The following is a 51821-nucleotide window of genomic DNA, read 5'->3' as shown; positions in this document are numbered from 1 at the left end:
TCCTGTCGCTCCATCCATGCCGACCTCCAAACAGCCAGCAGCTTGAATCACAATCCTACGCCAATGGGAATCCTGAATGTAAACGAAACCTAGGGGAATCGGCCCGACCGCGTGCCGTTCGGCTATTTCGCGGAGCGCCCGATCATCCAGGTGGCCAGCACATCCTCGCTCGTCGGATTCTCCAGCCGGACGGTGTCGATCCGGGTGCCGATGACGCAGATCGGCCGCTGCTCGGCGCCCGCGGGCTGGACGCAGCGGATCGGCCCGCCGTCCGCGACCGCCTCGATCCGGCCGGAAATGCGGAGGCGAAAGCCGCGCGAACCGTCGAATTTATCGGCAGCGACCCGCTGCACGGTTTCGAACGGCCGCCCGTTGCGGCGGCCGTCGCGATCGGCCTCGCTGCGAAAGAATTGCGCGATGGCAAGCGTCTGGCCGGGCAGGGTGAGCGGCTCGACGCCGCGGGGAAAGGCCTGTCCCGCGCGCAGCGGGCAGGCGCCGCTGCTCGACCAGGGCCGCGTGATCCAGAAACCTTCGGCCGCGTCGATGTCCGCCCGGTCGCCAAGGTTCCAGTCGGTCTTGCTCCACATCATCGGCTTGACCGAGACGCGCAGCGTTCCCCCTGCCTCGTCATAGCGCCACTGCATCGGCAGGCTGCTTTCGGCCTCGCTCGGCCCTCCGCATCCGAACGGCAGCAGCAGTTCGAAACGCCGTCCGGTTGCCTCGGCGACCGCCTTGGGCACCGCCTCGCCCGATGCGAAGGCATCCGCGGCCCGCTGCGCCAGCGCGATGAGGTCGCCGCGTTCCAGGTCCTTGGGCGTTTCGGGAACCGGCGCCGGAGCGGGGGCGGGGACCACGACGGGTGGCGGCGCCGGACGCGCCGGCGCCGTCGCGCGGCCCAGAAAGAAGCCGCCGCCGCCGACCACGAGGATTGCGGCGAATCCGCCGGCGATCGCAAGCCGGCTGGTTCTGACGCTGGGTTCCTGCATCTCCCCTCGATAGCAAATCCCGACGCATCCTCCAGACCCCCGATGAATTTTTTTGACCCGGGACATTGACCCGAAACGGATTCCGGATGACGCAAGGGCGATGTCGGTCGATCAGATCCTGACCTTGCTCGTCCTCGCCGCCGTGGTCGCGGCACTTATCTGGGACAAGATGCGGGCAGATGTCGTCGCGCTGACCGGCGCGGCGGTGTTGCTGATGACCGGCGTCGTGCGGCCGGTCGAGGTACAGGGCGCCTTCGCCAGTCCGGCGATCATCGCGCTCGCCTCGCTGTTCGTCATCGCCTATGCGCTCGAACTCGCGGGCCTGCTCGACCGCGCCATCGCGTCGGCGGTCGCGATGTGCCGGCGGTTGGGTTCGGGCGGCATCTGGCTGCTGCTGTCGATGATCGGATCGGTTTCCTGTTTCCTCAACTCGACCCCGATCGTCGTGCTCGGCGCGCCGGTGATCCGCGACGTCGCGACCTCGCTGGGCCTGTCGCCCAAGCGCTTCCTGATCCCGCTGTCCTATGTCACCATCCTCACCGGCTGCTGCACCCTGATCGGGACGTCGACCAATCTGCTCGTCGACGACATGGCGAGCGTCGCGGGGCAGCCGCGCTTCGGCATCTTCGAAATCACCCCCGTCGGGCTGCCGATGGCGCTGGCCGGCGGGCTCTATCTGTTCCTGGTGAGCGGCCGGCTGCTCGGCGGACGCCACGAAGCCGAGGAACGCGAGGGGGGCCCGGTGGAGATCGACCCGGCGCATATCGGCAATGCGCAGGTCGGCGACGCCCGGCTGTTCGAGGTGCAGCGGCCGCTCCAGCCATTGAAGGCCGCGATCGCGCTTGCAGTGTTCGTCGCCGCGGTGGCGCTCGCGACCGCCGGCGTCGCGCCGATCGCGGCGACCGCCTTCGCGGGTGCGGTGCTGCTGATCCTGCTGCGCGTCATCAGCGCGGACGAGGCCTATAGCGGCCTCAGGCCCGAAATCCTGATCCTGATCGCCGGCATGGTGGTGATCGGCATCGCGATGGAGCAGAGCGGGCTCGCCGCCGAAGCGTCCGAACTGCTCATCGCCAGCGTCCACGGCCTCAGCCCGCTGATCGCGCTCATCATTCTCTATCTGCTGACGATGGTGCTCACCGAACTTCTGTCCAACGCGACGGTCGCGGTGCTGGTCACCCCGGTTGCGGTCGCGCTCGCCGACAGTCTCGGCGTCAGCCCGCGCCCCTTCCTCGTCGCGGTGATGATGGCGGCCAGCGCGGCCTTTTCCACACCCTTCGGGTACCAGACCAACGTCATCGTCTATCAGATGGGCGGCTATCGCTATCTCGACTTCGTCCGCATCGGTCTGCCGCTCAATTTCATCACCTTCGTCGTCGCCATCATCGCGATAAGGATCTTCTTTCCTTTCTAGGGTCCTGACCCTAGACGCGCGACCGGATGCTCTTTCGAAATCGGGCCGCAATCCCCATATAAAGCCGACAAGGGCCATTTCGGGCCCCGCGATATCGAGGCGATCCGTGCGCGTTGCCGCCCCACCGAATGACAGGAACTGGCCCCGGGGCACGATCTTCACCGTCGGCCATTCGACCTTGCCGATCGAGCGTTTCACGGCGCTGCTCGCGGCCTATGCGATCGAGCGGCTCGTCGATGTGCGGACCGTACCGCGGTCGCGGCATAATCCGCAGTTCAACGCCGATGCCCTCGCGGCCAGCCTGGCCGATGCCGCTATCGTCTATGCCGCGATGCCAGCGCTCGGCGGCCTCCGCCACGCGCGCGCCGATTCGCCCAACGGTGGTTGGCGGAACAAGAGTTTCCGGGGCTATGCCGACCATATGCAGAGCGCGGCATTCCGCGATGCAATTGCGGCGCTCGTCCGCACCGGGATGGAGGCGCGGACCGCGATCATGTGCGCAGAGGCGGTTCCGTGGCGCTGCCATCGGTCGCTGATCGCCGACGCGCTGGTGGTCCGGGGGATAGAGGTCGTCGAAATTCTCTCGGAAACGAGCTGGCGGATGCACGCCCTCACGCCCTTCGCCCGGATCGACGGCACGTCGATCATCTATCCGCCCGATCAGGCCACCTTGTTCTGATGGCGGAAGGGCCTCCGACCACGCCGGACCCGTTGGCGCGGATGCTGGGCGATATCCGCGCGTGCCGCCGCTGCGCCGACGATCTGCCCTGCGGTCCGCGCCCGGTCGTGCAGGCGGCGGCGTCGGCGCGGCTGTGCATCGTCGGCCAGGCTCCGGGACGAAAAGTGCATGAAACCGGCATTCCCTGGGACGATGCCTCGGGCCGGCGGCTGCGCGACTGGCTCGGCCTGACGCCGGCGGCCTTCTATGATCCGGCGAAGGTCGCGATCATCCCGATGGGCTTCTGCTATCCCGGCAAGGCGGGGTCGGGCGACAATCCGCCGCGGCCCGAATGCGCGCCCTTGTGGCATGGCGGGCTGATGGCGCTTCTTCCCGATATCGGGCTGACCGTCCTGGTCGGCCATTATGCGCAGGCCTGGTATCTCGGCCGCGGCCGCAAGGCGACGCTGGCCGAAACCGTCCGGGCCTGGCGCGACTATCTGCCGTCCGGCTTCCTCCCCATGCCGCACCCGTCGCCGCGCAATCAACCTTGGCTGGTGAAGAATCCCTGGTTCGAAGCGAACCTGGTTCCGCACGTCCAGGCGGCCGTGCGGGCTCTCTACCTGTAACGGCTATTCGGCCCGGGCAAAATTCCCCTGCGATGTGGCAGCGTGCGGGCTCGCCCCGCCGCCGCGGGGAGCTAACGCCGCCCCGTGCCGTAATCGATCCTGATCCGCACCCAAGCGCCGACCAATTGCCGTCCCCCGCGCCGCGGAGGCCGCACCCTGAATTGCCACGCCGCCGCCAGCACCGCGCGATTGATCTGCGATCCATAGGGATATTCGTCGAGCCCGACGCAATCCTCGACGCGGTAATCCGGCGCGGTGCGGCAGGCGATCAGACCCCAGCCGGGGCCGCTGGCGGTGGACAGATAGCCACGCAGCTCGTCGTCGCTCGGTTCGCGGTACCAGGCGGCTGCATAGAGCGGCTCGCCGTTGGGGGCCGTCCCCACTTGCTCCGTATCGCGGGAAGCGGGACGGCCGCTGTCGGAGGGGCCATAAACCTGGCCGTTGGATGGGCGAAGGACGGCTCGGGGCGTTGGCGGTGAGGGTGGCTGCTCGCTCGGGGTCGGCTGTGTCGGCGCAGCTTTCGGTTCGATGGCCGGCGGCGGTTCCGGGGTCTCCGGCGGCGGCTCTTCGACCGCCGGCTTCGGCGGGGCAGGCTCTTCCTTGGCCCGCTCGCGTTTCGGGCGGCTTGGCTCGGGCGATGTCTCCGAATCTCCGGCCGGCTCCAGGCTCACGACCGTGATGCGTTCATCCCGATTGTCCGCCGGTTTTCCCAAGCCAAAGGTGAGGAGCAGGAGCAGCAGGCCGCCGGTGATGAGCAGGGCCAGGCTTATGGCAAGCGTGCGTCGCCCGGCGCCGATGCCGAGGAGTTCGGCATAAGGAGTGGCTGGAACGGGGATCAGTTGAAACCATCGGTGGCGGCGACCGCTGATCGAGGGGCCCGGCGGCGTCATCCGCGCGGGATAGGGGGCTGCCGGACCGATGACAAGGGCGAGGATAGGTCGAAGCGCGAGTTGGCGGGCCCGGCACCATTGGTCCGCTTCAGACCGCCGCGCCCGCTGTCGGCATCATGAATTTCTTCACCTGAACGCCGTCTGCCCGCGGTCGGTCAATAAGGAGCGCCGCCATATGAATATGGGGTGGGATCAGCACCGGAAAGAAGCCGGATCGACTTTTGCGGAAGAATATGGCTCCCCGGGCAGGATTCGAACCTGCGACCAATCGATTAACAGTCGATTGCTCTACCGCTGAGCTACCGAGGAACAGTCCGCTTGGGCAGACAAGGCGGCCCCTTTGCCGCCGCTCGCACAATTTTGCAAGGGGGATTTGCATATTTCGCCCAAGCGGGCCAGTGCCGCTTTTCCGCAGGTCAAACCACGAACTGTTCCATCGCGATGCGTTCGTCGAGGCCCTGGTCGGGATCGAACAGCAAAGTCAGCGGGCGGCTGCGGTCGGTGGTGACGAGGACCGTCTTCACGTCGCGGATTTCGCGCTGGTCGGCGACCGCGCTGACCGGGCGTTTCGCGGCCTCGCGGACGTTGAAGCGGATGCTGGTCGATTCGGGGACGAGCGCGCCGCGCCAGCGCCGCGGGCGAAAGGGGCTGATCGGCGTCAGTGCGAGCATTTCCGATTCGAGCGGCAGGATCGGCCCGTTGGCGGACAGATTATAGGCGGTCGATCCCGCGGGCGTCGCGACGAGCACCCCGTCGCAGGCCAGTTCCTCCAGCATCGTCTTTTCGTTGATCATCACCTCGAGCTTCGCCGCCTGGCGTGTTTCGCGCAGCAGCGAGATTTCATTGATCGCGGGCAGGATGTGGCGTTCGCCGCTGATCGTCGTGATGTCGCCCGACAGCGGATGGATCAGGAAGGGGCGCGCGGAGGCGATGCGGTCGAGCAGCCCCTCGACCCGAAACTCGTTCATCAGAAAGCCGATGGTGCCGCGGTTCATGCCAAAGACCGGCAGGCTCCGCCGCTGGTCGAGCAACTGGTGCAGCATGTGGAGCAGGAAACCGTCGCCGCCGAGCGCGATCAGCAGGTCGGCCTCGGCCAGGTCGACGAAGTCGTAAAGCGGGCGCAGTTCGGCTTCCGCCTCCTCGCCCGCGGGGGTGTTCGATGCGACGAGCGCGATCTTGCGTTGCATGTGGTCCGGTCCCCTGAAGACGGCGTTTCAGCCGCCCGTTGCACTCATGTGACGCGCGACCGCCGGTCTGGACTTTCGTTCGATGTGAAAGTCGTGCGCGCGGGGTTTGCCAGCCAAAGCGATATCGATCAAGCCGTCGACCGCTTCCGGCCCGCTTTCGCGCAGCGCGGCGCGCAGGTCGATATGGTCGTCCTGGCCCAGGCACATATAGATGCGCCCCTCGACGGTCAGGCGGATGCGGTTGCACGTGGCGCAGAAATTGTCGGACAGCGGCGTGATCAGGCCGAGCGTCACCGGGCTGCCCTCGACCGCGAAATAGCGCGCAGGGCCGCCGGTGCGCTTGTCGATCGGCCAGATCGCCCGCTCGCCGCGCAGCGGCGCGATGAAATGGTGGAGCGGGATATAATGGTCGCTGCGGTCGTCGGCGACCTCGCCCAGCGGCATCGTCTCGATCAGGGTCAGGTCGCAGCCCCGCGCCGCGCACCAGTCGAGCATCGGCAGAAGCTGGTCTTCGTTGAGGCCGGCGAGCGCGACCATGTTGATCTTGACCGCCAGCCCCGCGGCGCGCGCGGCGTCGATACCGCGCAGCGCGACGGAGAGGTCGCCGACGCGGGTGATGTGGCGAAAGGCGTCGCCGTCGAGCGTGTCGAGGCTGACATTGATCCGCCGCACCCCGGCGGCCGCGAGCATCGGCGCCTGCTCGGCGAGCCGCATCGCGTTGGTGGTCAGCGTCAGTTCGTCGAGGCCATGGCCGATCAGCGCCCCCAGTCGCATCGCCAGCGTGTCGATGCCGCGCCGCACCAGCGGCTCGCCGCCGGTCAGGCGGACGCGGCGGATGCCGCGCGCGACGAAGCGTTCGGCCAACTCGGCCATTTCCTCGATGCTCAGCACCGCCGATTTGGGCAGGAACGTCATATCCTCGGCCATGCAATAGCGGCAGCGCAGGTCGCAGCGGTCGGTCACCGACAGGCGCAGATAGCTGATCCGGCGGCCGTGGCCGTCGATCAGCGTCGCAGGATCGGAAGAATTTTCGCGCATCGCGCCAATTGTGATGCAAAAGGCAAGCGCTTGGCAAGCAAAGCCTGTTATGGCGCGCCGATGAATCGCATTGTCGACACCAACGCCGCGAGCGTCCGCCACCTTGCCGACCTGCATGCCGCGCATGACGCCGACGTCGGGGTGATCCTCGTCCAGGTCGACCAGCTTGCGCGGATCAACCACAGCGCGGGGACCGAGGCGGGCGATGCGCTGCTCGAGGAGGTCGCACGGCGGCTCGAGAATTTCGCCGGCGACGAATTCGGCCATGGCGCTCTCGTCGAGCGGCTCGGCGGGCCGCGTTTCCTGATCGTGCCGGCGCGGCCGCTGTCGCTGGCGACGCTGCAGGCGCAGGAACGCGCGCTGCACGTCGCGCTCGCCGAACCGATGGTCGGCGACCCCAGCGGCCGGCTCGCGATCCGCATCGCGACCGCGCTCATCACCCGCGACGAGCCGGTCGCCGAACAGCTTCACATCGCGAGCGAGCAGCTCGCGCGTCCCGCCTCGGCGCGCGACGGCGCGATGGTCAAATCGGCGCTGTCGCACGGCGAGGTCGCGATCTTCTATCAGCCGCAATATGACGTTGCGTCGGGCGCGATGACGGGGGTCGAGGCGCTGCTGCGCTGGCGGCATCCCGAGCTTGGCCTGCTCGGTGCCGGGCCGCTGGTCACCGCGGCGCGGGCGGCGCGGATGGAGCGCGAGCTGACCGAACATGCGCACCGCATCGCGCTGGCCGAGATGGCCGGCTGGGCGAAGCCGCTTGCGGGGCTGCGCGTGTCGCTCAACATCACCGCCGCCGACCTCGGCGACCCCGGTTTCGCCGACCGGCTCGCCGCGATGGTCCGGGCGGCGGGGGTCGACCCCGACCGGCTGACGCTCGAACTCACCGAACAGGCGATGCTCAGCGACCCGGCGAGCGCGGCGGCGCAACTGGCGCAGATCCGCTCGCTCGGCTGCGCGATCGCGATCGACGATTTCGGCACCGGTTATTCCAGCCTGTCGCTGCTCGCGCGGCTGCCGATCGATTATCTGAAGATCGACAGCGGCTTCACCCGCACCATCGACGGCAGCGACCGCGACCGCATCGTCGTGCGCGCGATCGTCGACCTCGCCCGCGCGCTCGGGCTGCTCGTTGTGGCCGAGGGCATCGAGCATGAAACGCAGCTCGCGCGACTGAAGGAACTGGGCGTCGCGACGTGGCAGGGCTTTCTGAAATCGGGACCGGTGCCGGGGGACGAACTGCCGGCGTTGCTGGGCTAGAGCGACGAGCTATAAATCTGCATCACCCATCCCGTTCGCCCTGAGCCTGTCGAAGGGCGCTTCTCGGCGATAGGCGCCCTTCGACAGGCTCCGGGCTTCGGTTCAATCCCAGAAGGTGCCTGTGGCCCCGGCCGCCCGTGCCTCGGGAATCCCGCTATCGCCCATTAACCCGCCTTTCAAACTCGCTCGCTTATACCAAGGTTCGGTGATCCTGACCGATGAGGACGATTTCTGGCGGTTCTCGGCAAGGAGGCTGCGACGTGGCGATGTGGTTCATCGTCACGAGCAGGCGACGCTGTCCGAGAGCCGCCAGAAATCGCCCTTCGGGTTGCCAATCCCGCCCGCTGGACAGCGTCGGCGCGTCGCAGCGATGAACCACATCGCCGCTTCCGCTCCTCCTCGCCAGCAAGCGGGACTGGCAATTCTCATCGGTCAGGATCACCGAACCTTGGTATAAGGGCTGGGCCGGGGGTTGAAATGTGCGTTGGCAAGCCCGGCAGGGCGTTTTTCGAGGCATCGGAACTGGACAGGTTGTCCGGCGCCTATCCGCTCGCGCCCGCGGTGCTGCGGCACGGGCTCGTCGATCATCCGCTGCTGACCCTGTCGGCGCTGGCCGAGGCGGCGGACGAACTGCCCGCCGAGCATGTCGAAAGGCGGATCGCCGATGCCGTCAACGGCGGTGAATTCGCGATGGACGCAGCGGCCGGGACGCCGATCGCCGACACGATCCGCGCGATCGGCACCAGCGGCAACTGGGTCATGCTGCGCTTCGTCCAGCAACTGCCTCGCTATCGCGCGTTGCTGCACGCGTTGATGGCCGAGATCGAGGGCGTGACCGGGGCCAAGACCGGCCCGTGGCGGACGCTCAAGGCCTTCGTCTTCATCTCCGCGCCGGGAACGCTGACGCCCTTTCATTTCGACGCCGAATATAACATCCTGTTCCAGATTGCGGGCGACAAGGATTTCGCGACCTATCCGCCCGAGCCGCCCTTCCTGCCATTCGACCGGCGCGAGGCTCATCATCGCGACGGCGACAATATGCTGCCGTGGCACCCCGAATATCAGGCGCTGGCGACGGTTCATCCGCTGATGCCCGGCGATGCGCTCTATGTCCCCCACGCCGCGCCGCATTGGGTGCGCGCGGGGTCGCGGCCCTCGGTGTCGCTGTCGCTGACCTGGCAGAGCGACTGGAGCCTGGCGACCGGCGAGGCGCTGGCGGTCAATCCGCTGCTGCGCGCCGTCGGCCTCGGTCTGTCGCGCCCGCCGGTGTGGCCGCGGCGGCCCGCGTTGCAGGCGCTTGCCGGCCGCGCGGCGCGGCGCGTGGGGCTGCTATGAAGCATCAGGCGTTTGGTATCGACAGCGGCGATGGCGTTCGTCCCGGCGGCTCTTTCGGCCTGAAGGGCGATCACGCCGTTCGCCTGCAACGGCCGGCTGACCTCGGCGCCGCTGATCGCGCGCGCTGGGCGGACCTGTCCGACCGCGCCGGCACGGCGAACGTCTTTGCGCAGCATTGGTTCATGGACCCGGCGCTGCGCCACGCCGGCGCCGACCAGCCGATCTGGCTGGCGATCGCCGAGCGGGACGGGGGCGAATGGATCGGCGTCCTGCCTCTGGTGCAGAGCGCGCGTTTCGGGCGGTGGCCGGTGCCGCATTGGCAAAGCTGGCTGGCGACGAACCAGTTCCTGGGTTCGCCGCTGGTGCGGCCGGGCACCGAAGATCGCTTCTGGGCGCTGCTGCTGCCGTTCCTCGATGCCTTTGCAGGCCGCGAAATCGGCCTCCAATGCCGCCAACTCGCGTGGGACGACCCTGCCTGCGCCGCGCTGATCGCGCATTGCGAGCGCGAGGGGCGCGGCTTTCGCATCGTCGACCGCTTCGACCGGCCGGCCAGCGCGCCGGACAGCGATGCGGACGGTGGCCGGTCGGGCGCCAAGGCGCGCGCGCGCCTGCGCAGCCTCGAACGGCGCCTCGCGCGCGACCACGGCCCCGTCGCGGTCGACCGGCACGCGGGGGAGGGCGATTGCAACCGCTGGGTCGAGACCTTCCTGGCGATGGAACGCGCGGGCTGGAAAGGCCGGGCGGGCAGCGCGCTCGCCTGCCATGCCGAGACCGAGAACCTGTTCCGCGACGTCATGCGCGCGGGGTGGGAGCGGGGCAGGCTCGGCCGCGCGACGCTGACGGCCGCGGGACGGCCGCTCGCCATGTCCTCCTGGTTCGTGACCGGCGACCGGGGCTTCGGGTTCAAGATGGCCTTCGACGAAGCCTTCCGAAGCTATGCGCCGGGGCAGTTGCTGATGCGCCATGTCGCGGATCATGTGGCCGGGCTGCACCCGCCGATCCATTTCGACACCTGCACCGCGGCGGGCGCCGGAGGATGCCGGTCGCTGTGGGGCGACAGCCGGACGATCGTCGATTGCGTCGTCGCCATCGGATCGCCCGCTCGCCGGCTCGCCTTTGCCGGGCTGATGCTTGCCCGTGACGCCTATCGCCGTGCGGTCAACCCTTCTGCCGCGCCAGCTTTCCCAGCCCCTTCGACAATTGCAGCGCGCCGTTGAGCCGCGCCCCCGCGCTCGCCCAGTCGCCGCTTACCGACAGCCGGTTGTCGGGACGGATGCGCGCGCGGCCCTTCAGCCGCTCGACATAGGCGATCAGGCCGGGGACGTTGGCGAATTCGTCGCCGTGGAAGCTGACCAGCGCGCCCTTGGTGCCGACGTCCAGCTTGGCGATGCCCGCCGCCTTGGCATTGGCCTTGATCTCCATGAGCTGGATCAGGTTTGCCGTTTCGGGCGGCAGCGGGCCGAAGCGGTCGATCATCTCGGCCGCGAAGCCGTCGAGCCCGGCGCGGTCCTCGGCCTCGTTGAGCCGGCGATAGAGCGCCATGCGCAGCGGCAGGTCGGGCACATAATCCTCGGGGATCAGGATCGGCGCGTCGACGGTGATGACCGGTGACAGCGCCTCGCGCGGCGGCGCCACGCCGGCGCCCTCCGCCTTGGCGACGAGGATCGCTTCCTCCAGCATCGACTGATACAGTTCGAATCCGACCTCGCGGATATGTCCCGACTGCTCGTCGCCGACCAGATTGCCGGCGCCGCGAATGTCGAGGTCGTGGCTCGCGAGCTGGAATCCCGCGCCCAGCGTGTCGAGATCGCCGAGCAGCTTCAACCGTTTTTCGGCGGTGTCGGTGATGCCGCCATGATCGGGCGTCGTGAGATAGGCATAGGCGCGCGTCTTCGACCGCCCGACGCGGCCGCGAAGCTGGTAGAGCTGCGCGAGGCCGAAACGGTCGGCGCGGTGGACGACCAGCGTGTTGGCGCTCGGAATGTCGAGCCCGCTTTCGACGATCGTCGTCGAAACCAGCACGTCATATTTGCGGTCGTAGAAGGCGCTCATCCGTTCCTCGACCTCGCCCGGCGCCATCTGGCCGTGCGCGACGACATATTTGACCTCGGGCACGCGAGTGCGGAGAAATTCCTCGATATCGGGCAGATCCTTGATCCGCGGCGTGACGAAGAAGCTCTGCCCGCCGCGATCATGCTCGCGCAGCAGCGCCTCGCGGATGACCACCGGGTCCCACGGCGCCACATAGGTCCGCACCGCCAGCCGGTCGACCGGCGGCGTCTGAATGACCGACAATTCGCGCAGCCCCGACATCGCCATCTGCAGCGTGCGCGGGATCGGCGTCGCGGTCAGCGTCAGCACATGGACGTCGGCCTTCAATTGCTTCAGCCGCTCCTTGTGGACGACCCCGAAGCGCTGTTCCTCGTCGACGACGACGAGGCCGAGGCGCTGGAATTCGACCGCTTTCGCAAAGACCGCGTGCGTGCCGACCACGATATCGATCTGCCCGCTCGCCAGCCCGTCGCGCGTCCGGGTGGCTTCCGCCGTCGGGACCAGCCGCGACAGCCGCCCGATGTTGATCGGAAAGCCTTTGAAGCGCTCGACGAAATTCGTGTAGTGCTGGCGCGCGAGCAGGGTGGTCGGACAGACGACCGCGACCTGCACCCCCGCCATCGCCGCGACGAAGGCGGCGCGCAGCGCGACCTCGGTCTTGCCGAAACCGACGTCGCCGCACACCAGCCGGTCCATCGGCCGCCCCGACGCCATGTCGGCGAGTACGTCGCCGATCGCGCGGTCCTGGTCGTCGGTTTCCTGATAGGGGAAGCGGTCGGCGAAGGCGGGATAGGCGGCGTCCTGCGCCAGCATTTCGCCGGGCCGTAGCGCGCGCTGCGCCGCGGTGGACAGCAGTTCGCCCGCGATCTCGCGGATGCGCTCCTTCATCCGCGCCTTGCGCCGCTGCCACGCCTCGCCGCCCAGCCTGTCGAGCGCGACCCCCTCGCTCTCGCCGCCATAGCGTGAGAGAACGTCGAGATTTTCGACCGGGACGTAGAGCTTGTCGCCGCCGGCATAAGTGAGCGCGACGCAGTCGTGCGGGCTGCTGCCGACCGGGATCGAGGTCAGCCCCTCATAACGGCCGATGCCGTGGTCGAGATGGACGACGAGATCGCCGACGCTGAGCGTCGCCAGCTCGGCGAGGAAGGCATCGGCGCTCTTACGCCGCTTCTGCCGCCGCACGAGCCGTTCGCCGAGAATGTCCTGCTCGGTGAGCAGGCTGATCGCGTCGGACGCGAAGCCATGATCGAGCGGCAGGACGATCAGGGCGACGCCGGTTCCCCTCCCGCTTGCGGGAGGGGCTAGGGGAGGGCGTGTTTCGGTGGTGGGCTTGTCAACAGGCCCTCCCCCGACCCCTCCCGCAAGCGGGAGGGGAGAAGATGAGCCCAGCGCCTCCTGCCACGTCTCGACCTGCGCCAGCCCGTCGACGCCATGCTCTTTCAGCAACCCCGCCAGCCGCTCGCGCGCGCCCGCCGAGTAGCTGGCGATGATCGTCCGCCGCCCCTTGCGCCGCTCGTCCGAGAGATGGTCGGCGACCTTGTCGTAGACGTTGAGATCGGCGGTGCGCTCGGGCGTGAAGTCGCGCGCCGCGAACGTCTCGAGGTCGAGCACCGCCGCCGCCTCGGGAACATCGAACGGGGTCACGACATGCATCGGCCGCGCCGCCTCGGCCTCGGTCCATTCCGCCTCGGTCAGATACAGCGCTTCGGGCGCCAGCGGGCGGTAACTGCCCGCCTGCTCCTGCTCGGCCGCGACCCGGTTTGCATGATAGTCGCGGATCGCGTCGAAGCGCGTTTCGGCGGTCGCGTCGGTGCGGTGGCCGCGCAGCACCGGGGTCGCCGCGTCGATATGGTCGAACAGCGTCGCCAGCCGTTCCTCGAACAAAGGCAGCCAATGGTCCATGCCCGCCTGCCGGCGCCCCTCGCTCACCGCCTGATACAGCGGGTCGCCGGTCGCCTGCGCCCCGAACATCTCGCGATAGCGGGTACGAAAGCGCTTGATCGTCGCCTCGTCGAGCAGGGTTTCGGCCGCGGGGAGCAGGGACAGCGCCTTGGCGGGCCCCAGGCTGCGCTGGTCGGCGGGGTCGAAACGGCGGATGCTTTCGATCTCGTCGCCGAAGAAATCGACGCGCAGGCCCGTCTCCTCGCCGGCGGGGAACAGGTCGACGATGCCGCCGCGCACCGCGAACTCGCCCTGATCGGCGACGGTGTCGACGCGGTTGAAGCCGCTGGCGACCAGCAGCTCGGCCAGCGCGTCGCGGTCGATCCGCTGCCCCGCCGCCAGCGTCGTCGCGAGTTGGCGGATACGGAACGGCGTCAGCGTGCGCTGGGTGATCGCGGCGACGGTGGTCAGGATCAGCTCGCCGCGCTTCGCGGGCGCCTGCAAGGCCGACAGCGTCGCCAGCCGGTCGGCGCTGATCCGCATCGACGGCCCGGCGCGGTCATAGGGCAGGCAATCCCACGCCGGAAAGCGATGGACGATCAGGTCGGGCGCGAAAAAGGGCGCCGCGTCGGCGACCGCCTGCATCGCGGCATCGTCGGTCGCGACGTAAACCAGCCTCCTGTCGCTCGTCCGCGCCAGATCGGCGAGCAGCAGCGGCAGGAACCCGTCCGCCGCGCGCGCCAGCGTCAGCGGCGCTGCCGCCGATCCGATCGCGGCGAAAATGTCGGCGGCGGTCCGGGTCATGGCAGCGGAATATAGTCCAGCCGGCGCATCGCGGCGATCAGTTCGGGCTTGTCGAGGTGTGCGGGCGGATGCCCGGTGCCGAGCGCCCACGCCATGATATCGACGTCATCTTCCTCGCACACGGCTTCGAACCACGCGACCTCCTCCGCGCCCCATCCGGGCGCATAGCGGTCGAAAAAGCCGCCGATCATATAGTCGGCCTCGCGCGTGCCGCGATGCCAGGCGCGGAATTTCAGGCGTTTCAGGCGGTCTTGCATGGCGGGCCTTTTAATCGCGGGAGCGATGAAGCGGAAACGGGTATCGCGTCCACTCACCGTTCGCCCTGAGCTTGTCGAAGGGCTGTTCTGTCTTTGCGCCGCCGGAAAATAAGGACGGTGCTTCGACAAGCTCAGCACAAACGGAAGAGGGGCCGGGTTTCCTTCGCTCGACACGAACGGAAAGACGAGGCTAGACACGCCCTAGCCATGCGACCCGAAATCCTCAACCCGCTCTTTGCCGCGCTGACCGACCTCAAGGGCGTCGGGCCGCAACTCGCCAAGCCGCTGACCCGGCTGGGGCTCGAACGCGTGATCGACGTGCTGTTCCACCTGCCGACCGGCCTCATCTCGCGCGTTCCGGTCGACCGGCTCGATCAGGCGCAGGCGGGCCAGACGATCATCGTCGACGTGACCGCGCAGGACTATCGCTCTGGCCGATCTCCGCGCGCGCCCTTCGGGGTCGAGGCGGTCGACCGCGCGGGCGATCATGTCCGGCTCGTCTATTTCGGCCGCACCTCCGGCCTCGCGCGCAAGCTGTTTCCGCTCGGGGAGGCGCGCCGCGTCTCGGGGCGGCTCGACCTTTATGGCGACATGCGCCAGATCGTGCATCCCGATCATGTCGCCGAACCCGGCGACGAGGGCGCCATCGCGATCCACGAACCCGTCTATCCGCTGACCGAGGGGCTGACCAACGCGCGACTGTCGCAGCTCGCCGCGGTGGCGCTCGACCGGCGACCCGAGCTTGCCGAATGGATCGACGCGCCGCTGCTCGCCTCGCGAAACTGGCCCGCGTGGCGCGAGGCGATGGAACGCGCGCACGCCAGCCCGCGCGACGAGGCGGCGCGCGACCGCCTCGCCTATGACGAGATTTTCGCGAGCCAGGTCGCGCTGATGCTGATCCGGCAGGGGTTGCGCACCCGCAAGGGGAGGGGGATTCGCGGTGACGGCCGGCTGACCGATGCGCTGAAACTGCCCTTCGGCCTGACCGGTGCGCAGGAGCGCGTCGGGCGCGAGATCGCGGGCGATATGGCGCAGGACGTGCCGATGCTGCGGATGCTCCAGGGCGACGTCGGTTCGGGCAAGACGCTCGTCGCGCTCCGTGCGATGCTGGCGGCGGTCGAAGCGGGAACGCAGGCGGCGTTGCTCGCCCCGACCGAAATCCTCGCGCGTCAGCATCATGCGACCTTGCAGGCGATGCTCGCGGGGCTGCCGGTCAACCTCGCGATCCTCACCGGCCGCGACAAGGGGAAGGTCCGCGAATCGACGCTGATGGGGCTGGCCGACGGCAGCATCGACATCCTCGTCGGCACCCACGCGATCTTTCAGGAGGCGGTGCAGTATCGCGACCTGTCGCTCGTCGTCGTCGACGAGCAGCACCGCTTCGGCGTCGCGCAGCGGCTGATGCTGACCGGCAAGGGCGCGCGCCCGCCGCACCTCCTCGTGATGACCGCGACCCCGATCCCGCGCACCCTGCAACTCGCCAACCACGGCGAGATGGACGTGTCGCGGATCGACGAGATGCCGCCGGGGCGCACGCCGGTCGATACGCGCGTCGTCTCGGTCGACCGGCTCGATGAGGTGGTGAGCGGGCTCGAACGCCATCTCGCGGGCGGCGCGCAGGCCTATTGGGTCTGTCCGTTGGTCGCGGAGAGCGAGACGAGCGAACTCGCGGCGGCCGAGGACCGTGCGGCGCTGCTGCGCGAACGCTTCGGCGATACCCGCGTCGGGCTCGTCCACGGCCGGATGAAGGGGCCGGACAAGGATGCGGTGATGGCGCGCTTTCAGGCGGGCGAGATCGGCGTCCTCGTCGCGACGACGGTGATCGAGGTCGGGGTCGACGTCCCCGCCGCCAGCCTGATGATCGTCGAACATGCCGAAAATTTCGGCCTCGCCCAGCTCCACCAGCTTCGCGGCCGCGTCGGGCGCGGCACGGCGAAATCGGTGTGCCTGCTGCTGCGTTCGCAGACTCTCTCCGAAACCGCGCGCGAGCGGCTGGCGCTGATGCGCGAGACGAACGACGGTTTCGTGATCGCCGAAAAGGATCTCGAACTGCGCGGCGGTGGCGAGCTGCTGGGGCTCAAGCAGTCGGGCGACGCCGACTATCGCCTCGCGACCCCCGAACAGCTCGTGCGCCTGCTTCCCGTCGCCCACGACGACGCGCGCCTGTTCGTCGAGCGCGACGGCGGCATGGACGGCCCGCGCGGCGAGGCGGTGCGCCTCTGCCTCTACCTCTTCGAACGCGACGCCGCGGTGCCGCTCTTGCGGAGCGGGTGAAGGACTCCCCGCTCGCTTGCGGGAGGGGGTGGCTTCCCATCCCGAGAATACTTTGTATTCTAACCTTTTTGGGAAGATGGAGAAGCCACCATGCAGGACCTGTCATCGGGCGAAGTGACCTTCACCGAAACCAGGCGCGTCGTCTTCGGCCGGCCGGCGGGGGAGGTGCTTCGCGAGCAGGCGGAGGCGATGGGCGCGCGGCGGGTGCTGCTGATCGCCTCGACCTCGCTGTGCACGCGCACCGACGCGATCGTGGGGATAGAGGCTGCGCTCGGCGGCCGTCATGCCGGCACCTTTCACGGCATCGCGCCGCACGCCCCCCGCTCGGACGTGCTCCGCGCGGTCGAGGCGGCGCGGGCGGTCGACGCGGACCTGATCGTCTCGATCGGCGGCGGATCGGTCATCGACGCGACCAAGATCGCCGCGCTCGCGCTCAAGCACGACATACGCCGCGTCGAGGATTTCGAGCCGCTGCGCACGCGCGTCGATGCCGACGGGCAGGCGGTCAATCCGCTGACCGAAGGCCCCGATATCCGCGTCGTCTGCGTGCCGACGACGCTGTCGGGCGGCGAGTTCAACCCGCGCTCGGGCGCCACCGACGAGCGGGCGCAACACAAGCAGGGCTATGGCCATCCGGCGATGGTTCCGGTCGCGATCGTCCTCGATCCGGCGCTCGCTGTCCACACTCCCGAATGGGTGTGGCTCTCGACCGGCGTGCGCGCGGTCGATCATTGCGTGGAGACGCTCGCGTCGTACCGCTCGAACGATTATGCCGACGGCCTCGCCGACAGCGCGCTGCGACTGCTTGTCGAGGGGCTGGCGCGGGTCAAGGCCGATCCGCGCGACCTCGAAGGGCGCCTCAAATGCCAGATCGGCGCGTGGCAGGCGATGATGCCGGTGCTCGCCGGGGTGCCGATGGGGGCAAGCCACGCGATCGGCCATGTGCTCGGCGGCACCTGCGGCGTCCCGCACGGCTATACCTCGTGCATCCTCTCACCCACGGTGCTCGCCTGGAACGCGGAGCATGACGCGCGCCGGCAGGGGCGGATACTGCAATGTCTGGGGAACGGGCAGGCGACGGCCGCGGCGGCGCTCGACGCTTTCGTGCGCGGTCTCGGCATGCCGCGCACGCTCGCGGAAGTCGGGGTGGACGAGGCGCAGTTCGGGCAGGTGGCGACCTATGCGATGCACGACCTCTGGCTGCGCACCAACCCGCGGCCGATCCGCGACGAAGGCGACGTGCTGGCGATATTGCGGATGGCGGCGTGACGGCGCAGGCGTGCGCCGTGCTTCGGTCCTAGTTGAGGTCGCCGCGCGCGCCCATGGCGCGGATCATCGGCAGATAATCCTCGACCCCGATCATCCGGTCGAACTGGACGCCGGTCTTGCCGCCCAGCGACCAGATGACCTTGGCGGTGATCCGGCCGACGATCGGCATGCGAAAGATGACGAGATCGCCGGGTTCGAGCCCGCGCTCGTAGCGCATCAGCAGGCCGTCGGCGCTGATGTTGACGCAGGTGCACATTTCCTGCCGCCCGTCGGGCAGCACGAAGGGAAGGCGGCAATATACGTCGCTGCGAGGCGAGAGCCGCTGGTCGAGGCCGACATAATTGGCCTTGTTCGTATCGATCTTGCGCATTGTCCTGGCCTTGCTGGTCTGGCCGGTCAGAATCGACTCGATTCCTCAATTATCGGTAAACGCTCATCGGATGACGAGGCCGTGGCGCTTGGCGCCCAGGCTCACCGGAACCGGCTCGGCGGCGGGCTGGATCAGGTGGTGCGGGTCGCGGATCACGACGCCGTCGACCTTCACCGCGCCCTCGTCGAGCTTGCGCCGCGCCTCCTTGTTCGAGCCCGCGAAGCCGAGTTCGCGCAGCGCGTCGAGGATGCGAAGCCCCTCCGCCGGCGCCGCGATCTGCGGCAGGTCGCCGCCGATATGCCCTTTTTCAAAGGTTTGCGCGGCGGTCTCGGCGGCCGTGCGCGCCGCTTCGGCGCCGCGGCACATCGCCGTCGCCTCGTTCGCGAGGATCTTCTTCGCCTCGTTGATCTCCGCGCCTTCGAGCGTTTCCAGCCGCGCGATCTCGTCGAGAGGCAGGTCGGTGAACAGCCGCAGGAACCGCCCGACGTCGCGGTCGTCGCTGTTGCGCCAATATTGCCAATAGTCAAAATGGGACAGTTGATCGGCGTTCAGCCACACCGCGCCGGCGGCGGTCTTGCCCATCTTGGCGCCCGCCGCGGTGGTCAGCAGCGGCGTCGTGACGCCGTAAAGCTCGGCGCCGTCCATCCGGCGCCCCAGCTCGACGCCGTTGACGATATTGCCCCACTGGTCCGACCCGCCCATCTGCAACCGCACCCCCATCGCCTTCGACAGATGGCGGAAATCATAACCCTGAAGGATCATGTAGTTGAATTCGAGGAAGGTCATCGGCTGTTCGCGGTCGAGCCGCAGCTTGACCGAATCGAAGGTCAGCATCCGGTTGATCGTGAAATGCGTGCCCACTTCCTGCAGCAATTCGATGTAGCCGAGCTGGCCGAGCCAGTCGTGATTGTTGACCATCACCGCGTCGGCCGGCCCGTCGCCAAAGGTCAGGAAGGGTTCGAAGATGGTGCGGATCGACGCGATATTCGCCTCGATCGTCGCGTCGTCCAGCATCCTGCGGCTCTCGTCGCGCCCCGTCGGGTCGCCGATCCGCGTCGTCCCGCCGCCCATCAGCACGACCGGCTTGTGCCCCGCCTGCTGGAGCCGGCGGAGCAGCATGATCTGGACCAGGCTGCCGACATGCAGGCTGGGCGCGGTCGCGTCGAAGCCGATATAGCCGGGCACGACCTGCTTCGCCGCGAGCGCATCGAGCCCTTCCGCGTCGGTCGTCTGGTGGATATAGCCCCGCTCGTCGAGCAGGCGCAGCAGGTCGGATTTGTAATGGGTCATGGCGCGCGGGCGCTTAGCACGCGAAGGGCGCAAACCCAACACCGTTCGCCCCCTGCTTTCGCGGGGCAGGCTCCGAGCTTGTCGAAGGGCCGTGCTTCCTTCTAAACCTCTTGCATGAGCTTCTGGGCCTATATGCTGCACTGTAGGGGCGGGGCCTATTATACCGGGCACACCGACAATCTGACGCATCGTATGGCGCAGCATGAATCGGGGGAATTTCCGGGATTCACCGCGGACAGACTGCCTGTAGCCCTCGTCTGGAGTCAGGAATTCCCGACCCGCATCGAAGCGCTGGAAGCCGAACGCCGCATCAAGGGCTGGAGCCGGGCGAAGAAAATGGCGCTGATCCGCGGCGACTGGAATAGGATTTCGGTCTTGGCAAAAGGCAAGAACGGTCCTTCGACAAGCTCAGGACGAACGGAGAGAGAAATGCCGGTCCCCCCCACACCCGTTCGCCCTGAGCTTGTCGAAGGGCTGCCCTTGTCCTGCCATCCCCAAACGCCTTCGTCCGCGGTTCAGGGCATAAGCATCGATATCCGCAGGGAAGGCCGTGCCCTCGCGCTCAGCTATAAGCTGACCGGCGATCTCGGAAGGCTCCATCTCCCGGCGCCCCTCCCGCCCGCCCAGGCGGACCGGCTTTGGGAGCGGACATGTTTCGAGGCTTTCGTAAAACCCGAAGGCGGCAGCGCCTATATAGAGTTCAATTTCGACCCCGCTCGACGGTGGGCGACCTACGCATTCGATCAATATCGACGGGCGGCCGCCCTGACGGTGATACCGGCCCCCCGCATCGGGATGCCCGAACGAAATGGGGGATTTGTGATCGCGCCGACGATCTATCTCGAAGCGGCTGGCCCTGTCCGAGTCGCCCTCTCCGCCGTCATCGAAGAAACCGACGGCACCAAATCCTATTGGGCACTCCGCCACCCGCCCGGCAAGCCCGATTTCCATCATCCCGATTGCTTTGCGCTGGCGCTTGGGGCACCGGACGGCGCATGACCCTGTCCTTCGGCATCGACCGCCTGCTCGCCGAGCCCGATCTGCGCAAGCCGCTGGAGGGGCGGCGCGTTGCATTGCTCGCGCACCCGGCGTCGGTCACCGCGGACCTGACCCACAGCCTCGACGCGCTGGTCGCGGCGGGGGTGAACGTCACCGCGGTCTTCGGGCCGCAGCACGGCGTGCGCGGCGACCTTCAGGACAATATGATGGAGTCGCCCGACTTCACCGATCCGACTTATGGCATGCCGGTGTTCAGCCTCTATGGCGAGGTCCGCCGGCCGACCGGTCAATCGATGCACATGTTCGACGTGATGCTGGTCGACCTTCAGGACCTCGGCTGCCGCATCTACACTTATGTCACGACCCTGCTCTACATGCTCGAGGCCGCGGCGCAGCACGGCAAGGCGGTGTGGGTGCTCGACCGGCCCAACCCCGCCGGCCGCCCGGTCGAGGGCACGCGGCTACGCGCGGGCTGGGAGAGCTTCGTGGGCGCCGGGCCGATGATGATGCGCCACGGGCTGACGATGGGCGAGATGGGACATTGGTTCATCCGCCATTTCGGGCTGAACGTCGAGTATCGCGTGATCGAAATGGCGGGGTGGGAGCCCGACGCCGCGCCGGGCTTCGGCTGGCCGCCCGAACGCCTATGGATCAACCCCAGCCCCAACGCCGCCAACGTCAATATGGCGCGCGCCTATGCCGGGACGGTGATGGTCGAGGGCGCGACGCTGAGCGAGGGCAGGGGAACGACGCGCCCGCTCGAACTGTTCGGCGCGCCCGACATCGACGCGCGCGCGGTCATTGCCGAAATGCACCGCCTCGCGCCCGAATGGCTCGGCGGCTGCAAGCTGCGCGACATCTGGTTTCAGCCGACCTTCCACAAGCATGTCGGCGCGCTCAACAGCGGCGTCCATATTCATGCCGAAGGACCATGGTACGACCCCGCCGCCTTTCGCCCGTGGCGCGTGCAGGCGCTGGGCTTCAAGGCGATCCGCAGCCTTTATCCCGACTATCCGATCTGGCGTGGCACCGACTTCAAATATGAATACACCGACGATGTGCTCGCGATCGACGTGATCAACGGCTCGCCGCTGCTGCGCGAATGGGTCGACGATGCGGGCGCAAAGCCGGGCGATCTCGATGCGCTCGCGGTGCCCGACGAGGCGGGCTGGCGCGAAGAGATTGCAGAATTGCTATTATATTGAACATTATCTTCCTCCTCCATTTGCCCCGAGCTTGTCGATGGGCTGTCCTTTTCTTCGGACGGAGCAGGAAAAACGGCCCTTCGACAAGCTCAGGGCAAATGGGAAAAAGGGGTGGTTGAGACCATGCATCGACGGCAATTCATGGGCGCGGCGGCGCTCGGCGGGCTGGCGGTCGGCCTGCCCGCGGCAAGCTGGGCGGCGGAGGATTTTGCGGGTCTCGCCAACATGGCGAAGGATGCACAGCCGATCGGCGCCGCGGAACGCCAGGCGCGGCTGGCCAAGGCGACCGAATTACTGCGTGCCAACGACATGGACGCGCTGCTGATCGAGCCCGGTGCCAGCCTCATCTATTTCACCGGCGTCCGCTGGGGACGGAGCGAGCGGCTGACCGCCGCGGTGCTCACGCGCGAGGGCGAGGTGGCGATCGTCACCCCCTTTTTCGAGGAACCGTCGGTGCGTGAAAGCCTGGGCGTGGAGGCAGAGGTGCTGACCTGGAACGAGGATGAGAATCCGCTCGCGGCGGTCGCGGCGTGGCTTGGCAAACGCGGGCTGGCCAGGGGACGCGTCGGCGTCGAGGAAACGGTGCGATACTTTGCGGTCGATGGACTCGAAAAGGCGATGCCGGGCGTCACCATAGTCAATGGCGCGCCGGTCGTGCGCGGATGCCGGATGGTGAAATCGGCGGCCGAGATCGCGCTGATGCAGTTGGCCACCGACATCACCATGGCCGCCTATCGCTACACCGCGCCGCGGGTCGAGGCGGGGATGACGCGTGCCGATGTCGGGGCGCTCATGAACGGCGCGACGAAGGCGCTCGGCGGGTCGCCCGAATTCGCGCTGGTCCTGCTCGGCGAGGCGAGCGCCTATCCGCACGGCAGCGGTCAGCCGCAGATCGTGCGGCCGGGCGAGGTGGTGCTGATGGATTGCGGCTGTAACGTCCATGGCTATCAGTCCGACGTGTCGCGAAGCTGGGTCCACGGTACCGCGACCGCGCGCCAGCGGCAGGTGTGGGAACAGATGCGGCAGGGTCAGCTCGTCGCTTTCGAGGCGGCGAAGGTCGGCACCCCCGCGGGGCAGGTCGACGACGCGGTGCGCGCCTATTACGAAGGGCTCGGCTATGGCCCCGGCTACAAGCTTCCCGGCACCTCGCACCGCACCGGCCACGGCATCGGGCTTGACGGGCACGAGCCGGTCAACCTGGTGCGCGGAGAGGCGACGCGGCTCGCCCCCGGCATGTGCTTCTCGAACGAACCCGGCATCTACATCCCCGGCGAATTCGGCATCCGCATAGAGGATTGCTTCCACATGACCGAAAGCGGCCCGCTGTGGTTCAGCAAGCCGCCGCTGTCGCTCGACGATCCCATAGGATAGGTTGAACCCGACCCCGAACGGATCATGGGGGTGTATCCAGCCCCCGCGGCCGCTGCACCAGGCTGACCAGCACGAAGCTGATGATCATCAGCAGATACCAGCTTCCCAGCTTTTCGATTCCGACCATCTGCCAGCCGGCTTCCTGGTTCGGATAGCGCCACGCGCGGGCGAAGGTGCCGATATTCTCGGCGAACCAGATGAACAGCGCGACGAGGCCCCAGCCGACGAGCAGCGGCATGCGGCGGTGGACATGCAGCGGGCGAAACCATACCTGACAGCGCCAGAACAGTAGCGCGGTTGCCGCGAAGAGCAGCCAGCGAATGTCGGGCAGCCAGTGGTGCGCAAAGAAATTGACATAGATCGCCGTCGCGAGCGCCCAGGTCGCCCAGGCGGGCGGATAACGGGTGTAGCGGAAATCGAAGATGCGCCAGACGCGCGCGATATAGCTGCCGACCGCGGCATACATGAAGCCCGAAAAGAGCGGCACCGCGCCGATATGCAGCAGGCTCGCCTCGGGATATTGCCACGATCCTGCGGCGGTCTTGAACAGTTCCATCACCGTGCCGACGATGTGGAAGATCAGGATGACGACGGCCTCTTTCGGCGTTTCCAGCCGGAAGAGGAGCATCGAAAGCTGGATCAGCACCGCACCCATGGTCAGCGCGTCATAGCGGTGAATTGGCGCGTCCTCGGGCCACAGGAAATGTGTCGCGAGCAGCAGCGCCAGCATCAGCGCGCCGAACAGGCAGGCCCAGCCCTGCTTGAAGCCGAAAACGAGGAATTCGAGGAACCAGCCGCGCGGTCCCGGCTCGACCGCCATCGCCTCGAGCCGCGTGCGGACCCGGTAGAAGCGCGAATGGGCGCGGCGCGGCTCAGACATGGACGGCGACCAGCGCGATCAGCGACGCGGCGGGAAGCAGCAGCGCCTGCGCCAGGATGGTTCCTGCGAGGCGGCTCAGCGAGATAAGGGCGATCGCGCGGCGGAAATCGGCCTCGCCGACCTGCCCCTCGACCGCGTCGTCGGTCATCACCGAAAGCTGCGGGTCGATGAAGGCGAAGAGCAGGATGGTCGCGAAGCCATTGATGAGGGCGGACAATTGCGAGGCGGTGACGCGATATTCGGGGGCGAGATAGCCGGCATAGAGCGACGCGACGACCCCGACGGCGAGCAGCGATTGCGCCAGGCAATTGGCGATCAGCACCCCCCAGCCGATCCCTTGCGGCATGTGCCAGCCGCGCAAATGCCCGAGGCTGGGCAGGCGCAGCGACCGGCGCAGCGTGCGCAGCCCGCTCGGGCTGGCGGCCTTCAGCGCGAGCTTCGTCGTCGAGCGATTGTCCTGATACCAGCCGATCGCCGCCGCGAACATGCGCTGCCCGGTCGGGACGAGCAGGATGCCGACCAGCGTCGCGACGCTCGCCGCGGCGAGGACGAACTGCATGTCGACGAACAGCGATGCGCCGCTGCCGTCGTGAATCCGCGTCTCGATCCTTTTGGCGAGGAAGGGGCCAAGAAAGCTGTTCGAGGTGCGCGAGAAGAGGACGAGGATGTTGAACAGCGCGAACGACATGGCGATCCGCCGCGTCCGCACCCCCGCGATCCGCGCGGCGTAGGCGAGGGCGCCGATCAGGTTGATGAAGCCGGTGAGAAGAAGGATGGTGACGAGGGGGAGGTCGAACATCGTCCGGGCCTATTGTGAGGAACCCGGATTCCGCGTCATTGCGAGCGAAGCGAAGCAATCCAGGACGGTTTACGGGGCCTCTGGATTGCCACGCGGCTTCGCCGCTCGCAATGACGATTCATTCGACGCCCGGATCAATGCTTGCGCGTCAACTCACGCATCGCGTCGTCCAGCCCCGCCAGCGTCAGCGGATACATGCGGTCGTTCATCAACTGTTTGATCATCTTGACCGACTGGGTGTAGCCCCAATGCGCCTCGGGCACCGGGTTCAGCCACACCGCGGCGGGATAGACGTTGGTCATCCGCTGGACCCAGACCGCGCCCGATTCTTCGTTGAAATGTTCGACGCTGCCGCCCGGATGGCTGATCTCATAGGCGCTCATCGACGCGTCGCCGACGAACACCAGCTTATAATCATGGCCATATTTGTGGAGGATATCCCACATCGGCGTGCGTTCGGACCAGCGGCGCTTGTTGTCCTTCCACACCCCTTCATAGGGGCAGTTGTGGAAATAAAAGAATTCCAGATTCTTGAACTCGCTCGTCGCGGCGCTGAACAACTCCTCGCACAGCTTGATGAACGGGTCCATCGACCCGCCGACGTCGAGGAACAGCAGCAGCTTGACCGCGTTGCGCCGCTCCGGGCGCATGCGGATGTCGAGCCAGCCCTGCCGCGCGGTGCCGTCGATCGTACCGGGGATGTCGAGCTCGTCGGCCGCGCCTTCGCGCGCGAACTTGCGCAGACGGCGCAGCGCGATCTTGATGTTGCGGGTGCCGAGTTCCTTGGTGTTGTCGAGATTCTGGAACTCGCGCTTTTCCCAGACTTTCAGCGCACGCTTGTGCTTGCTCTCGCCGCCGATCCGCACGCCTTCCGGGTTGTAGCCGGAGTTGCCGAAGGGCGAGGTGCCGCCGGTGCCGATCCATTTGTTGCCGCCCTGGTGGCGTTTCTGCTGCTCCTCGAGTCGCTTCTTCAGCGTCTCCATGATCTCGTCCCACGAGCCGAGCGACTTGATCGCCTCCATCTCCTCGGGGGTCAGATATTTCTCGGCCACCGCCTTCAGCCATTCCTCGGGAATGTCGACCGGCGCCTGGCCGTAATCGGCGAGCAGCCCCTTGAAGACCTTGTTGAACACCTGGTCGAAGCGGTCGAGCAGCCCCTCGTCCTTCACATAGATGGCGCGCGAGAGGTAATAGAATTGCTCGGGACTGCGGTCGATCACCTCGCGGTCGAGCGCCTCCAGCAGCATCAGATGCTCTTTCAGGCTGGCGGGAATGCCCGCGGCGCGCAGCTCGTCGAGGAAGCCGAAAAACATCGGGTAGGCGTAACCCGTCGGCGCGGCGGGCGCAATCACTTTACGTAAACGGAAAGCATCGCCCGCTCCATCCATTGACCCCGCGTTAACCATTGTCCGGCATGACCGCTCGATTGTCATCCATGGGTGCCGCAATGAAATATGATCCGATCACCTCGGCCCAGCCGATCCTCGACCAGTCGGTCGCGAGCGATTGCGGCGAGCTGGCCGTCGGGTGCAGCGAGGCGGCGGGGCGGATCAAGCGGGCGACAGACCAGATGGACCGCCAGATCGCCGAACTCGGCCGGCTCGAGGATTATGTCGCGGGGCTGGAGGCCGATCAGCGTCAGATCGCCGATTCGACCGACGAGGCGAAGCTGCTGTCGGCGCGCGCCTGCGAACAGCTCGACGTCGGGGCCGAGCGCGTGAACAGCGCGGTCGCCGAATTCCGGTCGGTCATCGACCTCGTCGCGCGGCTCGGCCAGCATGTCACCAATTTCGCCGCGGTGATGGAGCAGGTGCAGCAGGTCAGCCAGTCGATCGAATCGATCGCCAAGACCACCAACATGCTCGCCCTGAACGCCGCGATCGAGGCCGAACGCGCCGGCGATGCCGGACGCACTTTCGCGGTCGTCGCCGCCGAGGTGAAGAAGCTGGCGCAGAACACGCGCGGCGCGACCGACGAGATCCGCCGCTCGATCGGCAGCCTCGCGACCGAGGCGAGCGGGCTGGTCACCGAAATCCAGTCGGGGGTCGAACAGTCGAGCCGCGCCGAGGCGCAGTTCGAGACGATCACCGACGCGCTGCACGACGCGACCCACCTCGTCGCGCTGCTCGACGACCAGAGCGACCGCATCGCGCAGTCGAGCGCGATGGTCCACGCGAACGGCGCCCGCGTGCGCGAGGCGGTCGACCGCGTCGTCGCCTCGGTGCGCGAGAACGGCACGACGCTGGGCGACACCCGCGATTCGATCCTGACGATGGAGCATGTGTCGAACCGCATGTTCAACGCCGTGATCTCGGCGGGCGTGTCTCCGCGCGATTCCGCCATCGTCGAACTGGCCGCGAAGGTGCGCGACGAATTCGTCGGCCTCGCCGAAGCCGCGCTGGCCAAGGGCGAGCTGACGGCGGAGCAGCTTTTCGACACGGATTACGTCCGCGTGCCGGGGTCGAACCCCGAACGCTTCCGCACCAGCCTGTGCGACTGGGCCGACGCCAACTGGCGCCCGCTGTTCGACCGCATCGTCGCCGGGCATCCCGAGATCAGGATGTCGTCCGCGGGCGACATGAACGGTTTTCTGCCGACCCACATCAGCGACTGCTCGCGCGCGCCCACCGGCGATATCGAGCACGACACCGCACACTGCCGCAACGGGCGAATCCTGTTCGACGAAACCGACGCCGCGGCGAAGCGCAGCACCGCGCCCTTCTTCATGACCGTCTATCGTCAGGAGGGCGACGGCATCAACTATGTCACCGTGCGCAACGTATATATGCCTGCGGTGATCGGCGGCCGCCGCTGGGGCGACGTTGAGGTGGCGTACCAGCTTTGATGGATGTCCTTGCGAGCGAAGCGACGCAATCTCCAGCTACTGGGCTAGAGCAAGGCCGATAGCTGGAGATTGCTTCGTCGCTACGCTCCTCGCCATGACGCGTTGTTTCAGCTCCCCTGCCGCCGTGCCATGAAGGCGAGCTTTTCGAACAGCATCACGTCCTGCTCATTCTTGAGCAAGGCGCCGTGCAGCGGCGGGATCGCCTTGCCGACGTCGCGGTTCTGGAGCACCTCCAGCGGCATGTCCTCGGCGAGCAGCAGCTTCAGCCAGTCGATCAGCTCGCTGGTCGACGGCTTCTTCTTGAGCCCCGGCACGTCGCGCACGTCGTAGAAGATATCCATGGCGCGGCTGACCAGCGTCTTCTGGATGCCGGGAAAATGGACGTCGACGATCTCGGCCATCGTATCGCGGTCGGGGAATTTGATATAGTGGAAGAAGCAGCGGCGCAGGAAGGCGTCGGGCAGTTCCTTTTCGTTGTTCGAGGTGATGACGACGATCGGGCGCTCCTTCGCGGTGATCGTCTCGTCGGTCTCATAGACGTGGAACGCCATGCGATCGAGTTCCTGGAGCAGGTCGTTCGGAAATTCGATGTCGGCCTTGTCGATCTCGTCGATCAGCAGCACGGGCAGCTTGGGCGAGGTGAAGGCCTCCCACAATTTGCCCTGGCGGATATAGTTGCGGATGTCGTGGACGCGCTCTTCGCCGAGCTGGCCGTCGCGCAGGCGCGCGACCGCGTCATATTCGTACAGGCCCTGCTGCGCCTTGGTCGTCGACTTGATGTTCCAGGTGATGAGGGGGGCGTCGAAGGCCTTGGCGATCTCCTCGGCCAGCACCGTCTTGCCGGTGCCGGGTTCGCCCTTCACCAGCAACGGGCGGCGCAGCATCGTCGCGGCATTGACCGCGACCTTCAGATCGTCGGTCGCGATATAGGCGCTGGTTCCCTCGAAACGCATCGGCTCGCTGCCTTTCCCTTAACGTGAACGTCAACTTTGGGTCGGGCATAGCGATGGGCGGGGGAGGGTGCAACCCAATCTCCCGTCCCGCTTGCGGGAGGGGGAACGATCAGCCGTCGGCCCGGCTGGCGGCGCGGGCTTCGAGCAGGTCCCACAGGCCGCTGTGCTGGGCGATGAGCTGCTGCGCGCCAAAGACCATCGCGCGTTCGACCGCCGGGCTGTCGCCGATCGTGCCGGCGAGCCGCGCGGTGCCCGGCAGGTCGGGCAAGGTGCAGCGGGATGGCGCGAGGTCGAGCCGCTGGGCGCTGATGTCGAGCAGGACGCGGATCGTGCGCCAGTCGAGGGTCAGCGCGATCGCGGCGCCGACCGCGCAGCCATGGCGGTCGGATTCGGCGAGCATGTCGAGCGCCTTGCACTGCGCCGCGACCGCGGCCTCGCACTGGTCCTGCCCCTGGGTGCTCGGAACCGGGCCGGCGGCGGCGGTGATTCGGGACAGGAAGGCGCGCTCCTGCGCGAAGGCCTCCGCCGCCTCGTCCATCCACTGGCGCGAGGCGGGGTCGACCGCCTTGCGCGCCGCGGCGTCGATCACGCCGGGATGGCGGCCGTGGAGCAGGCAAAGGAAATGGACTGCATCGGCCAGGTTGCGCATCGCGTGGACGCCGCTCGACAGCGCGCCCGACCGGACATGCGCATGCGCGCCGGTGCCCTCGCTGGCGATCAGCGAATCGAGCAGGTCGGCGACGCCGCGTATCTGCGGTCTGGGCTGGGGCGAACGGCTCAACGCATCATCCTCGCTTGCGGGCGGCCGGTGGGCCGCGGACAACAGGGGTCGGTCGATCAGCCATAGCGCAACGTCGTAAACGCCGCGTTTATGCGAGTCCGCGAAATACGACGAGCCGTTCCGGAAAGGGACGAGGGGTGCGAAACGACCGGCAAGCCGGGAAAGGCTTGCCGGTCGCACGGGCGGCCCGGTGGATGGTCGGGCCGCGGGTCGGGGCCGGCCGGACGGGGAGAGGGAGGCCCGTCCGGCCCCGGCCGATGGGGTCAGGCGGCGAGCGCCATATCGTCGCGGGCGGCGGCGGGAACGTCGCCCGCGACCGTCGTCAGCGCCGCGGCCGCATCGGTGCGGCGGGCCGGGAAGAGCAGGCGCGAGCCGAGCACGACGATGCCGAGGCCGAAATAGGCGGCGATGCTCTCGACCGGGAAGAAAAAGAGCGGCGCGATGAAGGCAAGGCGCAGCCACAGCGGGTTGAAGCCGAAGTCCTGGCCCACGGCCTCGCAGATGCCGAAGAAGGTATCGCGGCGGCGGAAGAGATTGGTGGTTTCGCTGTCCATTTTTGTCTTTCCTCTTGGCTGCGGGCATCGCCCCTTGCTCGTGCCCCCAGCCTCGCAAGGGGCGTGCCAAATTCGCTGATGTCCGATTTCCCGCCCGATTTTTCGTGGACTCGCCGACGTTGGGCAAGGTCGTGCTGGGAATTTTCCCCATCGGGCGGGAAACTACACCATCAGATCAGATATTTTGTCATGGCCAGAGCCTCGGGAGCGGGAGAGTGGACGCCGCCCCATGGGGCGAACGCGACTCTCCTACCGGCGCCGCATGACAAAGCGGTGGCCGGTTAGACCGGTCCCCCTTGATTTTCGATGAATGGACGAAGGGCCGACTATCATCCACCTCCGTTCGCCCCCCGCCTTCGCGGGGGCAGGCTCTGAGCCTGTCGAAGGGGGCCGTTCCTTTCCTGCCGAACCGCAAGGGAAAGGACGATGCTTCCCCGGACTTGATCGGCGCTTATCGCTTTCGCATCCGTCATCCCGTCATTGCGAGCGAAGCGAAGCAATCCAGAGCGGTTTGCGCGCACTCTGGATTGCTTCGCTCCGCTCGCAATGACGAAGTAAGGAGGCTTACGGATGCCAAGGGTATGATCGCCGACTTGATCCGGGGTCCGCACGAACGGAGGAAAAGTCTTTTGTCCGCCTACTGATCCAAGAAAGAGCGCATCTTCCGCGACCGCGACGGGTGCTTCAGCTTGCGCAGCGCCTTCGCCTCGATCTGGCGGATGCGTTCGCGCGTCACGCTGAACTGCTGGCCGACCTCCTCCAGCGTATGGTCGGTGTTCATGCCGATGCCGAAGCGCATGCGCAGAACCCGCTCTTCGCGCGGCGTGAGCGACGCCAGAACGCGCGTCACCGTTTCCTTGAGGTTCGACTGCACCGCGGCATCGACCGGGATCACGGCATTCTTATCCTCGATGAAATCGCCGAGGTGGCTATCCTCCTCGTCGCCGATCGGCGTTTCCAGGCTGATCGGCTCCTTGGCGATCTTCATCACCTTGCGGACCTTTTCCAGCGGCATCGACAGGCGCTCGGCCATTTCCTCCGGCGTCGGCTCGCGGCCGCTCTCGTGCAGGAATTGACGGCTGCACCGCACCAGCTTGTTGATCGTCTCGATCATGTGAACCGGGATGCGGATCGTGCGCGCCTGATCGGCGATCGAGCGGGTGATCGCCTGGCGAATCCACCAGGTCGCATAGGTGCTGAACTTGTAGCCGCGGCGATATTCGAACTTGTCGACCGCCTTCATCAGGCCGATGTTGCCTTCCTGGATCAGGTCGAGGAACTGCAGCCCGCGGTTGGTGTATTTCTTGGCGATCGAGATGACGAGGCGCAGATTCGCCTCGACCATTTCCTTCTTGGCGATGCGCGCCTCGCGTTCGCCCTTCTGGACCATGTTCACGACGCGGCGGAATTCGATCAGGCTCATGCCCGCGGCCTGCGCGATCTCGCTGATCTCGACGCGGATGCGGTCGACCGGCGTCGCCTCATTCTCGGCGAAGGCGGCCCATTTCTTGTCGATCTTGCCGACCTCGTCGAGCCAGTTCTCTTCGAGTTCGCGGCCGACATAATGGTCGAGGAACGACTTGCGCGGAACCTTGTGGCGCTCGGCGAGGCGCAGCATCTGGCCGCCCAGCGCGGTCAGGCGCCGATTGTAGCTATAGAGCTGGTCGACCAGATATTCGATCTTGGTGCCGTGGAACTGCACGCTCTCGACCAGCGCGGTCAGTTCCTCGCGCAGCTTGTGATATTTCCTTTCCGACCCCGCGGGGAATTCCTCGCCGGCAGTCGACAGCGCCTCGAGCCGCGCGTCCTGCAGCTTCTGGAACGCCTTGAAGCTCTTGGTGATCGCCGCGAATTTCTCGAGCGCGTCGGGCTTCAGCAACTCCTCCATCGCCGCGAGGCTCAGCGTATTGTCTTCCTCGTCCTCCTCGAAGCTTTCGCGCTTCTTGGCCGAACCGCCTTCTTCGTCGTCGGAGTCGGCCTCGGGTTCTTCCTCGACCTCGTCCTCGTCCTTGAACGAAACGCCGGCATTCTTCTCGCTGATCTCGCCGTCGTCCTCTTCCTCGTCCTCCAGGCTTTCGGGCGCCGGGTCCTTGGTCAGCATCGCCTCGAGATCCAGGATCTCGCGAAGCTGCATGTCGCCGTTGTTGAGCGCGTTCGACCATTCGATGATCGCGTTGAAGGTCAGCGGGCTCTCGCACAGGCCCAGGATCATCGTGTCGCGCCCCGCCTCGATGCGCTTGGCGATCGCGATCTCGCCCTCGCGGCTCAGCAGCTCGACCGCGCCCATCTCGCGCAGATACATGCGCACCGGGTCGTCGGTGCGGTCGACCGTTTCCTTCTTCTTCTCGATCGCGGGGTTGGAGACCGATCCGGTGCCGGCGCTGACGTCGACCTCGTCCTCGGCCTCCTGCTCGGCTTCCTCCTGCACATCCTCGTCGCTCTCGACGATGTTGATGCCCATGTCGGAAATCGCGGACATGATGTCCTCGATCTGCTCGGACGACATCTGGTCCTGCGGCAGCGCCTCGTTCAGCTCGTCATAGGTCAGATAGCCGCGCTTCTTGCCGCGCGCGATCAGCTTTTTGACGTCGGCTTCGTTGAGGTCGATCAGCGGAGCGTCGGTCTCTGCGGTAGTCTTGGTGGCCATCTTTTCTTCCTGCCTAAAGGGGCATCAACTGGGTCGTCATCCCTGGCTGCTGTCGCTGAGCGCAGCCAGGCGGCGGGTCAGATCCTCGTCCATCGCGCGCAGCTTTTGCTGTCGCGCCAGGCCTTCTTCGTCCATCGTGCGCTGGAAATCCGCGGTCGCCTCGGCCAGCCGGGCACGGATTTCGGGCTGGGTGACCAGCACGCCGATATATTCGTCGAGGTCGCGAAGCGCGGTTTCCCGCGCCGCGGCGGCCCCTTCGCCGTCTTCCAGCCGTCGATTGAACGAGAAGTGCATTCCGTCGGCTCTGAGCAGCGTCGTCGCCCTATTATACACTTTCATCGGCTCCAATATGGCAAGCAACCCCTCGGTATCAAGCCCTTCCTGACCATTTGCGATGTCAAGCATCGCGCCCAGCAGCTCGGCGTCGCCGGAATCGGGAATCGCGAGCCGCGCCAGCGCCTCCTCGTTGCGGCGGATCGCCTGCGGGTGGCGCAGCAATCCGCCGATCAGCGCGGCGGCAAGCGGGGCCGCGATTCCGGCCTGGCCGATGGAACGCGTTTCCTCGCCCGGAGGTTGCAATCGCGGGTCGGGACCGAAGCGTCGGCCGCCCCGCTGCTGCGGCGCCCAGGGGACGCGCGGGCCGCGCTCGGGCCGCGCCCGCGTGAAGAGCGCGTCGAGCCGCTCGCGGAACGCTTCGCGATAATGGTGGCGGACGTCGGCATCCTCGATCGCGTCGGCGTGGGTCAGCAGCCGCGTCTTGAGCGCCGCGCGCTCCTCGGGCGTCGCCAGCGGCCCGGCCGCGACCTCGTGCGCCCACAGCCGCTCGACCAGCGGCTGCGCATCGTCCAGGATCGCCGTGAAGCCGTCGGCGCCCTTCGCGCGGACCAGATCGTCGGGGTCCTGCCCCGCGGGCAGCGTCGCAAAGGCAAGGCTGAAGCCGGGGCGGAGCAGCGGCAGCGCGCGCGCCGCGGCGCGCATCGCCGCCTTCTGACCCGCCGCGTCGCCGTCGAAGCAGAGGATGGGCACCGGCACCATCCGCCAGAGCATGCCGAGCTGGTTCTCGGTCAGCGCGGTGCCGAGCGGCGCCACCGCATCGGCGATCCCCGCCTCGGCGAGCGCGATTGCGTCCATATAGCCCTCGACGACGACGATCCGGCCCGTCTGCCTCGACGCGGGGCTCGCCTTGTCGAGGTTGAAGAGGGTGCGCCCCTTGTCGAACAACGGCGTGTCGGGCGAGTTCAGATATTTGGGCTCGCCGTCACCGAGGATGCGCCCCCCGAAGGCGATGATCCGCCCGCGCGCATCGCGGATCGGGATCATCAACCGGCCGCGGAAGCGGTCGTAAGGCTCCTTGTCCTCGACCGAAATCAGCATCCCCGATTCGACGAGCATCGCGGTCGGGAATGTCTTGAGAGCCTCTTTCAGCGCGCTGCGGCTGTCGGGCGCGAGGCCGAAGCCGAAGGCGCGCCGCGTCGCCTCCGAAATCCCGCGCTTCGTCAGATAATCGCGCGCCGGGGCGCCGTTCGAACTGTCGAGCTGCTGCGCGAACCAGTCGGCGGCCGCCTGCGTCACGTCGCGCAGGCTCGCCTGCGCCTCGGCCTTCTTGGCGGCGCGCGGGTCGAGGGCAGGAACCTCCATCCCCGCCTCGGCGGCAAGCTCCTTGACCGCGTCCATGAACGACAGGCCGCGCTGGTCGGTCATCCAGCGGATCGCATCGCCATGCGCCGAACAGCCGAAACAGTGATAGAAGCCCTTTTCGTCGTTGATCGTGAAGCTGGGCGTCTTCTCGTTATGGAACGGACAGCACGCCTTATACTCGCGCCCGGCGCGGGTGATCTTCACCGTCCGCCCGATCAGGGTCGACAGCGTGACGCGCGATCGCAGTTCGTCCAGCCATTGGGGGGAGAGGGCCATCAGTTCCCCTCCCGCTTGCGGGAGGGGTTAGGGGAGGGCATGTCCGCGAGCACGCGCTCGATCTCGCTCACGACTCCCTCGATCCGTTCCAACACATCATTGTTCCAGAACCGGATCACCCGATACCCTCGTGCTTCCAGATAGGCCGTGCGCGCTTCGTCCTTCGCTACATCAACGGCGTGCTGCCCGCCATCGACTTCGATGACGAGCCTAGCGCTGCGCGAAACGAAGTCGCAAATGAAGGAGCCGATAGGGAATTGGCGATTGAAGCGGACGCCTGCAACCTTTCGGGCGCTGATCTGCTGCCAAAGCTTTCGTTCGGCGTCGGTTGCATTCAGTCGGAGTTCGCGAGAGCGCGCGGTCGGTCGTTTGTAGCCCTTGTCCAACAGGCCCTCCCCCGACCCCTCCCGCAAGCGGGAGGGGAGATGTGCGCCCAATCACCCAACCGGTTCCCCTCCCGCTTACGGGAGGGGTTAGGGGAGGGCCTGTTTCAGGAGAGCGCCGCCTTCACCCACCCGCTCGCCTTGCTCATGTCGAGCTCGGACCCGTGCCGCTCCTTCACCGCCGCCATCACGCGGCCCATGTCCTTGAGGCTGCTCGCGCCCAGTTCCGCGACGATCGCCGCGATCGCGGCCTTCGCTTCGTCCTCGCTCAATTGCGCGGGCAGGAAATCCTCGATCACCGCGACCTCGGCGGCTTCGATATCGGCGAGTTCCTGACGGCCGCCCTGTTCGTACATCGTGATCGATTCGCGCCGCTGCTTGACCATCTTTTGCAGAACGTCGACGACGAGCCCATCGTCGTCGGCCGGCGCGGTGCCGGTCCTCAGTTCGATGTCGCGGTCCTTGATCTTGGCCAGCATCAGCCGGATCGTGCCCAAACGCGCCTTGTCGCCCGCTTTCATCGCGGCAACCTGCGCAGCCTTGATGTCATCGCGAATCATGCGTGTCCCCATGCGCTGCCATTTCGGAAAGGAGCACCTTTAGCGGGAAGATTCATAATCCGATAGCTTGTGAATCACTTTTTTGCTCCCTAGTTGGTCGGCCGTTTAGCCTTCCGACCGGAGCATGCTCGATGGCCCCCGCCACACCCAAAGCCACGCCTGAAACCCCATCCGCCCCGGTGCCCGCGGGCGCCACCGGCGTCCTTGTCCTCGCCGACGGGACGGTGATCTGGGGACAGGGCTATGGCGCGACCGGCTCGGGGGTCGGCGAGATCTGCTTCAACACCGCGATGACCGGCTATCAGGAAATCCTGACCGACCCCAGCTATGCGGGGCAGATCGTCACCTTCACCTTTCCCCATATCGGCAATGTCGGCGCGAACCCGGAGGATATGGAGCGCGGCGTCCACGGCGCGCTCGGCTGTATCACGCGCGAATTGCCGACGCGGCCCAGCAACTTCCGCAGCGTCCAGACGCTGCCCGAATGGATGGCCGGGCAGGGCGTGATCGGGCTGGCGGGGATCGACACCCGCGCGCTGACCCGCCGCATCCGCGACGCTGGCGCGCCGAACGGGGTGATCGCGCACGACCCGGACGGGCGGTTCGACATCGACGAACTGCTCGCCATGGCGCGGGGCTGGCCGGGGCTGGAGGGGCTGGATCTCGCGAAGGAGGTCAGCCGGACGGACACGGGCGATTGGGACGCGGGGACGTGGATGCTGGGCGAGGGCTACCAGTCCCCCTCCCGCTTGCGGGAGGGGCTAGGGGAGGGCATGTCAACCTCCACCTCGACCGAAACAAGCCCTCCCTCGACCCCTCCCGCAAGCGGGAGGGGAGATGATCGCCCCCATGTCGTCGCGATCGACTATGGCGCGAAGGACAATATCTTCCGCAACCTCGTGAAGGCCGGCGCGCGCGTCACCGTGGTGCCCGCGACCGCGAGCCTCGACGAGGTGCTGGGGCACCAGCCCGACGGCGTGTTCCTATCGAACGGCCCCGGCGACCCCGCCGCGACCGGCGCTTACGCCGTGCCGGTCATCAAGGGCCTGCTCGACCGCGACGTTCCGCTGTTCGGCATCTGCCTCGGCCACCAGATGCTGGGCATCGCCGTCGGCGCGAAGACGATCAAGATGCACCAGGGCCATCGCGGCGCCAACCACCCGGTGCAGCGGGCCGAAGACGGCGTGGTCGAGATCACCAGCATGAACCACGGCTTCGCGGTCGACGCCGCGACGCTCCCCGCGGGCGTGGTCGAAACGCACAAGAGCCTGTTCGACGGATCGAATTGCGGCATCAGCGTCACGGGCAAGCAGGCGTTCAGCGTGCAATACCACCCCGAGGCAAGCCCGGGGCCGCAGGACAGCTTCTATCTGTTCGAGAAGTTTGTGGGTGGGTTGAAGTGACCACGAGCGAAATCTTGACCCTGATAGCGGTGATCGTCGGTCCGATTGTGGCCGTGGTGATCACTCTCTGGGTGGACGGTCGGCGTAGGGACCGAGAGCAGAAGATAATTGTGTTAAGATTGCTTCTCGCTACTCGCCATATTCCCGCGGACCCCAGTTTCTTGACTGCGATTAATCTGATTCCTGTCGAGTTCAATGCACGACGAGACGTGATGCAGGCCTACAATGAGTTTATTGAGGCAACAAGACAGCGCGCTGATGGCGTCAACGATGATGTGATTCAGCTCAATTCTTCAACCAAGCTAACTCGTCTTGTTTTCGAAGTTGCTCGCTCGCTCCGATTTAAGCTTCGGGAAACAGACATACAAACCTCTGCGTATGCGTCAGACGGGTGGCGCATACGTGACAACCTCGCTCAAGACTCGCAGCAAGCGATGAGGGACATTGCAAACATTCTTTGGCTCCAAACGCGGCTCCTAGCTGGCGAAACCTGGGAACAAATTCAGGCCAACAAAAAAGGCGCGCCGACCGCTGAGATCGACAGCGAAGCGGCTAAAACAGAAGAAAAATAATATGCCCAAAAGAACCGACCTAAAATCCATCCTCGTCATCGGCGCCGGCCCGATCGTCATCGGTCAGGCGTGCGAGTTCGACTATTCGGGAACGCAGGCGATCAAGGCGTTGAAGGAAGAGGGCTATCGCATCGTCCTCGTCAACTCCAACCCGGCGACGATCATGACCGATCCCGACCTCGCCGACGCCACCTATGTCGAGCCGATCACCCCAGAGATCGTCGCGAAGATCATCGAGAGGGAGCGCCCCGACGCGGTGCTGCCGACGATGGGCGGGCAGACCGCGCTCAACACCGCGCTCGCCCTGTTCAACGACGGCACGCTGACCAAATATGGCGTCGAGATGATCGGCGCCGATGCCGAGGCGATCGACAAGGCCGAGGACCGGCAGAAATTCCGCGACGCGATGGACAAGATCGGGCTCGAAAGCGCGCGCTCGGGCGTCGCGCACACGCTCGACGAGGCGATGGCGGTGCTCGACCGCACCGGCCTGCCCGCGATCATCCGTCCCAGCTTCACGCTCGGCGGCACCGGCGGCGGCATCGCCTATAACCGCGAGGAGTTCGAGCATATCGTCCGCGGCGGCCTGATCGCCTCGCCCACCACCGAAGTCCTGATCGAGGAATCTCTCCTCGGCTGGAAGGAGTTCGAGATGGAGGTGGTGCGCGACCGCAAGGACAATTGCATCATCATCTGTTCGATCGAGAATGTCGATCCGATGGGCGTGCATACCGGCGACAGCATCACCGTCGCCCCCGCGCTGACGCTGACCGACAAGGAATATCAGATCATGCGCAACGCCAGCATTGCGGTGCTGCGCGAAATCGGCGTCGAAACAGGCGGTTCCAACGTGCAGTTCGCGGTCAATCCGAAGGACGGCCGCCTGATCGTGATCGAGATGAACCCGCGCGTGTCGCGCTCGTCGGCGCTCGCGTCGAAGGCGACGGGCTTCCCGATCGCCAAGGTCGCGGCCAAGCTCGCGGTCGGCTATACGCTCGATGAAATCATGAACGACATCACCGGCGTGACCCCGGCGTCGTTCGAGCCGACCATCGACTATGTGGTGACCAAGATCCCGCGCTTCGCCTTCGAAAAGTTCAAGGGCGCCGAGGCGACGCTGTCGACCGCGATGAAATCGGTTGGCGAGGTGATGGCGATCGGCCGCACCATCCACGAAAGCCTGCAAAAGGCGCTGCGCGGCCTCGAAACGGGGCTCAGCGGCTTCAACATGGTCGACCGGCTGGTCGGCGCGAGCCATGAGGTGCTGAAGAGCGAACTGGCGAAGCCGACCCCCGACCGGCTGCTCGTCGCGGCGCAGGCGATCCGCGAGGGGCTGGAGCTTGCCGAGATCAACCGCATCGCGGGCTATGACCTGTGGTTCCTCGACCGCATCGCGGAGATCGTCGCGGCCGAGGAGGATGTGTGCCGCAACGGCCTGCCGCGCGATGCCGAAGGATTGCGCCGGCTGAAGGCGATGGGCTTTTCGGACAAGCGGCTCGCCTATCTGGCGCTGCAATCGGCGAACCTCCAGCCCGGCGCCCAGCGCGCGACCGCGCGTGGCAGCGGCCTGATCCACGACACCATCAACGCCATGACCGGCGGCGTCACCGAGGCCGAGGTGCGCAAGCTTCGCCATCGGCTCGGCGTGCGGCCGGTGTTCAAGACCATCGACACCTGCGCCGCCGAATTCCAGGCGCAGACCCCCTATCTCTATTCGACCTACGAAGCGCCGACCTTCGGCGCGCCCGAGGATGAGGCGAACCCGTCCGACCGCAAGAAGATCGTCATCCTCGGCGGCGGGCCGAACCGGATCGGGCAGGGGATCGAGTTCGACTATTGCTGCTGCCACGCCTGCTTCGCGCTCGCCGACGCGGGCTATGAAACGATCATGGTCAACTGCAATCCCGAAACGGTGTCGACCGACTACGACACCTCGGATCGCCTCTATTTCGAACCGCTCACGGCCGAGGACGTGCTCGAAATCCTCCACGTCGAGCAGTCGAAGGGCACCCTCGTCGGGGTGATCGTCCAGTTCGGCGGCCAGACCCCGCTCAAGCTTGCGCAGGCGCTGGAAGAGGCGGGAATCCCGATCCTCGGCACCTCGCCCGACGCGATCGACCTCGCCGAGGATCGCGAACGCTTCGCGGCGCTCGTCAACAGACTCGGCCTCAAGCAGCCCGAGAACGGCATCGCGCGCAGCCGCGAGGAAGCGGTCGCGGTCGCGGCGCGCATCGGTTACCCGGTACTGACGCGCCCCTCCTATGTCCTCGGCGGCAGGGCGATGGAGATCGTCGACGACCAGGCGCAGCTCGAAAATTACATCGAGACCGCGGTGCAGGTGTCGGGCGACTCGCCGGTGCTGATCGACCGCTATCTGCGCGACGCGATCGAGGTCGATGTCGATGCCTTGTGCGACGGAAGCGACGTGGTCGTTGCCGGCGTGCTTCAGCATATCGAGGAAGCCGGGGTCCATTCGGGCGACAGCGCCTGCTCGATCCCGCCCTACAGCCTGTCGGCTGCCATCGTCGCCGAGATCGAGCGCCAGGCCGCCGCGCTGGCGCGCGCGCTCGACGTGCGGGGCCTCATGAACATCCAGTTCGCGGTGCAGGGCGACGAGGTCTATCTGATCGAGGTCAACCCGCGCGCCAGCCGCACCGTGCCCTTCGTCGCGAAAGCGGTCGGCTCGCCGATCGCCAAGATCGCGGCGCGGGTGATGGCCGGCGAGCGCCTCGCCGACCTGCCGAAAATCAATCGCGATATCGACCATGTCGCGGTCAAGGAGGCGGTCTTCCCCTTCGCGCGCTTCCCCGGCACCGATCCGGTGCTCAGCCCCGAGATGAAGTCCACCGGCGAAGTCATGGGAATCGATGGCGATTTCAACCTGGCTTTCGCCAAGGCGCAGCTCGGCGCGGGCGACCGGTTGCCGACCGACGGGCGGCTGTTCGTGTCGGTCAAGGACAGCGACAAGCCGCGCATCCTGGGCGCGGTGCGCCAGCTTGCCGACTGGGGGTGGCAGGTGATCGCGACCGGCGGTACCGCCGACTATCTGGCGGGCGAGGGCATCGCGGTCGAGCGCGTCAACAAGGTCGCCGAGGGGCGCCCCCATATCGTCGACCGGATCAAGGACGGCGACGTCCAGCTCATCTTCAACACCACCGAAGGGTGGCAGAGCCTGCAGGATTCGCAGTCGATCCGCGCCTCGGCGCTCGCGGGCGACATCGCCTATTACACCACCGCGGCGGGGAGCGATGCCGCGACCCATGCCATCGGTGCGTTGCGCGCGCGCAGTCTTGAAGTGAAGCCGCTTCAGGACTATTATTGAGGGACCGCTCCATCTCCCCACATCGACGGAAACAGCGGCTCGGCCGCCCGGCGCTCACCCGCCGAGGCGGAATTTTTTACGAAGGACGACAGGATAATGGCAAGCGTTGAAAAGGTGCCGATGCTGGCAGAAGGCTATGAAAAGCTGAGCACGCAGCTCGCCGCGCTCAAGGCCGAGCGGCCGCAGATCGTCGACGCGATCGAGGAAGCGCGCGCCCACGGCGACCTCTCGGAAAATGCCGAATATCACGCCGCCAAGGAACGTCAGGGTCAGGTCGAGGCGTCCATCGGCGACCTCGAGGATCGCCTGTCGCGCGCGCAGGTCATCGACCCGACGACGCTGTCGGGCGACCGCATCGTGTTCGGCGCGACCGTCACCCTCGCCGACGAGGACGACAAGCCGGTCAAATATCAGATCGTCGGCCAGGCCGAGGCCGACGCCAAGATCGGCAAGATCAGCTACAATTCGCCGCTGGGCCGCGCGCTGATCGGCCGCAAGGTCGACGACGAGATCGAGGTGACCGTGCCCGCCGGCGACAAATATTATCTGGTGACCAAGATCGAATTCGTCTGACGGACGGCGCGCGCGCGATGAAACCCCAGGCCGCGCCGCTGGTCACCGGCTATGCGGTCGCCTGCGTGCTCGTCTTCGTGCTGCTGGCGATCGCCGGGCTTCAGCTCGACGCGATCGTCCGCGCGGGCTTCATCCCGGCGCGTTCGGGCACCGAACTGATCCTGCCGCCGGGGACGTTCGTGCCCTTCGCGCTGACCCCGCTGACCGCGGCTTTCCTGCACGGCGGAGTGCTCCATCTGGTCTTCAACCTGGTCATCCTCCTCTATATCGGGCGCCAGCTCGAAGGCCCGCTGGGCAGCCGGGCGATGGCCGTGCTGCTGCTTGTCGGCGCCTATGCGGGCGCGCTCGCGCACTGGCTCGCCGACCCGCAATCCCATGTGCCGATGATCGGTGCCAGCGGCGCGATCTCGGCGCTGCTCGCGGTGTTCGCGCTGATCTTCAGCCGGTCGCAGGCTCCCGCCATCGGCCCGATCCCCAGTCATTGGGTGCGCGCGCTATGGCTCGCGGCGGCGTGGATCGGCATCCAGTTGCTGATCGGCTTCGCGGGCGGCGCCGGCTTCGGCGCCATCGCCATATGGGCGCATGTCGGCGGCTTCGTCGCCGGCCTGATCCTCGCCCGCCCCCTGTTGCGCTGGCGTTTCGGGGGGCGCTGAGCCCCCGTTAGAGGTCGCCCAGCAACCCGCCCGCCAGCAGCATGGTGACGCGCACGTCGATGCCGCAGCCTTCGGCGCGCTTCGCGGCGACGAAGTCGGCAACTTCGGCGATCGGCACGCGGTGGACGATGATGTCCTCGCCCCCGACCCCGCCGCCGGGGCCGACCTTGGTCAGGCCCGTCGCCACGAGCAAAGTGAAGCTTTCGCTGACCATTCCCGGCGAAGAGAAGAATTCGCCGACCGTGCGCCAGTGGGTAGCCTGATACCCGGTCTCCTCTTCCAGCTCACGTTGCGCGGCACTTTCGGCAACTTCCGCGACTCCTTCGTCCCCGACCAGCCCCGCCGGCAGCTCCAGGCAATGGCGCTTCAGCGGCACGCGATATTGCTCGACCAGGATCACATGGCGCCCATCCGCCGCCTCCTCGATCGCGAGGATCACCGCGGCATGGATGCCGCGCGCGCGCGACACATATTCCCACGTCCCCTGCTGCTGTACGGTGATGTAACGGCCTTCCCACCGCGTTTCGATGGGGGCGTCGGGGGCAGGGCGGGTCATGGTCAGATCTCGATCAGCCGGTCGGGCAATTCGTTCGGATTCTCATCGCGTTTCGGGACATGCTCGGCCAGCACGACGCCCATGCGCTTGACCGCCTCGGCCATGCCGGCGCCGGGCTCGCCGGCGCGGATGCGTTCGATCAGCGCCGCCATCGCCTCGCCCCACACCGCGGGCGCGACCTTCGCGGCGATCGCCTCGTCGGCGACGATGTCGGCGCGGTGCTCGCGCAGGCTGACATAGAGGAGGACGCCGGTGCGCCCGACAGTCTTCGCCTCGGTGCCGACCTTGAACAGGCCGATCGCGCGGGCGCGCACCCGCTGCGCCTTGATCGCCCGCGGCGTCAGCGCGAGCCGCAGCGGCCGCCACAGCAGGATCAGCCATATGCCGATCCATTTGAGGACGCCGACCGCGATCACCGTCCCCAGCCATTGATTGGCGGTCAGATCGTGCCCCCAGCCGCCGGTCAGCCGGTCGTAGAGCCCCTGATAGAAATCGGGAAAAAGCGCGATCACCGACATGGCGACAAAGGCGACGACGCTGGCCCAGACGAGCGCGACATCGTCATAATCGTTCGATTGCGCGGCGATGACGGTGACGATCTCGCCGTCGGTGTCGCGCTCGGCCGCGGCGACCGCCGCGGTCACGAGGTCGTGATCGGCTTCGCTGACATGGTTGATCTTGGTGAGGGCCATGCTGTCGTCTCCCTACCAGCCGCCCGACGCGCCGCCGCCGCCGAAGCTGCCGCCGCCGCCCGAAAAGCCACCGAAGCCGCCGCCACCGCCGCCGCCCCAGCTTCCGCCGCCCCATGACGAGCCGCCGCCACCGCCCCAGTCGTTGTCGCCCCAGATGATGATCGGGGGCGCGCCCCACGGCCGATGCCGGCGATGCCGCTTGCCGCGGCGGCCGAGGCCGGAGAGCATCGGCAGGATGAAGAAGAAAAAGACGATGAAGCCGACGAAGAAAAGCCCGCCGATATCGCCGTCGTCGGCGCGGTCGCGCGCTTCGGCAGCCGCCGCCTGGACGCGCGCGGCAGCCTCCTCGGGCGGAAGCTGGATCTGCTCGGCGATCGCGTCGACGCCGGCCTGGATGCCGCCCGGATAATCGTCGGCCTTGAATTTCGGCGTGACCACATCGCGGATGATCCGGCCCGACAGCGCGTCGGTCAGGATCGGTTCGAGCCCATAGCCGACCGAGATGTTCATCCGCCGATCATTGGGTGCGATCAGGAAGACGACGCCGTCGTTTGCCTCTTTCCCGCCAATCCCCCAGGCGCGGCCGAGCCGGTAGCCGTAATCGCCGACATCATGGCCTTCGAGGCTGGCGACGGTCGCGACGACGAGCTGGTGTCCGCTCGCCTTTTCGAGCTGTTCGAGCTGGGCGGTCAGGCTCGCTTCCTCGGCCGGCGGGATGATATCCGCCTGATCGACGACGCGTCCGGTCAGCTCGGGAAAGCTCTGCGCGGCGGCGGGGGAGGCGACAAGCGCCATTCCGAGCGCCCAGCCGAGCAGCAGCGACTTCATGGTGTTTCTCCCGTCTGCGCCGCAATGGCCTCGATCCCCTCGGAGAGGCCGCCGGCATAATCGCCTTTCGCGAAATGGGGTGTCATCTGCTGAACGATCTCCAGCGTCTTGTCGTCGGGCAGTATGTTTTCCATGCCGCTTCCCGTTGCGATCCCCATCTGCCGCTCCTTGGGCGCGATCAGGATCAGGACGCCATCGTCCCGATCCTTGTCCCCGATGCCCCACCGGTTGCCGAGGCAGGTGCCGAAATTGTCGACCCGGACGCCGTTCAGGCCCGGCGTCGTCGCCACGACCATCTGGTGCCGCGTCGCCTGTTCATAGCGGGCGAGGCGGTCGGACAAGCGGGCTTCCGCAGCCGGATCGAGCACATCGGCGGCGTCGGTGACCCGGCCCGCCAGCGCCAGCGGCGGAACGCCGTCGCAGGCCGCGCTCTCGCGCGCGGCCTCGGCCTTGCAGCCGCCCGCGGCCAGCAGGATCGCGAGCGGCGCCGCAAGAAGGGCGCGGCGCACCCTATTGCCCGAAGTCGACTTTCGGCGCCTCATTGGCGTTGGGGCTCACCGCGCGATAGGGCGTCATCGGCTTCGCGCCGTGGACGATCTTGGCGCCGATGATGTCGGGGAAGGTGCGGATCGTCGTGTTATAATCCTGCACCGCGGTATTGTAATCCTGGATCGACACGTTGATCCGGTTCTCGGTCCCTTCGAGCTGGGTCATCAGGTCGGCGAAGCGTCCCTGGCTCTTGAGGTCGGGATAGCGTTCGACGGTGACGAGCAGGCGGCCGAGCGCGCTCGAGACATTGCCCTGCGCCTGCTGGAACGCCTGGACCTTCGCGGGGTCTTCGAGATCGTCGGTCGACAGCTTGACCTGCGTTGCCGAGGCACGGGCCTGGATCACGCCTTCCAGCGTCGACTGCTCGATCTGGGCGGCGCCCTTCGCGGTCTCGACCAGATTGGGGATCAGGTCGGCGCGCCGCTGATAGGCGGCCTCGACATTGGCCCATTTCGCCTTGGCGGCTTCCTCCTTGGTCGGGACGCTGTTGATGCCGCAGGCGGACAGGCTCATCGCGGCGACCGGCACGATCATCCAGCGGGCGGAACGAAAGCTCATGGGTCAATCTCCCTCCGGCGGCGTTTTGCCGCAACAATACACATAATAGGAAGCCGCTTGCCTTTGCGCAATCGTCGCGGCAGTTTCGCCGCGCAGAAGCTTTTTCCGGGGAGCAGCAACATGTTGAGCGAATTCAGGGAATTTATCGCCAAGGGCAATGTCATGGATCTGGCGGTCGGCGTCATCATCGGCGGCGCCTTCGCGACCATCACCGGGTCGCTGACCGAGGATCTGATCATGCCCTTCGTCGGCTGGCTGTTCGGCGGGGTCGATTTCTCCAGCAAGTTCATCCTGCTCGGCAGCGTGCCCGACGGCATCGCCGCGACCGATTATGCGAAGCTGAAGGAAGCGGGCGTCGCGATGATCGGCTATGGCGCCTTCATTACCGCGGTGATCAATTTCCTGATCCTCGCTTTCATCATCTTTCTGCTGGTCAAATGGGTGAACAAGGTCATGCGCCGTGGCCCCGACGCGCCTGCTGGCCCGACCGAGGTCGATCTGCTCACCGAAATCCGCGACGAATTGCGAAAGAAATAAGGGGCTTGAACCCTTTTCGGGACGAAATGCCCGCCTGCGCCCTTTCCAAGCGCGGGCGGGTTTCCTATATCGGGGGTGCCGGTTTCGGCCGGCTATGAGGATAAATGGTGTCGTGGAATAGACACAGCGGACCCGGGGGCAGTACCCGGCGGCTCCACCACAAACCCGCGCGCTTTTGAAGGGGTGCGCGGGTTTCTGACGGGGCCGAACCAGGATCGACGTGTGTTCAAAGACGATATTTTCTTCCGGGCTGAGTAACCCGTTAAAGGCTCAAAACCAATAGGTGCTAACGATAACGAAGCACTCGCTCTGGCTGCCTAACCGATAAGCCTCACGGCCTAAGGTTAGACAAATAGAACGCGGTTCGGACCGAACCGGGCAACAGAATCGGATACCAGCGGCTGGGGACGAGCCGGGCAACAGAATCGTCCCACCTTTCCTGATTTCTTTCCCGGCTTTCTGACGTCGCGTCATGTGCGAGGGGCGGATTTGCTGCGTTGCGGCAAAGGCTTCCACATCCTGTCATGGAAATGCCGCGAACGCGTCACGCATCGGTCATCCGCGCGACGCCACCCTGTCACCGACTCCCCCTAGCGAGCCCGCCATCGACACTCTCAAGGGGGCTTTTCATGACCAAAGGATTCGGCGTCGCACGCGGGCTGGCATTGCTGCTGGCCGGCACATCTTTCGTGTCGATCGCCCAGGCGGGCGAGGTCGCCGGCAGCGTCGCCGACGCGTCGGGCACGCGCGCGCTGCAGGCGGCGAGCGTCCGCCTGATCGAACTGGGCCGCGTCGCCACGACCGGCCGCGACGGCAGCTTCAGCTTCGGCAACGTGCCGGCGGGCACCTATACGCTCGAGACCCGCTATGTCGGCGCCGATCCCGTGCGCCAGAGCGTCGAGGTGCCCGAGACTGGGCGCATCACGGTGAATGTTGCGCTGTCGGGCGCCGACGGCGGCGACATCCTCGTCATCGGTCAGGCCGCCAACCAGTCGAGCGCCCTGTCGCGCCAGCGCGCCGCGGACGGCGTCTCGTCGGTGCTGACGCGCGACGCGATCGGTCAGTTCCCCGACCAGAATGTCGCCGAATCGCTGCGCCGCCTGCCGGGCGTCAACATCCTCAACGACCAGGGCGAAGGCCGCTTCGTGTCGGTGCGCGGGCTCGACCCCGAACTCAACGCCACGTCAGTCAACGGCGTGCGCCTGCCGGCGCCCGAAAGCGATGTCCGTTCTGTCGCGCTCGACGTGATTTCGAGCGACAGCATCGAATCGATCGAGGTCAAGAAATCGCTGACCCCCGACATGGACGCCGACACGATCGGCGCGTCGATCGAGATCAACACGACCAGCGCCTTCGAGCGCCGCAAGAATCTGCTGACCGCGAAGATCGAGGGCAGCTACAACGACTATTCGGAAAAGCTGACCCCCAAGGGCAGCATCGACTTCTCGCAGCGCCTGTCGGACGGCTTCGGCGTGTCGGGCGGCATCTCCTATTATCAGCGCAAGTTCGAGACCGATAATATCGAGTCGGACGGATGGAGCGACGACGGCCTGATCTTCCCCGAAGAGGTCAACTATCGCGACTATGACGTCGAGCGGAAGCGCTTCTCGGCCAATCTCAACTTCGATTTCCGTGTCGGCGATACGACCAAGCTCTACGCGCGCGGTATATACAGCCAGTTCGACGACCATGAATATCGCCGCGAGACCAGCTTCAAGCTGGAAGATGCGGGCGAGATTACAGGAAACGGAACCGATATCGTCTTCAGCGATGCCGATGGCGAACTGCAGGCCCAGCGTTCGCTCAAGGACCGCTTCGAACGGCAGCGCATCCGTAGCATCGTGCTCGGCGGCGAGACCGAAACGGACGGCTGGCACGCGCAATATTCGGTCAGCTTCGCCAAGTCGACGGAGCGCGAGAGCGGCTCGATCGACCCCGCGAACTTCGAACGGAAGTTCGAGGACGAAGGGCTGCTGCTCGGCCTGAACTTCGCCGACATGCGGCGGCCGCTCTATACGGTGGACGGCGACGCCGATGCGGTCGAAGCCTTCTTCGATCCGTCCGAATATGAACTCGACAGCGTTCAGGTGACCGCGCTGTCGGACTCGCGCGACAAGGAATGGTCCGCGAAGTTCGACCTCGCCCGCGAATTCGCGATGACCGGCGGCACCTTCACCGTCCAGGCGGGCGCGAAGGGGCGCTGGCGCGACAAGAGCTACGACCTCGAAACCCGATATTGGGAGATGGACGGCCTGACGATGGCCGATCTGGCCGGCAACCAGACCTATCGTATCACCGACATGTCGCCGGTGCTGGGCAAGAAGAGGGTGCGCGATTTCTTCGACGCCAATCGCGATGCCTTCGAACTCAACGCGTTCGACACGCTGTTCGATTCGGCGGTCGAGGATTATGCGGTGAGCGAGGATGTCGCCGCGGGCTATCTGCTCGGCCGCTGGGACAGCGACACGCTGCGCGTGATCGGCGGCGTGCGCTATGAGCATACGAAGAACGACATCCGCGCCAACACCGTCACCGTCGTGACCGAGGGCGGCGAATTGCCCGACGGAACCGAGGCCGAGGACGACACGCTGCTGCCCCCCGTGGCCAACCAGTTCAAGCGCAGCTACGGCGACTGGCTGCCGAGCCTGACGCTCCGCTGGGAACCGCAGCAGAATCTCGTGCTGCGCGCCGCGGGCTACAAGAGCCTGGTCCGCCCCAAGCTGTCGAAGCTCGCGCCCCGGTTCAGCATCGAACAGAATGAAGACGGCGAACGCGAGGGCGAATTCGGCAACCCCGACCTCAAGCCCTATGAGGCGTGGAATTTCGACGCGGGGGTCGAATATTATCTGCCGAACAACGGCGCGCTGTCGGCGGGTCTGTTCTACAAGGACGTGAAGAATTTCATCGTCGACACCAACCGCGAAGATCCGGGCGAATATCTGGGCATCGCCTATGACGAGGCGACCGTTCCGATCAACGGCGACAGCGCCAGGATCTGGGGCCTCGAACTGAGCTATACCCAGGCGCTGCGCTTCCTGCCGTCGCCGCTCGACGGTTTGCTCGTCCAGACCAACTATACCTATACCGACGCGACCGGCGACGTGCCGATCGACGGCGACATCACCAATCTGCGCAAGATCAACTTACCGGCCGCCTCGAAACATACTTTCAACGCGGTGCTCGGATATGAAAAAGGTCCGGTCTCGCTGCGCCTCGCCGGCACCTATCGCTCGAAATATCTCGACGAACTCGGCGATGAGGCGCCCGAAGACCGGATGATCGACAACCACTTCCAGCTCGACCTCTCTGCGAAATATGACGTTACGAAGCAGGTCCAGCTTTTCTACGAGTGGATTAACATCAACAACGCCAAATATTTCGCCTACAACAATGTCGGAGCCCGTCAGAATCTCCTTCAGTTCGAGGAGTATAATTGGACGATGAAGTTCGGCGCGCGCGTGAAATTCTGATCGCTCCCCTCCCGAGTGCGCTAACGACGGCCGCCGCAGTCCCTTGCGGCGGCCGTTTTCCTGTCGGAGTCGGGGACTTCCCCTAATAGGCGGGCGGGTCGCTCGCGGGGAAGGATTCGTCGCTTGCCTGGTCGACCTCGTCCCAGCGCCGCCGTGCCGGATCGCGCATGCCATGGGGCCCGGCCGAGCGGGTCTGGTCGAAATTCTCGGGATCGGTCTCGCGCTCGGCAAAGGCGGCGGCGTGGCCTGCCGACCGCCTGCCGTTGCGGCGCCGGCGCCATAGCGCGAACAGGCCCGCGCCCGCGGTCAGCGTCGCGGCAAGCGCCGGAAGGATCGGAAAGGGGCGGGGACGTTGCGGCATGATCGTTCCTCTCGAGGCTTCAACGACGCGGCCCTGCGCCGGTTCCCCACCGGCGTTGCGCCGCGCGCCGAAAAGGCGGTAAGGCGGCGACGCAGGAGGAGGAACCCGCTTGGCCCATCGCCCGATCATGCCGTTTTTTGCCGCGCTCGTCATCCTCGGAAGCGTCGCGGCGTGTGGCGACCCCGACGATGGCGCGAAGGTGGCGGCGACGAACGGCAAGCGCCAGTGCGCGCGGATCGCCGACACGCCGGTCCGGCTCGCCGGCGGCACCTTCCTGATGGGCGAGGACGACGTCTATGCCGAGGAAGGCCCGGTGCGCGAGACGCGCGTGCGCGGCTTCTGGATCGACCCGCATGAAGTGACCAACCGCCAGTTCGCGGCCTTCGCCCAGGCGACGGGCTATGTCACGGTTGCCGAAAAGCCGGTCGACCCCAAACAGTTCCAGGTTCCCGCCGACCAGATTCCGCCCGACATGCTGAAACCCGGATCGGCGGTGTTCACTCCGCCCGATTTCCCGTCGAACAGTTATAGCGACTGGTGGAAATATGTCCCCGGCGCGAACTGGAAGAAGCCTTATGGTCCCTCCGGCCCCGGACCGGTGCCCGACGAACCGGTCGTCCATCTCGCCTGGGACGATATGGTCGCCTACGCCGAATGGCGCGGCGGGCGGCTGCCGACCGAGGCCGAATGGGAATATGCGGCGAGCGCCGGCCAGCCGTCGCGCAACGTCCAGCCCGCCGAGGCGAATAGCTGGCAGGGCGCCTTTCCCAACTACAATGCCGAGACCGACGGCTTCAAGGGCGTCGCGCCGGTCGGCTGCTACAAGCCCAATGCCAACGGCCTCTATGACATGGTCGGCAATGTGTGGGAGGTGACGTCCGATTACTTCCGCCCCGGCCACGATCCTGCCGACACCGACAACCCCGCGGGCCCTGACGAAAATCACGCCTATGATCCCTTCAACCCCGGCATGCCCTCGCGCACCGTGAAGGGGGGCAGCTATTTATGCGCGCCCAATTATTGCCAGCGTTACCGCCCTGCATCGCGGCAAGGCCGCGATCCCGGCATGGGGACGAGCAACGTCGGCTTCCGGCTGGTTTATGACAAGGAACCGGGGGAGGCGCGCCTCTAACCTGATCCCTCTTTCCGTTCGTGTCGAGCGAAGTCGAGACGCCGTGAGGTCGCGCGCCACCGATAGGTGTCTCGACTTCGCTCGACACGAACGGAATTGGGCGGATATGTTTTAGGGATTGTAGGGATTCAGGTTTCGGGGACCCTATAAACGGTAAAAGCGAGTGTCCCCGCGAAGGCGGGGACCAGAGCGGCCTTGCGCCAACCCGCCCTGGGTCCCCGTCTTCAGCCTTTGGCTGAAGTTTATCCTGAGCGCCCGCCCTGCGGGCAGTCGAAGGGCGGGGACACACGGCTTTTCAACACCGGTCGGGATTCCTCAAGATGAATCTCCGCCGGCTCCTAACGCGCAATGCTGTGACGAACAGCGGTCGCCGGGCAGGGGAGGCGCGGAATATCCCGGCCCACCCGTTGACACCGGTTACCATAAGGGCTAGCCCAAAGTCATTATCCCAGAAACGAAGCGAGGATGACGATGTTCGCCAAGACTTTTCACGCCACCCATCCCGACATGATGGAGGATGTATCGAACGATGATCTGCGCGCGCGCTATCTGGTGTCGGGAATGTTCGAGGACGGGCGGATCAACCTCAACTATTCGCACAACGAGCGCTTCGTGATCGGCGGCGCGGTGCCGAAGGGCGGGATGCTGACGCTTCCCGAGCAGAGCGAGCCCGCGTCGGCTGCGGGGCATCCCTTCCTCGAACGGCGTGAGATGGCGGCGGTCAACATCGGCACCGACGGCGCGATCACCGTCGACGGCCAGCGCTTCGCGATGAAGAACAAGGAATGCCTCTATATCCCGATGGGGTCGAAGACGGTGACCTTCGAGGGCGACGGCGCGCGCTTCTATCTCGCCTCACTGCCGGCGCACAAGGTTTGCCCGATCAAGCATGTCACCCTCGACCAGGCGAACCCGCTCGCGCGCGGCGACCTCGCCAATTCGAACCAGCGCACCATCTATCAGCTTGTCATCCCCGGCGTGTGCGAGAGCGCGCAGCTCCTGCTCGGGCTGACGGTGCTCGAGGAAGGCAGCGTGTGGAACACCATGCCCCCGCACCTCCACGACCGGCGCAGCGAGATCTATCTCTATTTCGACCTGCCCGAAGAGAATGACCGCATCTTCCATTATATGGGCGA

The 51821-nt window shown here is 66.5% G+C and carries 46 protein-coding genes, 1 tRNA gene and 1 other RNA gene (1 of these 48 only partly in view); 23 read left to right on the top strand and 25 right to left on the bottom strand.

From position 1 onward, the window contains the following. Positions 1 to 122: 122 nt before the first annotated feature. Entirely contained in the window at positions 123 to 986 is an 864-nt protein-coding gene (locus FHR21_RS17250) for a hypothetical protein (RefSeq protein ID WP_184100558.1), read from the bottom strand. A 100-nt stretch (positions 987 to 1086) separates the two neighbouring features. On the opposite strand from FHR21_RS17250, the gene FHR21_RS17245 reads away from it, so the two are divergent. The 3 genes from FHR21_RS17245 (at position 1087) to FHR21_RS17235 (ending at position 3684) form a co-directional block, all read left to right on the top strand. Continuing rightward, positions 1087 to 2397 (top strand): SLC13 family permease, encoded by a 1311-nt coding sequence (locus tag FHR21_RS17245; protein WP_184100557.1) that lies wholly within the window; start codon positions 1087 to 1089, stop codon positions 2395 to 2397. A gap of 106 nt (positions 2398 to 2503) precedes the next feature. Continuing rightward, entirely contained in the window at positions 2504 to 3076 is a 573-nt protein-coding gene (locus tag FHR21_RS17240; protein ID WP_184100556.1) for a DUF488 family protein, read from the top strand. Further along, positions 3076 to 3684 (top strand): uracil-DNA glycosylase family protein, encoded by a 609-nt coding sequence (locus FHR21_RS17235; protein WP_221235235.1) that lies wholly within the window; start codon positions 3076 to 3078, stop codon positions 3682 to 3684. Before FHR21_RS17240 ends, FHR21_RS17235 begins: the two co-directional genes overlap by 1 nt. A gap of 71 nt (positions 3685 to 3755) precedes the next feature. On the opposite strand, the gene FHR21_RS17230 is transcribed toward FHR21_RS17235, so the two are convergent. The 4 genes from FHR21_RS17230 to moaA form a co-directional block, all read right to left on the bottom strand. Then, positions 3756 to 4574 (bottom strand): hypothetical protein, encoded by an 819-nt coding sequence (locus FHR21_RS17230; RefSeq protein WP_246427296.1) that lies wholly within the window; start codon positions 4572 to 4574, stop codon positions 3756 to 3758. Between the two features lie 234 nt (positions 4575 to 4808). Further along, positions 4809 to 4883: transfer RNA gene (locus FHR21_RS17225), tRNA-Asn, on the bottom strand. 107 nt (positions 4884 to 4990) lie between these two features. Further along, on the bottom strand, positions 4991 to 5761 hold the full coding sequence (locus FHR21_RS17220) for an NAD kinase (RefSeq protein ID WP_184100555.1): 771 nt from the start codon (positions 5759 to 5761) through the stop codon (positions 4991 to 4993). A 27-nt stretch (positions 5762 to 5788) separates the two neighbouring features. Next, entirely contained in the window at positions 5789 to 6799 is a 1011-nt protein-coding gene (moaA, locus tag FHR21_RS17215; RefSeq protein WP_184100554.1) for a GTP 3',8-cyclase MoaA, read from the bottom strand. A gap of 60 nt (positions 6800 to 6859) precedes the next feature. Between moaA and FHR21_RS17210 the strand changes: the two genes are divergently transcribed. From FHR21_RS17210 to FHR21_RS17195, 4 genes are all read left to right on the top strand, one after another. Then, positions 6860 to 8056, top strand: coding sequence for a GGDEF domain-containing phosphodiesterase (locus FHR21_RS17210; RefSeq protein WP_184100553.1), 1197 nt, complete (start codon positions 6860 to 6862; stop codon positions 8054 to 8056). A 205-nt stretch (positions 8057 to 8261) separates the two neighbouring features. Beyond that, positions 8262 to 8513, top strand: a complete 252-nt coding sequence (locus FHR21_RS17205; RefSeq protein ID WP_184100552.1) for a hypothetical protein — start codon at positions 8262 to 8264, stop codon at positions 8511 to 8513. A gap of 74 nt (positions 8514 to 8587) precedes the next feature. Then, positions 8588 to 9391: a cupin-like domain-containing protein gene (locus FHR21_RS17200; protein WP_246427295.1), complete on the top strand. Its 804-nt coding sequence runs from the start codon at positions 8588 to 8590 to the stop codon at positions 9389 to 9391. Beyond that, positions 9388 to 10608 carry a GNAT family N-acetyltransferase gene (locus tag FHR21_RS17195; RefSeq protein WP_184100549.1) on the top strand — a complete coding sequence of 407 codons (1221 nt, stop codon included), beginning with the start codon at positions 9388 to 9390 and terminating at the stop codon, positions 10606 to 10608. Before FHR21_RS17200 ends, FHR21_RS17195 begins: the two co-directional genes overlap by 4 nt. Here FHR21_RS17195 and mfd read toward each other — a convergent pair. Then, the gene (gene mfd / locus FHR21_RS17190; RefSeq protein ID WP_184100547.1) at positions 10550 to 14128 is read right to left on the bottom strand and encodes a transcription-repair coupling factor; all 3579 of its coding nucleotides are present in this window, start codon (positions 14126 to 14128) and stop codon (positions 10550 to 10552) included. The two genes, FHR21_RS17195 and mfd, sit on opposite strands and share 59 nt — an antisense overlap. After that, complete coding sequence (locus FHR21_RS17185) at positions 14125 to 14385, bottom strand: succinate dehydrogenase assembly factor 2 (RefSeq protein WP_184100545.1); 261 nt, start codon at positions 14383 to 14385, stop codon at positions 14125 to 14127. The genes mfd and FHR21_RS17185 overlap by 4 nt, the downstream gene beginning before the upstream one ends. Positions 14386 to 14592: 207 nt before the next feature. On the opposite strand from FHR21_RS17185, the gene recG reads away from it, so the two are divergent. Further along, on the top strand, positions 14593 to 16659 hold the full coding sequence (gene recG, locus FHR21_RS17180) for an ATP-dependent DNA helicase RecG (RefSeq protein ID WP_184100543.1): 2067 nt from the start codon (positions 14593 to 14595) through the stop codon (positions 16657 to 16659). Between the two features lie 90 nt (positions 16660 to 16749). After that, positions 16750 to 17928: an iron-containing alcohol dehydrogenase gene (locus tag FHR21_RS17175; protein WP_184100541.1), complete on the top strand. Its 1179-nt coding sequence runs from the start codon at positions 16750 to 16752 to the stop codon at positions 17926 to 17928. Between the two features lie 28 nt (positions 17929 to 17956). Here the strand turns inward: FHR21_RS17175 and FHR21_RS17170 are convergent, their stop codons facing one another. After that, entirely contained in the window at positions 17957 to 18298 is a 342-nt protein-coding gene (locus tag FHR21_RS17170) for a PilZ domain-containing protein (protein WP_184100539.1), read from the bottom strand. Positions 18299 to 18361: 63 nt separating this feature from the next. Beyond that, a complete protein-coding gene (tyrS, locus tag FHR21_RS17165; protein WP_184100537.1) occupies positions 18362 to 19588 on the bottom strand; it encodes a tyrosine--tRNA ligase in 1227 nt (408 codons plus the stop codon). 114 nt (positions 19589 to 19702) lie between these two features. Between tyrS and FHR21_RS17160 the strand changes: the two genes are divergently transcribed. The 3 genes from FHR21_RS17160 to FHR21_RS17150 all read left to right on the top strand — a co-directional run bounded on the left by FHR21_RS17160 (position 19703) and on the right by FHR21_RS17150 (position 23163). Then, a complete protein-coding gene (locus FHR21_RS17160; protein ID WP_184100535.1) occupies positions 19703 to 20587 on the top strand; it encodes a GIY-YIG nuclease family protein in 885 nt (294 codons plus the stop codon). Between the two features lie 2 nt (positions 20588 to 20589). Continuing rightward, positions 20590 to 21792 (top strand): exo-beta-N-acetylmuramidase NamZ family protein, encoded by a 1203-nt coding sequence (locus tag FHR21_RS17155; RefSeq protein WP_184100578.1) that lies wholly within the window; start codon positions 20590 to 20592, stop codon positions 21790 to 21792. Positions 21793 to 21915: 123 nt separating this feature from the next. After that, positions 21916 to 23163 (top strand): M24 family metallopeptidase, encoded by a 1248-nt coding sequence (locus FHR21_RS17150; protein WP_184100576.1) that lies wholly within the window; start codon positions 21916 to 21918, stop codon positions 23161 to 23163. Positions 23164 to 23185: 22 nt separating this feature from the next. Here FHR21_RS17150 and FHR21_RS17145 read toward each other — a convergent pair whose 3' ends face one another. From FHR21_RS17145 to FHR21_RS17135, 3 genes are all read right to left on the bottom strand, one after another. Continuing rightward, the gene (locus FHR21_RS17145; RefSeq protein WP_184100533.1) at positions 23186 to 24043 is read right to left on the bottom strand and encodes a DUF817 domain-containing protein; all 858 of its coding nucleotides are present in this window, start codon (positions 24041 to 24043) and stop codon (positions 23186 to 23188) included. Continuing rightward, a complete protein-coding gene (locus FHR21_RS17140) occupies positions 24036 to 24842 on the bottom strand; it encodes a lipid II flippase Amj family protein (protein ID WP_184100531.1) in 807 nt (268 codons plus the stop codon). The genes FHR21_RS17145 and FHR21_RS17140 overlap by 8 nt, the downstream gene beginning before the upstream one ends. Positions 24843 to 24976: 134 nt before the next feature. Beyond that, positions 24977 to 26155, bottom strand: a complete 1179-nt coding sequence (locus tag FHR21_RS17135) for a vWA domain-containing protein (RefSeq protein ID WP_184100529.1) — start codon at positions 26153 to 26155, stop codon at positions 24977 to 24979. A gap of 134 nt (positions 26156 to 26289) precedes the next feature. Between FHR21_RS17135 and FHR21_RS17130 the strand changes: the two genes are divergently transcribed. Continuing rightward, complete coding sequence (locus FHR21_RS17130) at positions 26290 to 27687, top strand: methyl-accepting chemotaxis protein (protein ID WP_184100527.1); 1398 nt, start codon at positions 26290 to 26292, stop codon at positions 27685 to 27687. A 107-nt stretch (positions 27688 to 27794) separates the two neighbouring features. On the opposite strand, the gene FHR21_RS17125 is transcribed toward FHR21_RS17130, so the two are convergent. The 7 genes from FHR21_RS17125 to FHR21_RS17095 form a co-directional block, all read right to left on the bottom strand. Then, positions 27795 to 28640: an AAA family ATPase gene (locus tag FHR21_RS17125; protein ID WP_184100525.1), complete on the bottom strand. Its 846-nt coding sequence runs from the start codon at positions 28638 to 28640 to the stop codon at positions 27795 to 27797. 109 nt (positions 28641 to 28749) lie between these two features. Further along, positions 28750 to 29421, bottom strand: a complete 672-nt coding sequence (locus FHR21_RS17120) for a DUF6975 family protein (RefSeq protein WP_184100523.1) — start codon at positions 29419 to 29421, stop codon at positions 28750 to 28752. Positions 29422 to 29684: 263 nt separating this feature from the next. Next, positions 29685 to 29975 (bottom strand): PspC domain-containing protein, encoded by a 291-nt coding sequence (locus FHR21_RS17115; RefSeq protein ID WP_246427294.1) that lies wholly within the window; start codon positions 29973 to 29975, stop codon positions 29685 to 29687. Between the two features lie 637 nt (positions 29976 to 30612). After that, positions 30613 to 32622 (bottom strand): RNA polymerase sigma factor RpoD, encoded by a 2010-nt coding sequence (gene rpoD / locus FHR21_RS17110; RefSeq protein WP_184100521.1) that lies wholly within the window; start codon positions 32620 to 32622, stop codon positions 30613 to 30615. 36 nt (positions 32623 to 32658) lie between these two features. Further along, positions 32659 to 34536: a DNA primase gene (gene dnaG / locus FHR21_RS17105; RefSeq protein WP_184100519.1), complete on the bottom strand. Its 1878-nt coding sequence runs from the start codon at positions 34534 to 34536 to the stop codon at positions 32659 to 32661. Further along, positions 34536 to 34922, bottom strand: a complete 387-nt coding sequence (locus tag FHR21_RS17100; protein ID WP_184100517.1) for an endonuclease domain-containing protein — start codon at positions 34920 to 34922, stop codon at positions 34536 to 34538. The genes dnaG and FHR21_RS17100 overlap by 1 nt, the downstream gene beginning before the upstream one ends. A 104-nt stretch (positions 34923 to 35026) precedes the next feature. Continuing rightward, entirely contained in the window at positions 35027 to 35479 is a 453-nt protein-coding gene (locus FHR21_RS17095) for a GatB/YqeY domain-containing protein (RefSeq protein ID WP_184100515.1), read from the bottom strand. Between the two features lie 131 nt (positions 35480 to 35610). Here FHR21_RS17095 and carA point away from each other — a divergent pair, with 131 nt between their 5' ends. From carA to FHR21_RS17070, 5 genes are all read left to right on the top strand, one after another. Then, on the top strand, positions 35611 to 36882 hold the full coding sequence (gene carA, locus FHR21_RS17090; RefSeq protein ID WP_184100513.1) for a glutamine-hydrolyzing carbamoyl-phosphate synthase small subunit: 1272 nt from the start codon (positions 35611 to 35613) through the stop codon (positions 36880 to 36882). Continuing rightward, positions 36879 to 37454 (top strand): DUF6680 family protein, encoded by a 576-nt coding sequence (locus tag FHR21_RS17085; RefSeq protein WP_338113198.1) that lies wholly within the window; start codon positions 36879 to 36881, stop codon positions 37452 to 37454. Before carA ends, FHR21_RS17085 begins: the two co-directional genes overlap by 4 nt. Before the next feature lies 1 nt (position 37455). Next, positions 37456 to 40776 carry a carbamoyl-phosphate synthase large subunit gene (carB, locus tag FHR21_RS17080; RefSeq protein WP_184100509.1) on the top strand — a complete coding sequence of 1107 codons (3321 nt, stop codon included), beginning with the start codon at positions 37456 to 37458 and terminating at the stop codon, positions 40774 to 40776. A gap of 96 nt (positions 40777 to 40872) precedes the next feature. After that, entirely contained in the window at positions 40873 to 41349 is a 477-nt protein-coding gene (gene greA / locus FHR21_RS17075) for a transcription elongation factor GreA (RefSeq protein ID WP_184100507.1), read from the top strand. Between the two features lie 17 nt (positions 41350 to 41366). Beyond that, positions 41367 to 42002, top strand: a complete 636-nt coding sequence (locus FHR21_RS17070; protein ID WP_184100505.1) for a rhomboid family intramembrane serine protease — start codon at positions 41367 to 41369, stop codon at positions 42000 to 42002. A 7-nt stretch (positions 42003 to 42009) separates the two neighbouring features. Here the strand turns inward: FHR21_RS17070 and FHR21_RS17065 are convergent, their stop codons facing one another. From FHR21_RS17065 to FHR21_RS17045, 5 genes are read right to left on the bottom strand one after another with little or no spacing between them, the layout of a single operon-like run. Beyond that, positions 42010 to 42558 (bottom strand): NUDIX hydrolase, encoded by a 549-nt coding sequence (locus FHR21_RS17065; RefSeq protein WP_184100503.1) that lies wholly within the window; start codon positions 42556 to 42558, stop codon positions 42010 to 42012. Between the two features lie 2 nt (positions 42559 to 42560). Continuing rightward, complete coding sequence (locus tag FHR21_RS17060; protein ID WP_184100501.1) at positions 42561 to 43250, bottom strand: TPM domain-containing protein; 690 nt, start codon at positions 43248 to 43250, stop codon at positions 42561 to 42563. Positions 43251 to 43262: 12 nt separating this feature from the next. Continuing rightward, complete coding sequence (locus tag FHR21_RS17055; protein ID WP_184100498.1) at positions 43263 to 44078, bottom strand: TPM domain-containing protein; 816 nt, start codon at positions 44076 to 44078, stop codon at positions 43263 to 43265. Then, positions 44075 to 44587 carry a TPM domain-containing protein gene (locus FHR21_RS17050; protein ID WP_184100496.1) on the bottom strand — a complete coding sequence of 171 codons (513 nt, stop codon included), beginning with the start codon at positions 44585 to 44587 and terminating at the stop codon, positions 44075 to 44077. Before FHR21_RS17050 ends, FHR21_RS17055 begins: the two co-directional genes overlap by 4 nt. A gap of 1 nt (position 44588) precedes the next feature. Further along, entirely contained in the window at positions 44589 to 45185 is a 597-nt protein-coding gene (locus tag FHR21_RS17045) for a LemA family protein (RefSeq protein ID WP_184100494.1), read from the bottom strand. Positions 45186 to 45305: 120 nt separating this feature from the next. Between FHR21_RS17045 and mscL the strand changes: the two genes are divergently transcribed. The 3 genes from mscL (at position 45306) to FHR21_RS17030 (ending at position 49192) form a co-directional block, all read left to right on the top strand. Beyond that, positions 45306 to 45722, top strand: a complete 417-nt coding sequence (gene mscL / locus FHR21_RS17040; protein WP_184100492.1) for a large conductance mechanosensitive channel protein MscL — start codon at positions 45306 to 45308, stop codon at positions 45720 to 45722. Positions 45723 to 45760: 38 nt separating this feature from the next. Beyond that, positions 45761 to 46118, top strand: a transfer-messenger RNA (tmRNA) gene (ssrA, locus tag FHR21_RS17035). Positions 46119 to 46351: 233 nt separating this feature from the next. Then, positions 46352 to 49192, top strand: coding sequence for a TonB-dependent receptor (locus tag FHR21_RS17030; RefSeq protein WP_184100490.1), 2841 nt, complete (start codon positions 46352 to 46354; stop codon positions 49190 to 49192). An 82-nt stretch (positions 49193 to 49274) separates the two neighbouring features. Here FHR21_RS17030 and FHR21_RS17025 read toward each other — a convergent pair whose 3' ends face one another. After that, positions 49275 to 49553: a hypothetical protein gene (locus FHR21_RS17025; RefSeq protein WP_184100584.1), complete on the bottom strand. Its 279-nt coding sequence runs from the start codon at positions 49551 to 49553 to the stop codon at positions 49275 to 49277. A gap of 109 nt (positions 49554 to 49662) precedes the next feature. On the opposite strand from FHR21_RS17025, the gene FHR21_RS17020 reads away from it, so the two are divergent. Together FHR21_RS17020 and kduI are read left to right on the top strand one after the other, a co-directional pair. Next, entirely contained in the window at positions 49663 to 50685 is a 1023-nt protein-coding gene (locus FHR21_RS17020; protein WP_246427292.1) for a formylglycine-generating enzyme family protein, read from the top strand. A gap of 471 nt (positions 50686 to 51156) precedes the next feature. After that, positions 51157 to 51821, top strand: partial view of a 5-dehydro-4-deoxy-D-glucuronate isomerase gene (gene kduI, locus FHR21_RS17015; protein ID WP_184100572.1) — the 5' portion only. Its footprint extends 172 nt past the window's final position; only the first 665 of its 837 coding nucleotides appear in the window; it begins with the start codon at positions 51157 to 51159; the stop codon falls past the right edge of the window.

This window comes from Sphingopyxis panaciterrulae (assembly GCF_014199295.1).
In the GTDB taxonomy this organism is placed as follows: Bacteria; Pseudomonadota; Alphaproteobacteria; order Sphingomonadales; family Sphingomonadaceae; genus Sphingopyxis; species Sphingopyxis panaciterrulae.
Note: the sequence above shows the minus strand (reverse complement) of the source record. Positions and strands in the feature narration are given on the sequence as shown.

What these genes read in the sequence shown, in the direction of transcription:
- FHR21_RS17220 (WP_184100555.1), bottom strand. Translation starts at nt 5,761, where the DNA reads ATGCAACGCAAGATCGCGCTCGTCGCATCGAACACCCCCGCGGGCGAG.
- FHR21_RS17135 (WP_184100529.1), bottom strand. Translation starts at nt 26,155, where the DNA reads ATGTTTTTCGGCTTCCTCGACGAGCTGCGCGCCGCGGGCATTCCCGCC.
- FHR21_RS17170 (WP_184100539.1), bottom strand. Translation starts at nt 18,298, where the DNA reads ATGCGCAAGATCGATACGAACAAGGCCAATTATGTCGGCCTCGACCAG.
- FHR21_RS17045 (WP_184100494.1), bottom strand. Translation starts at nt 45,185, where the DNA reads ATGAGCTTTCGTTCCGCCCGCTGGATGATCGTGCCGGTCGCCGCGATG.
- FHR21_RS17145 (WP_184100533.1), bottom strand. Translation starts at nt 24,043, where the DNA reads ATGTCTGAGCCGCGCCGCGCCCATTCGCGCTTCTACCGGGTCCGCACG.
- FHR21_RS17060 (WP_184100501.1), bottom strand. Translation starts at nt 43,250, where the DNA reads ATGGCCCTCACCAAGATCAACCATGTCAGCGAAGCCGATCACGACCTC.
- FHR21_RS17245 (WP_184100557.1), top strand. Translation starts at nt 1,087, where the DNA reads ATGTCGGTCGATCAGATCCTGACCTTGCTCGTCCTCGCCGCCGTGGTC.
- dnaG (WP_184100519.1), bottom strand. Translation starts at nt 34,536, where the DNA reads ATGGCCCTCTCCCCCCAATGGCTGGACGAACTGCGATCGCGCGTCACG.
- FHR21_RS17150 (WP_184100576.1), top strand. Translation starts at nt 21,916, where the DNA reads ATGCATCGACGGCAATTCATGGGCGCGGCGGCGCTCGGCGGGCTGGCG.
- FHR21_RS17070 (WP_184100505.1), top strand. Translation starts at nt 41,367, where the DNA reads ATGAAACCCCAGGCCGCGCCGCTGGTCACCGGCTATGCGGTCGCCTGC.
- FHR21_RS17235 (WP_221235235.1), top strand. Translation starts at nt 3,076, where the DNA reads ATGGCGGAAGGGCCTCCGACCACGCCGGACCCGTTGGCGCGGATGCTG.
- rpoD (WP_184100521.1), bottom strand. Translation starts at nt 32,622, where the DNA reads ATGGCCACCAAGACTACCGCAGAGACCGACGCTCCGCTGATCGACCTC.
- recG (WP_184100543.1), top strand. Translation starts at nt 14,593, where the DNA reads ATGCGACCCGAAATCCTCAACCCGCTCTTTGCCGCGCTGACCGACCTC.
- FHR21_RS17115 (WP_246427294.1), bottom strand. Translation starts at nt 29,975, where the DNA reads ATGGACAGCGAAACCACCAATCTCTTCCGCCGCCGCGATACCTTCTTC.
- FHR21_RS17185 (WP_184100545.1), bottom strand. Translation starts at nt 14,385, where the DNA reads ATGCAAGACCGCCTGAAACGCCTGAAATTCCGCGCCTGGCATCGCGGC.
- mfd (WP_184100547.1), bottom strand. Translation starts at nt 14,128, where the DNA reads ATGACCCGGACCGCCGCCGACATTTTCGCCGCGATCGGATCGGCGGCA.
- FHR21_RS17195 (WP_184100549.1), top strand. Translation starts at nt 9,388, where the DNA reads ATGAAGCATCAGGCGTTTGGTATCGACAGCGGCGATGGCGTTCGTCCC.
- FHR21_RS17140 (WP_184100531.1), bottom strand. Translation starts at nt 24,842, where the DNA reads ATGTTCGACCTCCCCCTCGTCACCATCCTTCTTCTCACCGGCTTCATC.
- FHR21_RS17250 (WP_184100558.1), bottom strand. Translation starts at nt 986, where the DNA reads ATGCAGGAACCCAGCGTCAGAACCAGCCGGCTTGCGATCGCCGGCGGA.
- FHR21_RS17230 (WP_246427296.1), bottom strand. Translation starts at nt 4,574, where the DNA reads ATGACGCCGCCGGGCCCCTCGATCAGCGGTCGCCGCCACCGATGGTTT.
- greA (WP_184100507.1), top strand. Translation starts at nt 40,873, where the DNA reads ATGGCAAGCGTTGAAAAGGTGCCGATGCTGGCAGAAGGCTATGAAAAG.
- carB (WP_184100509.1), top strand. Translation starts at nt 37,456, where the DNA reads ATGCCCAAAAGAACCGACCTAAAATCCATCCTCGTCATCGGCGCCGGC.
- FHR21_RS17030 (WP_184100490.1), top strand. Translation starts at nt 46,352, where the DNA reads ATGACCAAAGGATTCGGCGTCGCACGCGGGCTGGCATTGCTGCTGGCC.
- FHR21_RS17210 (WP_184100553.1), top strand. Translation starts at nt 6,860, where the DNA reads ATGAATCGCATTGTCGACACCAACGCCGCGAGCGTCCGCCACCTTGCC.
- FHR21_RS17175 (WP_184100541.1), top strand. Translation starts at nt 16,750, where the DNA reads ATGCAGGACCTGTCATCGGGCGAAGTGACCTTCACCGAAACCAGGCGC.
- mscL (WP_184100492.1), top strand. Translation starts at nt 45,306, where the DNA reads ATGTTGAGCGAATTCAGGGAATTTATCGCCAAGGGCAATGTCATGGAT.
- FHR21_RS17065 (WP_184100503.1), bottom strand. Translation starts at nt 42,558, where the DNA reads ATGACCCGCCCTGCCCCCGACGCCCCCATCGAAACGCGGTGGGAAGGC.
- carA (WP_184100513.1), top strand. Translation starts at nt 35,611, where the DNA reads ATGGCCCCCGCCACACCCAAAGCCACGCCTGAAACCCCATCCGCCCCG.
- tyrS (WP_184100537.1), bottom strand. Translation starts at nt 19,588, where the DNA reads ATGACCCATTACAAATCCGACCTGCTGCGCCTGCTCGACGAGCGGGGC.
- FHR21_RS17160 (WP_184100535.1), top strand. Translation starts at nt 19,703, where the DNA reads ATGAGCTTCTGGGCCTATATGCTGCACTGTAGGGGCGGGGCCTATTAT.
- moaA (WP_184100554.1), bottom strand. Translation starts at nt 6,799, where the DNA reads ATGCGCGAAAATTCTTCCGATCCTGCGACGCTGATCGACGGCCACGGC.
- FHR21_RS17055 (WP_184100498.1), bottom strand. Translation starts at nt 44,078, where the DNA reads ATGAAGTCGCTGCTGCTCGGCTGGGCGCTCGGAATGGCGCTTGTCGCC.
- FHR21_RS17025 (WP_184100584.1), bottom strand. Translation starts at nt 49,553, where the DNA reads ATGCCGCAACGTCCCCGCCCCTTTCCGATCCTTCCGGCGCTTGCCGCG.
- FHR21_RS17095 (WP_184100515.1), bottom strand. Translation starts at nt 35,479, where the DNA reads ATGATTCGCGATGACATCAAGGCTGCGCAGGTTGCCGCGATGAAAGCG.
- FHR21_RS17130 (WP_184100527.1), top strand. Translation starts at nt 26,290, where the DNA reads ATGAAATATGATCCGATCACCTCGGCCCAGCCGATCCTCGACCAGTCG.
- FHR21_RS17125 (WP_184100525.1), bottom strand. Translation starts at nt 28,640, where the DNA reads ATGCGTTTCGAGGGAACCAGCGCCTATATCGCGACCGACGATCTGAAG.